40 protein-coding genes and 1 tRNA gene (1 of these 41 cut by a window edge) are annotated in these 52,950 nt (G+C 58.1%); 15 read left to right on the forward strand and 26 right to left on the reverse strand.

Annotated features, from left to right (window positions below; translation table 11 throughout):
- From tpiA to gap, 4 genes are all read right to left on the reverse strand, one after another.
- Nucleotides 1–519: the 5' portion of a triose-phosphate isomerase gene (tpiA, locus tag VFQ24_08405; GenBank protein ID HET9178363.1), read on the reverse strand. Its footprint begins 240 nt before the window's first position; 519 of the gene's 759 nt are visible here — the first part of the coding sequence; the start codon lies at nt 517–519; the stop codon falls past the left edge of the window.
- Between the two features lie 115 nt (nt 520–634).
- On the reverse strand, nt 635–1,033 hold the full coding sequence (locus tag VFQ24_08410) for a four helix bundle protein (protein ID HET9178364.1): 399 nt from the start codon (nt 1,031–1,033) through the stop codon (nt 635–637).
- Between the two features lie 672 nt (nt 1,034–1,705).
- On the reverse strand, nt 1,706–2,896 hold the full coding sequence (locus tag VFQ24_08415; GenBank protein ID HET9178365.1) for a phosphoglycerate kinase: 1,191 nt from the start codon (nt 2,894–2,896) through the stop codon (nt 1,706–1,708).
- A gap of 99 nt (nt 2,897–2,995) precedes the next feature.
- Complete coding sequence (gene gap / locus VFQ24_08420) at nt 2,996–4,000, reverse strand: type I glyceraldehyde-3-phosphate dehydrogenase (GenBank protein ID HET9178366.1); 1,005 nt, start codon at nt 3,998–4,000, stop codon at nt 2,996–2,998.
- 99 nt (nt 4,001–4,099) lie between these two features.
- Between gap and VFQ24_08425 the strand changes: the two genes are divergently transcribed.
- Nucleotides 4,100–4,516 (forward strand): hypothetical protein, encoded by a 417-nt coding sequence (locus VFQ24_08425; GenBank protein ID HET9178367.1) that lies wholly within the window; start codon nt 4,100–4,102, stop codon nt 4,514–4,516.
- A gap of 642 nt (nt 4,517–5,158) precedes the next feature.
- On the opposite strand, the gene VFQ24_08430 is transcribed toward VFQ24_08425, so the two are convergent.
- The gene (locus tag VFQ24_08430; protein ID HET9178368.1) at nt 5,159–6,430 is read right to left on the reverse strand and encodes a hypothetical protein; all 1,272 of its coding nucleotides are present in this window, start codon (nt 6,428–6,430) and stop codon (nt 5,159–5,161) included.
- Between the two features lie 139 nt (nt 6,431–6,569).
- The gene (locus tag VFQ24_08435; GenBank protein HET9178369.1) at nt 6,570–7,934 is read right to left on the reverse strand and encodes a Gfo/Idh/MocA family oxidoreductase; all 1,365 of its coding nucleotides are present in this window, start codon (nt 7,932–7,934) and stop codon (nt 6,570–6,572) included.
- Between the two features lie 185 nt (nt 7,935–8,119).
- Here VFQ24_08435 and VFQ24_08440 point away from each other — a divergent pair, with 185 nt between their 5' ends.
- Together VFQ24_08440 and VFQ24_08445 are read left to right on the forward strand one after the other, a co-directional pair.
- Nucleotides 8,120–8,362, forward strand: coding sequence for a DUF4160 domain-containing protein (locus VFQ24_08440; protein HET9178370.1), 243 nt, complete (start codon nt 8,120–8,122; stop codon nt 8,360–8,362).
- Nucleotides 8,340–9,197 (forward strand): DUF2442 domain-containing protein, encoded by an 858-nt coding sequence (locus tag VFQ24_08445; protein HET9178371.1) that lies wholly within the window; start codon nt 8,340–8,342, stop codon nt 9,195–9,197. Before VFQ24_08440 ends, VFQ24_08445 begins: the two co-directional genes overlap by 23 nt.
- Nucleotides 9,198–9,334: 137 nt before the next feature.
- Here the strand turns inward: VFQ24_08445 and VFQ24_08450 are convergent, their stop codons facing one another.
- Nucleotides 9,335–10,216 (reverse strand): hypothetical protein, encoded by an 882-nt coding sequence (locus VFQ24_08450; protein ID HET9178372.1) that lies wholly within the window; start codon nt 10,214–10,216, stop codon nt 9,335–9,337.
- Nucleotides 10,217–10,633: 417 nt separating this feature from the next.
- Here VFQ24_08450 and VFQ24_08455 point away from each other — a divergent pair, with 417 nt between their 5' ends.
- Nucleotides 10,634–12,025: a glycoside hydrolase family 27 protein gene (locus VFQ24_08455; protein ID HET9178373.1), complete on the forward strand. Its 1,392-nt coding sequence runs from the start codon at nt 10,634–10,636 to the stop codon at nt 12,023–12,025.
- A gap of 27 nt (nt 12,026–12,052) precedes the next feature.
- On the opposite strand, the gene VFQ24_08460 is transcribed toward VFQ24_08455, so the two are convergent.
- The 3 genes from VFQ24_08460 to VFQ24_08470 form a co-directional block, all read right to left on the reverse strand.
- Complete coding sequence (locus tag VFQ24_08460; protein ID HET9178374.1) at nt 12,053–12,826, reverse strand: SGNH/GDSL hydrolase family protein; 774 nt, start codon at nt 12,824–12,826, stop codon at nt 12,053–12,055.
- Nucleotides 12,827–12,966: 140 nt separating this feature from the next.
- A complete protein-coding gene (locus VFQ24_08465) occupies nt 12,967–14,130 on the reverse strand; it encodes a site-2 protease family protein (protein HET9178375.1) in 1,164 nt (387 codons plus the stop codon).
- 310 nt (nt 14,131–14,440) lie between these two features.
- Complete coding sequence (locus VFQ24_08470; GenBank protein HET9178376.1) at nt 14,441–16,909, reverse strand: glycoside hydrolase family 36 protein; 2,469 nt, start codon at nt 16,907–16,909, stop codon at nt 14,441–14,443.
- A gap of 215 nt (nt 16,910–17,124) precedes the next feature.
- Here VFQ24_08470 and VFQ24_08475 point away from each other — a divergent pair, with 215 nt between their 5' ends.
- A complete protein-coding gene (locus VFQ24_08475) occupies nt 17,125–17,610 on the forward strand; it encodes an ATP-binding protein (GenBank protein HET9178377.1) in 486 nt (161 codons plus the stop codon).
- Nucleotides 17,579–17,929: an STAS domain-containing protein gene (locus VFQ24_08480; GenBank protein HET9178378.1), complete on the forward strand. Its 351-nt coding sequence runs from the start codon at nt 17,579–17,581 to the stop codon at nt 17,927–17,929. The genes VFQ24_08475 and VFQ24_08480 overlap by 32 nt, the downstream gene beginning before the upstream one ends.
- A gap of 123 nt (nt 17,930–18,052) precedes the next feature.
- On the opposite strand, the gene VFQ24_08485 is transcribed toward VFQ24_08480, so the two are convergent.
- The 5 genes from VFQ24_08485 to VFQ24_08505 all read right to left on the reverse strand — a co-directional run bounded on the left by VFQ24_08485 (nt 18,053) and on the right by VFQ24_08505 (nt 23,888).
- Complete coding sequence (locus tag VFQ24_08485; protein HET9178379.1) at nt 18,053–19,027, reverse strand: FliA/WhiG family RNA polymerase sigma factor; 975 nt, start codon at nt 19,025–19,027, stop codon at nt 18,053–18,055.
- Nucleotides 19,028–19,351: 324 nt separating this feature from the next.
- Nucleotides 19,352–20,083 (reverse strand): histidine kinase dimerization/phospho-acceptor domain-containing protein, encoded by a 732-nt coding sequence (locus VFQ24_08490; protein ID HET9178380.1) that lies wholly within the window; start codon nt 20,081–20,083, stop codon nt 19,352–19,354.
- Between the two features lie 38 nt (nt 20,084–20,121).
- Nucleotides 20,122–20,796 carry a response regulator transcription factor gene (locus VFQ24_08495; protein HET9178381.1) on the reverse strand — a complete coding sequence of 225 codons (675 nt, stop codon included), beginning with the start codon at nt 20,794–20,796 and terminating at the stop codon, nt 20,122–20,124.
- Nucleotides 20,797–21,014: 218 nt separating this feature from the next.
- Entirely contained in the window at nt 21,015–22,364 is a 1,350-nt protein-coding gene (locus VFQ24_08500) for a sigma-54 dependent transcriptional regulator (protein ID HET9178382.1), read from the reverse strand.
- A 12-nt stretch (nt 22,365–22,376) separates the two neighbouring features.
- Nucleotides 22,377–23,888 (reverse strand): ATP-binding protein, encoded by a 1,512-nt coding sequence (locus VFQ24_08505; protein ID HET9178383.1) that lies wholly within the window; start codon nt 23,886–23,888, stop codon nt 22,377–22,379.
- 225 nt (nt 23,889–24,113) lie between these two features.
- On the opposite strand from VFQ24_08505, the gene VFQ24_08510 reads away from it, so the two are divergent.
- From VFQ24_08510 to VFQ24_08520, 3 genes are all read left to right on the forward strand, one after another.
- Complete coding sequence (locus VFQ24_08510) at nt 24,114–25,085, forward strand: rhodanese-like domain-containing protein (protein ID HET9178384.1); 972 nt, start codon at nt 24,114–24,116, stop codon at nt 25,083–25,085.
- A gap of 269 nt (nt 25,086–25,354) precedes the next feature.
- Nucleotides 25,355–25,432, forward strand: a tRNA-Glu gene (locus VFQ24_08515).
- A gap of 300 nt (nt 25,433–25,732) precedes the next feature.
- Complete coding sequence (locus VFQ24_08520) at nt 25,733–27,403, forward strand: radical SAM protein (protein ID HET9178385.1); 1,671 nt, start codon at nt 25,733–25,735, stop codon at nt 27,401–27,403.
- Nucleotides 27,404–27,958: 555 nt separating this feature from the next.
- Here the strand turns inward: VFQ24_08520 and dxs are convergent.
- Genes dxs through VFQ24_08540 form a run of 4 tightly spaced genes read right to left on the reverse strand, consistent with a single transcriptional unit; the run spans nt 27,959 to nt 32,960 of the window.
- Nucleotides 27,959–29,863, reverse strand: a complete 1,905-nt coding sequence (gene dxs / locus VFQ24_08525; protein ID HET9178386.1) for a 1-deoxy-D-xylulose-5-phosphate synthase — start codon at nt 29,861–29,863, stop codon at nt 27,959–27,961.
- Nucleotides 29,863–30,759: a farnesyl diphosphate synthase gene (locus tag VFQ24_08530; protein ID HET9178387.1), complete on the reverse strand. Its 897-nt coding sequence runs from the start codon at nt 30,757–30,759 to the stop codon at nt 29,863–29,865. Before VFQ24_08530 ends, dxs begins: the two co-directional genes overlap by 1 nt.
- The gene (gene xseB / locus VFQ24_08535; GenBank protein ID HET9178388.1) at nt 30,756–31,022 is read right to left on the reverse strand and encodes an exodeoxyribonuclease VII small subunit; all 267 of its coding nucleotides are present in this window, start codon (nt 31,020–31,022) and stop codon (nt 30,756–30,758) included. The genes VFQ24_08530 and xseB overlap by 4 nt, the downstream gene beginning before the upstream one ends.
- A gap of 30 nt (nt 31,023–31,052) precedes the next feature.
- Complete coding sequence (locus VFQ24_08540; GenBank protein ID HET9178389.1) at nt 31,053–32,960, reverse strand: bifunctional homocysteine S-methyltransferase/methylenetetrahydrofolate reductase; 1,908 nt, start codon at nt 32,958–32,960, stop codon at nt 31,053–31,055.
- 147 nt (nt 32,961–33,107) lie between these two features.
- Here VFQ24_08540 and VFQ24_08545 point away from each other — a divergent pair, with 147 nt between their 5' ends.
- Entirely contained in the window at nt 33,108–33,719 is a 612-nt protein-coding gene (locus tag VFQ24_08545; protein HET9178390.1) for a DedA family protein, read from the forward strand.
- Here the strand turns inward: VFQ24_08545 and VFQ24_08550 are convergent.
- The 3 genes from VFQ24_08550 to VFQ24_08560 form a co-directional block, all read right to left on the reverse strand.
- Nucleotides 33,682–35,712 carry a PDZ domain-containing protein gene (locus VFQ24_08550; protein ID HET9178391.1) on the reverse strand — a complete coding sequence of 677 codons (2,031 nt, stop codon included), beginning with the start codon at nt 35,710–35,712 and terminating at the stop codon, nt 33,682–33,684. The genes VFQ24_08545 and VFQ24_08550 overlap by 38 nt on opposite strands.
- Before the next feature lie 115 nt (nt 35,713–35,827).
- Nucleotides 35,828–37,639, reverse strand: coding sequence for a DUF885 domain-containing protein (locus tag VFQ24_08555; protein ID HET9178392.1), 1,812 nt, complete (start codon nt 37,637–37,639; stop codon nt 35,828–35,830).
- 15 nt (nt 37,640–37,654) lie between these two features.
- The gene (locus VFQ24_08560; GenBank protein HET9178393.1) at nt 37,655–40,174 is read right to left on the reverse strand and encodes a penicillin acylase family protein; all 2,520 of its coding nucleotides are present in this window, start codon (nt 40,172–40,174) and stop codon (nt 37,655–37,657) included.
- A 283-nt stretch (nt 40,175–40,457) separates the two neighbouring features.
- Between VFQ24_08560 and VFQ24_08565 the strand changes: the two genes are divergently transcribed.
- The 5 genes from VFQ24_08565 (at nt 40,458) to VFQ24_08585 (ending at nt 46,553) form a co-directional block, all read left to right on the forward strand.
- Nucleotides 40,458–41,198 carry a prepilin-type N-terminal cleavage/methylation domain-containing protein gene (locus VFQ24_08565; GenBank protein HET9178394.1) on the forward strand — a complete coding sequence of 247 codons (741 nt, stop codon included), beginning with the start codon at nt 40,458–40,460 and terminating at the stop codon, nt 41,196–41,198.
- Nucleotides 41,199–41,234: 36 nt separating this feature from the next.
- Nucleotides 41,235–41,825 carry a hypothetical protein gene (locus tag VFQ24_08570; GenBank protein ID HET9178395.1) on the forward strand — a complete coding sequence of 197 codons (591 nt, stop codon included), beginning with the start codon at nt 41,235–41,237 and terminating at the stop codon, nt 41,823–41,825.
- An 11-nt stretch (nt 41,826–41,836) separates the two neighbouring features.
- Nucleotides 41,837–42,904, forward strand: a complete 1,068-nt coding sequence (locus VFQ24_08575; GenBank protein HET9178396.1) for a hypothetical protein — start codon at nt 41,837–41,839, stop codon at nt 42,902–42,904.
- Between the two features lie 13 nt (nt 42,905–42,917).
- A complete protein-coding gene (locus tag VFQ24_08580; protein HET9178397.1) occupies nt 42,918–44,636 on the forward strand; it encodes a hypothetical protein in 1,719 nt (572 codons plus the stop codon).
- A gap of 369 nt (nt 44,637–45,005) precedes the next feature.
- Entirely contained in the window at nt 45,006–46,553 is a 1,548-nt protein-coding gene (locus VFQ24_08585; protein ID HET9178398.1) for a DegQ family serine endoprotease, read from the forward strand.
- 174 nt (nt 46,554–46,727) lie between these two features.
- Here the strand turns inward: VFQ24_08585 and VFQ24_08590 are convergent, their stop codons facing one another.
- From VFQ24_08590 to VFQ24_08605, 4 genes are all read right to left on the reverse strand, one after another.
- The gene (locus tag VFQ24_08590; protein HET9178399.1) at nt 46,728–48,119 is read right to left on the reverse strand and encodes a TolC family protein; all 1,392 of its coding nucleotides are present in this window, start codon (nt 48,117–48,119) and stop codon (nt 46,728–46,730) included.
- 53 nt (nt 48,120–48,172) lie between these two features.
- A complete protein-coding gene (locus VFQ24_08595; GenBank protein ID HET9178400.1) occupies nt 48,173–49,732 on the reverse strand; it encodes a copper oxidase in 1,560 nt (519 codons plus the stop codon).
- A complete protein-coding gene (locus tag VFQ24_08600; protein ID HET9178401.1) occupies nt 49,729–50,295 on the reverse strand; it encodes a cytochrome c in 567 nt (188 codons plus the stop codon). Before VFQ24_08600 ends, VFQ24_08595 begins: the two co-directional genes overlap by 4 nt.
- Nucleotides 50,296–51,025: 730 nt before the next feature.
- On the reverse strand, nt 51,026–52,950 hold a 1,925-nt coding region (locus tag VFQ24_08605; GenBank protein HET9178402.1), incomplete at its 5' end, for an SEC-C metal-binding domain-containing protein.

Genomic DNA, 52,950 nt, shown 5'->3' on the forward strand with positions numbered 1-52,950 from the left:
CCCAATCGCCCACACGGGCTCATAAGCCACAATGATACGGGAAAACTCAGAGGGGGTCAACCCGGCGAAGCCGCGCTGAAACTGGCGTTCGAGCACCTGCTGCGTCTCATTGCTTTCGCGCTCATCCAGCGTTTCACCAACGCAGACAATGGGAGTCAATCCCGCAGCGAGCGCGGCCTTGAGCTTGCGGTTCACCTGCTCGTCGGTTTCGCCGTGGTCCTGCCGCCGCTCGGAGTGGCCGATGATCACATGCGAGCAGCCGGCGTCCACCAGCATTCCCGGAGCGACATCGCCGGTGTGCGCCCCTTCGGCGTCCCAGTGGACGTCCTGGGCAGCCACTCCGATCCCGCTTCCCCTGGCGGCCTCGGCGGCGGCGGCCAGAGCGGTAAAAGGGGGAGCCACCACCACGTCGCAGTGATGAACTCCCGCGATGCCTGGCTTGAGCCCTTCGATGAACGCGGCAGCCTCTCCGCGCGTCTTGTACATCTTCCAGTTGCCAGCAATTACAGGTCTCCGCATGTCGCTTCCATCTCCATCTGCCGTGAGTAGGCAGTCAGCAGTAAGCAGTAGGCAGAAAGCAGTCAACACTCGACAGTGCGCGGTACCCTCACTGCCCGACTCCGGCAGGAGTTACTCACCTCGGTGTAAACTTCTGTGGGTTAGCCATTATGCCACCCAGCATTCTCCCTAATTCCTCGTAGGCGACTGAAAGGCGTTTGTGATCCGCATCGAGCAAATATCCACAGTCCAGCGCGAAGTCCAGCCACACCTGTGTTTCCGTCGCCTCGGCATCACAATCCGTCATCTTACTGAGAAACATGTTAGGGTATCGGCGCTTACGATAACCTTCCGCGATGTTCGCCGCCACGCTGCGCGAGGAACGGCGAATCTGGCTCGTGAGTGAATAGCGCTCGTCTTCGGGAAACCTTTTCGACAACCTGAAAATCTCCCTGGCCAGATTAAAGGCGACCTGATACACCTTCAGGTCTCTGTGGCCGCGTACAATTAGGTTCCCGTCGATTGACGCTCGCATCCCACTCCGCCTTCTAAAAAACTGCCTAATGGGTCAGCGAACCACCCTGGGCAAGTCAGTGCTGCTCATGTCCAGATCTCCTATCGCCTTCACGCGCGTGCACTTGCGCTTCAGGAAGAGACTTCATGGGACGATTGCCCGTCCCCTCCCAAGGTTGCAATCGTGGCAAAGAATTTGGAGATTATCTAACGTAATTTTTCTCCGTTTGCAACTGCCAGGATATAATCGGCGTGTAGAACGATATTCAGGTGCGAAGCCGGACTTCTGCCGCAAGCAACGCAACGAAATCGGTCCCGCATGAAAGCTTTGAATCTGAGGCCCGCGAGTACTTCTCGGCGGTCGGACTGAATGCTCGGCTTCTGGATCGCTTCGTCTTTTCGCAAATTGGCTGACCGACGTAGAGATGTTCCAGTCCCGCCTTTTGAAGTGCCTGCTTCCAACCGCCGAATCTCCGAGAGAGCGTTTTTGCCGATACCTTCGCGCCGAATCGCCTAAAGGCGGTTTTTGTCAGCGGCTCATCTCGCGGCAGCAATTCTGCAATTCGCCTTAGCTCATCGAGCAGCGCTCCGTCCGTGTTGTCCGGAAGAAAGTCGATTTCGTAACGGCTCATTTGTCCCCGCCGCCAACTGGCTATTGCCTTCCGCCGACTGCCTGCTGCCCTCTGCCTTCTGCCTACTGCTTTTCCGGCAGGGCTTCGACGCCGGGCAGCTTGAGCCCTGACAGGAACTCGAGTGAAGCGCCGCCGCCGGTCGAGATGTGCGTGATCCTATCTTCGATGCCGGCCTTGTGGACCGCCGCCACGGAATCCCCGCCGCCAACAATTGATACCGCTCCGGATCCGGCAACGGCGCGCGCCACTTCCATGGTGCCCTGCGCAAACTGGTCAATCTCAAACACGCCCATGGGGCCGTTCCAGATGATCATTTTGGCTTTTTTGATCTCGGAGGCGTAATCCGCTCTCGTTTTCGGTCCGATGTCAACGCCCAGGCGGTCAGCGGGAATGCCGGCGGAGTTGACCGTCTCAGCTTTGGCCGAGGCGTCCAGCTTATCGGCTACAACGTGGTCCTGGGGCAAACGGAAGTTCACCTTCTTCTCTTTGGCCTGTTGCAGCAGTTCCTTCGCCAGGTCAAGTTTGTCGGCCTCAAATTTTGACAGGCCCACCTCCACGCCCTGCGATTTGAGAAAAGTGTAGGCCATGGCCCCGCCGATCAGGACGGTGTCGGCAAAGCCCATCAGGTTCTGCAGGAACTTGATCTTGTCAGAAACCTTGGCGCCGCCCACAATGGCCACGTACGGGTGCAACGGGTTGTCGAGGGCTTTGCCAAGATATTCGAGTTCCTTTTCCATCAGCAGGCCCGCCGCTTTCACGGGAACGTAGTGGGTGATGCCTTCCGTGGAAGCGTGCGCGCGGTGCGCGGAGCCGAATGCGTCATTGATGTAAACTTCAGCTTTGACGGCCAGTTGCTTGGCAAATTCCGGGTCGTTGGCTTCCTCTTCCTTGTGGAAACGCAGGTTCTCAAGCAGGACAACGCCGCCTTGCTTCAATTCCTCCTCCTGCTTGTCCGCCTGCGGGCCGACGCAGTCCGAGGCAAAGCTGACCGGTTTATTCAGCAGCGCGGCCAGGCGCTCGGCGGCCGGCTGCAGGCTCATCTTCGGATTCACTTTTCCTTTGGGCCTGCCGAGGTGAGATGCCAACACCAGCTTCGCCCCGCGGTCAACCGCCAACCGGATGCTCGGTAGGCTGGCGCGGATCCGTGTGTCGTCAGTAATCTCTCCCTGGTCGTCGAGCGGCACGTTGAAGTCAACCCGCATGAACACCACTCTGCCTTTCAGATCAACATCGCGAATCGACAGTTTCGACATCAGTCGTCACTCCTTGTTAAAAACAGTAGGCAGAAGGCAGAAAGCAGAAGGCAGAAACTTCCGGCTTCTGCCTTCCTGCTCCGGGCTTCTGCGTGATGCCTACAGTGTCTTTGCGACGTAGTTGACCAGGTCGCGAACGCGGCAGGAATATCCCCACTCGTTGTCGTACCAGGCGGTGACTTTCGCCAGATCGCCATCAATCACCTTGCAGAATGGGGCATCAATGATCGATGAGTGCGGATTTCCGCGGAAATCAACGGAAACCAGCGGCTCCTCCGAGTATTGGAGAATCCCCTTCAGTGGGCCATCGGCCGCCTTCTTGAACGCGGCATTGAGTTCCTCGGTGGTGGTTGGCTTATTCAGCACGGCAACCAGGTCAACCAGTGAAACGTTGGGGGTGGGCACGCGCATCGCGTAGCCGTCGAGCTTGCCCTGCAACTGCGGCAGCACCAGTCCCACGGCTTTGGCCGCTCCGGTGGTGGTGGGAATGATGGAGAGGGCGGCGGCACGGGCGCGGCGCAGGTCCTTGTGCGGCAGGTCCAGAATATTCTGGTCATTGGTGTAGGAGTGGACGGTGGTCATGGCGCCCTTCTTAATGCCGAAATTCTCGTCCACAACTTTGGCAGCAGGCGCCAGGCAGTTGGTGGTGCAGGAGGCGTTGGAAATAATGTTGTGCCGGGCAGGGTCGTAACTCTTTTCATTCACGCCCAGAACGATGGTGATGTCTTCGCCCTTGGCCGGCGCGCTGATGATCACCTTCTTGACGGTTCCGTGAAGATGCTTGCTGGCGTCCTCGGCCTTGGTAAACAGCCCCGTGGATTCCACCACGATCCGCGCGCCCAGCGAGGACCAGTCAAGCTGCGCAGGGTCCTTCACCTTGAAAACCTTGATGGTCTTCCCGCCCACGGTAATGGAATCCTCGCCGCTCGTCACTTCTGTGTCGAGGTTCCCCAGCACCGAATCATACTTCAGCAGGTGGGCCAGAGTTTTTGGATCTGTAATATCATTGACCGCAACCACTTGAATGTTTGGGTCGTTCAGCGCGGAACGAAACACGTTGCGCCCAATCCGGCCGAAACCGTTGATGCCTACCTTCACTGCCATTCGCAACCCCCTCAACAGGAAATTTTCACGTTTGGATAAACATTCGATTTTAATCACTGGCTGGAGTTAAGTCAAATTGGGGTCCACGGGTCCCCTCGCATGGGCGGGACCACGACGGCTGTGACACAAAATCAAAACCAACAACTCCATTACCAATTGCGTTCGGCTGTTTTTTCGCTGGCTTGTATTTTCAGCAAGATCGGTAGCTTTGTTTTTAGGTTTGTTCCGGTTTGTTTTTTCCACAGCTACCTGTTTTCAACAACTTCTCCGCTTCGTTTTCCGGTTTGTTCCGGTTTGTTTTTTGTCCATTTCTCTTTGTTTTCAACAACCTCTCCGGTTCGTTTTTCAAAAAAGGTATTCTTTTTTGTTTTTGCTCCCAACAATTGGCAGGGAAAATGGCCTTGGTTTAGCTCGCAAAGTTCCTACTTTACCGGCGCCCATTCGTCACCCGCCACTGAGAAGACCGCCGGGCCAATGATGGATCGCGCGCTGCAAACACCACGCCTCATTCCCTGATCCTGCACCGAACCTTCGCTGTTTAACTTCGCAGGCTTTGCAAGACATGCCCCGGTCCCGCGCCTTACCGGGAAGCAGTTATTGGAGGCTATCATACTAGCCGACGAAAGTCAAGCAAAATCGGCGGGGAGAGGCTGGAAGTCAGGAGCCAGGAGCCTGAAGTCAGGAGCGGCGGGTCAGTGCTGTAGACTTTCCCGATGATTGCTTCAGCGGCTGAAGCCTTTGGCCGGAGCGGCCTGTCAAATGTCGGAGCTGAAGCTTCGACCTTTGGAAGAAAAAGCAGCAGCCTTGGATGGGCCACGTTGGGCCGGGGTGGCGCAGATATCGAGTTTTGATATCTGCGTTCAGCGAAGCTGAGAGGGTTTGCGACGTGCGGTGCAGGAGCCGCAGTTATGGCGGCGACGGGCCATCGTCAGGTTGGAGATGGTTTTTGGAAGATACCTCGAACATAGCAATGGGCCGACTGGAATGGACACCAGCAATAGCCCCTCGCCCCGCGAGACCGCAGATACTGCAAGGCGAGCATCTGCGCCACCCGCGTATCGCGAAGCCGTTCTCGCAGTGCGGGGGCGCCCCCACCTTCGGCCCGCGACTGTGCCCACAGGAAGAGGATATCTGCCGTCAGTTATGGAGGGGGATTGGTCACTTGGTCAGGACCTGATACTGGCACCCGCTATCCGTGAACTCGGTGCATTCTGCAACCCATTGGTGGCCACGATCATCACGAAATTGCAATCCGGCGGAAACCCGGAAGACGGCCCCACCATCGACCTGCATGGACGTGGGAAACCCGCGAGCGGCGTATTGAACGGAAAGCACGCATCGATGCTTCTTTACATTCTCCACGTGCTTCAGGCCACCCGAAGCATCGTAGGTGTAGGAGAGTATTTCGCCCGCGGCGTTCGTCGAGAGGGAAAGACGCTTCTGGTTGTCATAACTGTAGGAGGCTCTTCCTCCAGCGCTATCTTCGATGGAAATTATGAACGGCCCCCGATAGTAAAGTTTCATCCAGCGCCCGTCGCTGGAGCGGACCTCGTGGAGATTGCCATCGCGGTCGCGCTCGAGCGTGAGACTCGCGCCCGACGGTTCAGTTAACCCCACCAGCGCACCCTCCTGTGGTCGCTGGGCATAATAGGAATCGGGAAAGACAATCGATCTGCCATCGGGCAAATCATAGTCCCATCCGTTGCCATTCCAGCCGGCGAGCGCCTTGTCGAACTCCGACCGCGTACTGCGAGACTTATATACGGCCTCGGCGTAGCCGGTGCCTTTGCTAATCCGATTGAACAGAACGCCGCTCCTGTCAGCAAGCCAGAGAGTCTGGTCCATGTAGGGGCTGCGGTGGCCAGTTGGATAGGTGAGATACTCATTGGGAAGGTAAACCTGATAATTCGAATTCCAATCTACGTAGCGTTGGACGACGCGCGTAAACGCGATCGGAGGATCGCCGGGCAAGTAGAGGTCAGTCTGCACAAACATCACCGTCACGTCGTTCAGACTGAGTTCCACCGCGTTCGCCGGAGGGCCGCCCGGAACCAGATCCAGGCAGTCACGGAAAGGGCTGCCCGATGGTTTTGGCCCTCTGGACGGAGGCGCAGGAACACTTAGACTCCCCGTTTCAACGATCCCCTCCGCGACGGATAGCACCAGACAGGGAAAACTTCCTAATGGTCCATTAAGCGCAGCCGGAGCCGCTTTGGCCAGCACATCCTCCTCTTCGCGAAGACGCCGCCGAAGCACAGAATCGAGCCGTCGTGGGACAATCTTGACGACTCCCGTAGCGACCTCAATTCTAAACACGACCCAGGGAGCAAACCAGCGTATGAATAACACGAGTCCGACCGCTACGATTCCGAAGATCGCCCACTCAATCAGTTTACGTTTTGTTCTATTAACCTTGTCAGGTCCGCCCATTGGGACTTTCGCCTCACGAATATGCAGCTTGCTCCCGCCTTCGGCCCGCGACGGTGCCCGCGTAAAGAGCCTGAAAATTGTGGGGCCAACGAATGGGCCTCGCGCAAAGCGGCGGCGAGCCGCCGCACTCCAGGGGCATTTAACCCAGCAGCTTCATTTTTTCCGGGTCCCAGCGGACGACGGCTTTGCGGTCGTAGCTGAGGTTGCTGAGCAGGGCCGCCCCGGCGGCGCGGAATCCGAAGACAGGGTCTTCCACCACGGGGCGGCGGGCGCGGACGGCGTCGAAGAAATTCTTCAGGTGGTCGTAGGTGTCGTTGTAGCCCTCGGGGGCGATGTATTTTTCTTCGCCCAGCGGGATGTCACCTGAAGGATGCATGATGGGATACTTCTTGCGGTAGGCGGCCAGAAATTCCTTCTGCATGCCCGTGGCGAAACTATTCACCGAGTAGCCCGGCTCTTTCTCGCGCGGGACCCTTGAGAGACCGACACCATCTCCGTATATGGTCATGGTGCCTTCCGAACCCGTAAACACCAGGCCCTCGCTTTCGGCGCCGCCATCGACAAAGTTGACGCGCAGGCTCAGGTTGAAGCCCTCAGGATAATCGAACAGGCCCAGCAGCACGTCCGGCACGTCGCGGCCGTCGTTCCAGAAGCGAAGCCCGCCCGTGGCCACGGCGTGCGTGGGGCCGTTGACACCCGCGACAAAATGGGTGCCGCTGAACAGATGGACGAAAAGGTCTCCGGCTTCGCCCGAGCCATAGGCTTTCCACTTGCGCCACTGGAAAAAGTGTTCGGGGTTCCAGGGAATTTTAGGCGCTGTGCCGAGGAAGCGCGGCCAGTCACAAGTTTCGGTAGAGGCGTCGAGTGGAACGGAATAATTCCAGGCGCCGATGGAAGAGTTGCGGTCCCACCAGGCCGTAACCATGTTCAATTTGCCGATGGCGCCTGAGGCCAGCAGTTCCTTCGCCTTGCGGTAAATCATGGAGCTGACGCGCTGGCTGCCCACCTGCAGGATGCGGCCGGTGCGCTGCGCCGTTTCGATGATTTTGGGTCCATCGGAGTAGAGATGGATCATGGGCTTTTCAAGATAGACGTCTTTGCCGGCGCTCATGGCATCGACGGCCGCCCGCATGTGCCAATGATCGGGCGTGCCGATGATCACGGCATCAATGTCCTTGCGTGCCAGAATTTCCGCATAATCGCGCGTCGTCTGAATGTCGGCTCCCCAAAGCTCTTTGGCGTGAGCGAGGCGCCCGTCGTAGCAGTCCGCAACGGCCCTCACCTTCACACCCGGCACCTGCGCGGCCGTTTTCGTGTCCGACTGCCCCCGGCCCCCGGCGCCAATCAAGGCAATCTGCAAATGATCGTTGGCCGCCACTGGCCTTGCCGGTGCTTCCTGCCGTTCGGCCATGGCGTGGACCTGCACGCCGCCGGAGATGAAAGTGCCCGCCGACATGATGCCACCCGTTTTCAGAAACCTTCTCCGATTCACCTTTTCCGCCATGGGTCTTCACCGCCTGAAAAATTGGACTGATCGACGCTGGGTACTCTACTGGGCTAAGCCGCAGCGGACAATCCTGAATTGAACTCTCAATTGAACTCTGGGTTCTTGTATCAGATATCGACGACCGATCCCACGCAGGTTTTGTCGCGCCATTCTTCAGGTCGGCTATTGTATACTGCTTTGCGATGCCCACGGTCAAAGATCTCCCTGGCCCATATAGATTTTTCTTTTATAGCTTCGATTGCAACGAACCGGTGCATGTTCACGTCCAACGTGAGAAAATGGTATGTAAGTTCTGGCTGGAGCCGGTTGAGCTCGCTCGGAGTCGCGGCTTCTCGGAACGGGAGATAAGCCTGATTCGACAGCTCATCGAATCGAATCTGAGCAAAATCAAGAAGGAATGGAATGAGCACTGCAACCCTGACTGAGCCTAGGATTGTTTCGGTTGACGTTACAAGCCAAGCTATTGTCGCTCGTCTCCTAGATGGCCGGGTGGTAAGTGTGCCGTTAGAATGGTCGTGGCGCCTGACGAAGGCAACGCCCGATCAGCGAAAGCATTGGGAAATCATCGGAGGCGGCGAGGGAGTTCACTGGCCGGATGTCGATGAGGATATCAGCGTCGAGGGCATGTTGAGAGGCGTCCCGGCAAAACGTCCTTCCCGAGCCCACGACGCTACACCGTCCTACTCGGGGCAGATGCAGATCACTTTAGGCCTCGATTTCGTCAGCGCCGACGAACCGGAACTTCTGGATGCGGTGCGTAATGCTTTTCCACAGCACCTCCGACCTCGCGTTTACGCCAAGGTCCTATGCTCCGGCATGGACACGCCTCTATTTGTGCTAGGGATTACGGCATTGGGGTGGGGCGGCAAAAGGCTCCTGACGCCCGCGCTGGACGAACTCGGCGTTTATCTCCAGAATGCTGTCAGGGCATTCGTCGGCAAGCGCCAACAACGACTACCAGGCGTCCGGGTAGACCTCAGCGGTGAGAACCTGGAAATCGAGATCAAAATCGACGTAGAAACCACCGCTCTTTTGGGATGGGCAGCCCCGAACGAAAGGCTTTCAGAGTTGAGGCAGCTTCTTGTCGAGGCTATGAAGGACGCTGTGGTTTCCGAGGCAGACAGACTTTTCGTAGCTTGGAACGGGCAATCCGAAGGCTGGGAGCTACAGCAGGTGTGGCCCAAAGACATGGACACCACACGGGTGTATTACCTCCGCGACGACAACACTGGCACATGGGTGGTCAAGCGAATTGGTTAAGGGCATGGCAAATGCAAAGGTGTCTCCAGATCCCCGATATTGTAAGGAAACGCGGCACCATTGTATATTACGCCTCTACTCTAAGCGCCAGCAGACGTTTAGAAGGAACAAAAGCCTGCCAACAACGTTGAAGATACCTAATACTGGTGGATCTTGACGACGGTGTCGCCGTTGAAGGTGACGAATAGGGTGTGGGGCGGCAGGCCGTAGAGCCAGTCTTCCGTCTCCTCTCCGTTTGCGGCGGTTTGCCGCACTTTGCGGAAGGGCGCGCCCTTGGCTGAGAGCACGGCGTCGCGGTTCATGCCCACCACAACTTCGTGCTTCTTGATGGCCTCTTTGAATTTTTCAGGCACTTTCGGCGAATAGAGTTCCGTGGGCAGCTTGCGGTTAAAATCGAGGGCCGCGCTCAGCAGCTTCTTGGCATCATCCACGCTCAGATCCGGGACCTTTTCACCCTTAAACGTCAGGGTGATGGAAGACCCGTAGGCGATCGGGTTTTGCTGTTGCTGTTGAACAACGGGCTGCATCATGTCGCCGGGGCCGCCCATCCCGATCTGAATGTGCTGGTACCATTTCTTGCGATTCTTTCCGCCGTTGTTGATCTCGAAAACTACATCATGCGCTGAAAACTTGATCTGGGTGATTTCGACCGGTATTCCCGGCTGGATTGCAGCGCCGTTGCTGCGGAGCTCTTTTTCCGCCCGGTCCATGTCGAGCTTGCCCTGGTCATTGATATATACGCCGTGCTTTCCGCGTGGCAGCATCACCTTGGCTACGGCAATTTCACGGTCCAGTCCGCGGATCAGCAGGATGCGTCCCAACTGATCAAGGTGGTCTTCTGTTTCCTCCTTCGCCAACAAAGGCGCAGGAACGAGAAGCAGAACGGCAACAACGGCCGCCAGCAGGGCACAACACCAGTCTCGATTTCTGCTTCGGAAATTTTGTTTGCCGAACGTCGGTTGGCTGGCAGACAGCAAATGGAGGAAGGATAACAGACCGAAAGGCTCACGGTATTTCATACCCGTACCCACTCTTCGGCGCTATCGTTGCGCCGTTCCTGGCGTTTCCCGGGCGGGAAATCATCAGGAGAAAAATGGGGAACCGCGGTTCACTTTTCGCTTCTTAAACCGAGTGACAGCCCCCTGATGTCGCTGGTTGCACAGACAACGCCTGGAAACGAAAATAAACCGTTCCCGCCGCGATCACGCCTAAGCACAGGATACTACCTTCCGGGCCGGATGCGCCAGCAGTGCGTCAAAAAGTTGCAAAATTTTTGCTTGAAGCGCGCCGGTGGTAAGCTCCATACCGCTGACGATCAACCCGCGCTGCGCCGGGAGCCTTTGCGCTCATGATCTTGCCCGCGAAAGTCAAGGCCAGCTTGCGTTACGTTCAGGATGGTGCTTTAATTGGCCGCCTGAATGGTAATGGGAGGCGCCATGAGTAATCCAATTCGAAATCTCTGCGTCCTGCTGTTTGCTGCGGTTATGGTCGTCGGCGCGGGACTGCTGCCATCCGGTGATGGACGCGTTGCGGCAGGGCAGAAACCGAAGGAGCCTTCCGCCGAGCTCGCCCCCACGCCGCCCATGGGATGGAACAGCTATGATAGCTACGGCGGGGATGTCAACGAGCAGCAGGTGAAGGCCAATGCGCGCTACCTGGCGGACCATCTGGCGGTCTATGGCTGGAAGTACGCGGTTGTGGATTATTACTGGTACTATCCCAGCGGTCGCGCCAGCGGCACACCGACGATGGATGAATACGGCCGCCTGCTGCCCACAACCAATCGTTTCCCCTCCGCGGCAGATAGGCAGGGATTCAAGCCCCTTGCGGATTATGTTCATTCGCTGGGACTCAAGTTCGGCATCCACATCATGCGCGGCATCCCCCGCGCCGCCGTCGAGCAGAACCTTCCCATCCTCGGGACCAAAGCGCACGCCAAAGACGTTGCCAACCTGCTGAACACCTGCTCCTGGTCGCAAGCAATGTACGGGGTTGACGTTTCAAAACCTGCGGGTCAGGCCTACTACAATTCGCTCGCGGCACTTTACGCTTCGTGGGGTGTGGACTTCATCAAGGCAGACGATATGAGCCGCGCCAGCAATCCTTATGGGGAGGTGTACCATGCGCCGGAAATCGAGGCGCTTCGCGCGGCCATGACCCGCTCCGGCAGGCCCATGGTGCTGAGCCTTTCGCCCGGCCCTACGCCTCTGGGCCAGGCCGCACACGTGGAAAAATATTCGCAGATGTGGCGCATCTCCGACGACATGTGGGACAACTGGCCGGAAGTGCGAAACCAGTTCGGATACTGCCGACTCTGGGCGCCCCACATCGGGCCCAACCACTGGCCGGACGCCGATATGCTTCCTCTGGGGCTGCTGCGGCTGCGCGGCTTTGATGACGGCCCACGGCTGTCGCGACTGGCCCACGACGAACAGATCACGCTGATGACTCTCTGGTCGATATTCCGTTCACCGCTGATGATGGGCGGCGACCTGCCCACGCTCGATCCTTTTACCCGCTCCCTCCTGACCAATCAGGAGGTGATCGCGGTGGACCAGCATAGCTCCGGCAATCGCCTGCTGTTTACGCGCGGAAATCAGATTGCCTGGATTGCGGACATCCCTCGTACAAGACAGAAGTATGTTGCGCTTTTCAATCTGGGCGAGTCACCAGAGGAAATCACCGTGTCGTGGCGCGAATTGGGCCTGGCCGGAAAAATGCCCGTCCGCGACCTCTGGAAAAAGGAGACTCTGGGGAGCTTTGACAAGCAGTTCTCGGCCCGGATCGCCCCGCATGGCTCCGGCCTTTACCGAGTCGGGACACGGTGACCTCCCTCCCGGCGCGCGCCGGTTTCACTACTTTTCGTGTAAGGCTTTCTCAATGGCCGCAGTGGCAACAGGCGCGAGCAATGCATAGCCGCGGTCATTCGGATGCAGGCCGTCATTCGAGTAGCCATCTTTCAACATTCCCTTGCTGTCCACCAGCGCCGAATAGTAATCCGCGAAAGTGGCATTCGCCCGGGCGGCGTAAGTCTTGATCCAGGAGTTCAATTCCAGAATCTGTGCAGGAGGCCGTCGCGCGGTTTGCGGATGCCCGGTGTAATCGCTGACTGGCGTCAGCGAGCAGAGGACCACCTTGATGTGGTGCGCTTCTGCAAGCTCCGTGATGGCTTTGTAATTCTCTTCGATCATCCTGGCCGTTTCAGGGCCGGTGTTGCCCGCCACATCATTGGTGCCGGCCAGCAGGATGACCACGTCTGGCTGGAGGTCAATGACATCCGGATACATCCGCACCAGCATCTGGGGCGTGGTCTGGCCGCTGATGCCGCGGTTGACATAGGGCTTGCCGGGGAAGAACCTATCCAGCTTCCAGCCATCCGTGATGGAATCGCCCAGAAACACCACGCGCCCTGGCACGCGCGGCTGGGCTTCCAGGCGCAGGTTGTCCTGATGGTACCGGCCGAGCTGGTTCCAGTCCTGCAGTTCGCTGGCGAGCTTCTCAGCGGCGCCCGTCAGGCAGCAGCCTGCCGTGGGCGGATTAAAACCCTGCACCAGTTGGGCGCTAAGGCTTGTGCAGAGCGGGAAGTATTGGAGCAGCAGTAATGCCAGAAGTGTCCACAGCAGACGCATAGTTTCTCCTTTCGGAAATCGGATGGCTGTTTACTATAAGGCAGGCGCGTGTTTTTGAGAAAGCTTTTGTTCGACCGCGGGCGGCCCGGCAGCCCAACCGCCAAGCGCAGATTTTTGCTCCAGCGCTTGAAGGAAGCCTCTCACACGCGGAAATTGGAAGGAATCTCCGATGATCCCGATTCCAACTCAAGCTTGGTGGAAAGGAAGTTCAGCAGGTCCTTCAGCGTCAAGACTCCGGCAAGGCGGCCGTTATCAACCACCATCAATCGGCTGTTCTGGGTTTTCTTCATCTGGGCAAGGGCCTTGACAGCATCCGTGTCAGTCGTCACCGTATCTTCGGCGCAGGTGGCGCGCATCACAGCCTGCACACTGTTCTGCGCCCACTCATCGCGAGGGACCTGCTTCACCTCTTTGGTGGTAATGCAGCCCAGCAGACGATTGGATTCATTGACCACGGGAAACATCTTGTAGTGGTACTTGTAAACATAATTGTCAACCAGGTCTTGAAGCGAAATTGCGGGCGACACGGTGACGGGGTTAGTGTTCATAAACTGGCGGATGGACTCGCCTTCCAGCATCCTCTGGATGATAAGCTGCTGGTAAGAACCCTGGGCGACCGACCGCAGAAACATTCCAATCAGAAACAGCCAGACCGCTCCGATAAAGTCTCCGAAAAACAGCAGCCGGTACACGCCGTAAGCGATCAACAACACTCCAAACCCGGACCCGATGGCGCTGGCAATCCGGGTAGCCTGCCAGATGTTGCCTTTCCAGTACCACAGCAGCGAACGCAGGACGCGTCCGCCGTCCAGCGGAAATGCCGGAACCATATTGAACGCGGCCAGGACCCAGTTGATCCAATAGAGGTAGGTGAACACTTCCACGACGGGGACCGACCAGACTCCGCGCATGGTTACGGCCAGGGCGTAGAAGATGCCGCCCAAAATGACGCTGGTCAGCGGCCCCGCAATCGCCATCTGGAATTCCGCTTTGGCGCTGGACGGCTCACGCTCCATCTCCGCCACCCCGCCAAAAATGAAGAGGGTGATTCCCTTCATGGCCAGACCGCTTCTTCGCGCCACCAGCGAGTGGGCAAATTCATGGACGATGATCGAGGCAAACAACAGAAAGGCGCCCGCGATTCCCATCAACCAGTATTCGCCCTGGGAAAGGCCAGGCTGGTCGCGGGGGAAAACCATGGCCGCCAGGGACCAGGTGATCAGCACGGCGATGATCAGCCAACTGGCGTCTACGCGGACCGCAAAGCCGAACATTCTGAACAACGTGAAAGTTCGTCCGAACATGGCGCTGCTCCGTCACGGATAGCGTTTGCACCCCGCTACCCCGAATTCCAACTCCATCAATCGCTCACATAACGGCTTCCCGCTCTATGGACTATGATAAGGCCGCACCGCAGTCTCCTCATCTAATTTTAAGCCTGCCGAAGGCATGAAACAATTCAGGAACCCGCTCCGCCATTTCATCCTGCACGAAACGGTTGGACCCTTCAAGAGGCAAAGGTGATTGCACGGCTGGGTTCTCCGCCCCTCACCGCCAGCCACGATTGGCGTTCGTGCGATGACAACCCGAGAACGTCCGGCGTGGGCGGATCAATCAAAAGGTCAGAATGAGTTCGGCTTCGCCGTTGTTGGGCCGGACGAGCGTTACCCGGACGGTATCGCCCGCGCGTGCCAGAGCTGCGATCCGGGCGCCCGCCGCGCGTTGGGACTTGAGGGCTGCGCCCGCGGTGTAGATCGTCAGGGTGGTGGGATAATTCTGCACCAGAGAAGCGTTGATTCGAAGCTGTCTTCTTGCGGAGTCCCACGATTCGTTTGCGACCTCCACTCCACCCATGGTGATGTGCCGGTCAGTCCCGATCAGTTGAGGGTGGCCCACGTCGGGCCGGATGGAAACCACCTGGCAGTGATGCGGCGGAAGCTCCACTGCATACTCCCCGCGCACCCTGCCCAGGAACTTCTGCTTCCAGAAGTCAAACAGCAGATAATCATGGTCAGTTTCGAGGCCTGCTTTGGCAAAGTTGAGCACAATCCTTCGCGGCGCTGGCGGATTCAGATAGGACGGGAGGGGCAGAAGCCGCAGGCCAGGAGGCTTTACCGAGGCGACCGCCATGCTCTGGTTCTGTTTTTCTGCGTTGTCGAGTTTCGAAGAAATTGCGAGCTGCTCTCCGTATTCGTGGCTGGTCCCAAGCAGTTGATCATCGCGGTTCAGGATTTTTAGCGCACCGGGCTGCATATCAACCGGCATTTCATCAGGTCCCTCGTCCCAGTTGAACAATCCCGCCACCGCCCAGGAACCGAACCGCCGTTTGAGGTGCAGAACCCAGACAGGGCGGTCGGTCTCAAAAGGATAGAGGTCCATGGGCGTGATGTCCGCGACGGGCATGATCTTTCGAACCATGTCCCGGCGCTCGGGCGGCAGGGTCACCTCGTCATCACCCAGCATCAAGACCTGTCCCGTGAGGCCCAGGATGGAGGTCCAGGTGCGCGCTTCTTCGAGCGTCAGCGGCGGACGAACGACCAGCGCGTCTGGATCGCCATACCAGGCAATGCTGTGCGTGTAGTAGCCGCGCCGGATGCCGGCGAGAGCTTCGCGCACCCCCCGGAATGAAGGCGGCTCCCCGTCGCCCACCACGTCGCCGGCCAACCGCCCCGCCTGCGCAATCCCAATGGCTTCAGTGGGAAAGGCAGGACCACAGGCAGAGAAAAAGACTCCGGGCTTGGAGTCCATGGCCTGGCGGATGAGGCCGAGCGCCTGGCGGAACGCCGTGTTCGCATCCAGCGTGGGATCATAGGCGCGAGCGCGGTTTTCGGCCCAGATGTCGCGCGTGGCATTCTCGCCGTCCAGCTTGAAGTAGTCGTACCCCCAGTTGAGCGCGTGGTCGCGGTACGTGTCATAGAGGTATTTTTTAAGGGCAGGATTTGAAAAATCGGCGACGTAAGTGCCGAACCATGTGCCCAGCTTTCCGCTGCCGCTGGCGTTGTGCAGAAACCAGTCGGGGTGTATTTCATAGAACTGCTCATCGGCGTTTCCAAAGGCCGAGAGCCAGAGGCCAGCATAGAGACCGTTGGCGTGGATCTGATCGGCCAGCCACTTCATGCCGCGGGGAAACTTGTCGTTCCAGGCGTTCCAGTCGCCGCCGATGGCCGATCCCTTTTCGCCATCGCCCGCAGCCTGCCAGCCGGCGTCCACCAGGCAGTACTTCAGGCCAAACGGCTTGTAATACTTTGCGACAGCCTGCGCATTCTCCACGATTTCCTTCTCGTTGACGTGGGAGAAATATTGGTACCAGGAAATCCAGCCCACGGGAACTTCCGGCCATTTCACCTTGTCGAGCGGTGCAAAGAAAGGCAGCCTGCTTCCGAGAACGCGCTCGACCACCCTGAACCGGCAGTGAGGAGCAGCGCTGAGGGCGTCCGAAGCCGAAACCTGGAAACCCTTTGCAACCGGACTGAAGGCGGCCTTGCGGGCAAAGACCTGGAGGGCCTGGTCGCGAAAGCGGTCATAAACACAATCGTTGAGAGTGCTGGCGGTAAGCCCGCTGGTCATCTGCTGAACGCCATCGCCGGGGTCGCGCAGCCGCGCCTGGATGGGGTCAGCACCTCCGTCAATTTCCGCCACAATCGCCGCCTGCGCCTCACCTCCGGACGGAAATCCGGAAAGGGACACGTCCAGCCCTGGCCCATCGCGGCTGAGCACAATCTCATAAGTTACCGGACCATGCACCTTGAAAATCCAATGGCTTTTCTGGAAGGAGGGCGCGCGAACCAGCGTGGTTCCTGCCGCCGTGGAACTGAGCTTAGGATTGCCTGCGGTTACTTCCACTCGCAAACCGGTCACCCAGGTAGCTCCACCATAGGCCAGAGCAAGGGTGCGGCGGTCCCTGGAAGCAGTGACCGTCCAGGCCGCGGATCCATTACCTGCCGGACCGGACACCGCAGCCCTGGTGGTCCGGCTCCGGGCCCTTGTAGATGCTTGAGGAAATGCCTGGAGCAGAAGTCTTGCCCCCGCAAGTACCGCTAATGCGAGGATAACGGACAAGTAGAGAGATTTTCTGGACCCCATTCCGTTAGCCGGCCCTCCCCAATTGCGCATCACCCCGCTTCCGGCAAGCAACTACCCCGCGCGCGTGGATTATACCCCCAAGGTGAGCGCCTTATGAGATAATTCCTCTTCGTTTTGCCATCAGGCCTCGAACCCCGGAAAAATAGCAGGGTGTCTTCGTTGACTTTCGCAACCCTCCTATTGTAGTTTCATCGCGGGGGTTATTCTTGCCGTTAATGCAGCCTGAGGCCAGCGTCGTCGAGGTGATCCTCGAAAGCAATCTTGCGAATGTCGAGAGGGCCGAAGAAGCGGCCCGAAGCGTTGCTGCGAAAATGGGGTTCGATGAAGAACGCGAGTTCCATGTTGAGATGGCGGTACACGAAGCTGTTATTAACGCCATTCACCACGGCAACAAGGAAAATCCCGGCAAGAAGGTGCACATCAGGTTTCTGGTCTTCCCAGACCGGCTTGAAATTCATGTACGGGACGAAGGGCAGGGATTCGATCCCGCCACCCTCCCGGACCCTCTGGCCAGCGAGAATATTTTGAGCAATTCAGGAAGAGGAATCTTTCTGGTGCGCAAATTCATGGACGAATTCAGGGTTGAGAAGTCGCCTGCCGGAGGGACAGAGGTCATCATGGTAAAGCGTCTGACCGTTCGAATTCAGTCAAACCAAGGAGGAACAGGCCGTGAGCATGAAGGCAATGGTGCGTCAGGTTGATTCTGCAACTGTCGTTGACGTCAGCGGGAGAATCACGCTCGGCGAGGCGTGCAAGGAACTGCGTGAAGTCATCCGCGGAGAGCTTGGCAAGGGTCATAAGAACCTCCTCTTGAACCTCGCCGACGTTACCTACATTGACAGTTCCGGAATTGGAGAATTGGTCAGCGCCTTTACGGCGGTTTCAAACCAGGGAGGACAACTGAAACTGCTCCACTTGACCAAGAAAGTACATGACTTGTTGCAGATTACGAAGCTTTACACCGTTTTCGACGTTCACGATGACGAAGCCGACGCCATCAGCAGCTTCAAAACGGCTTAGGGGGCCCGGCTGTCTGTCGAGCCCCTCGCCGGTGCCAGGTCATTGGCCGCTTCGGGAAAATGACAGGGCGCAGGGAAAGGCACCCATCCTATCCTGACATCTCGAAAGTCGCTCTAGAGTTTGTTAAGTTCTCTTTCTGGCATTTTTAGGTGTCGCGCGGGACAGCCTCTTTGGCTTCCGGGATTCGCTCCCGGCGCGTCGCCGCCGTTGAACAGAGGTGGGAATATCGGAAAGTGTTGAGGCCAGCTCCGGAGAGGCCGTCCGGTGGTGATACTGGTCTGCATCGCAGGGCAGAATGGTAACCGGACTGGCCAAAGGCTGCCTGCCGGCGCATTCCTCTTCCCTCTGTTGCGCAATAAGGACCTCTTTCATCCTGGCTTTTAGCGACGCGACCGCGGAAGAATGGATTTGCGAAACGCGGGATTCGCATACGCCCATCCGATTGCCCGTTTCCTTCATCGTCAAACCTTTGAAGTAGTAAAGGTCGAGTGCTTGCCGCTTTCGCGGAGGCAGTTTGGACATGGCCTTTGCCAGCAGACCGTTCATCTCGGCCCTTTCGCAGAGGACGAAGGGGCTCTCCTCTGCGGTATCCGCCATTTTTTCGTCCAGGGAATGCCCTTCCAGAGAGGTGGGTTCCTGCAGGCTGGCAACCTCCAGACCTTGCAGGTCCCGCAGCAGCAACTGGAGCTGGTGGTCGGTGACTCCCATGGCGTCGGCAAGTTCCGTCTGAGAGGGCGCCCGGCCCAGCTGAGTTTGAAGCTTTTCTCTGGCCGCCTCAAGCTGACGCCCTTTCTGCCGCAGCAGCCGCGGACTCCAATCCTGCTCACGGAGACTGTCAAGGATCGCTCCCTGGATGCGATAACGGGCGTAGGACTGTAATTGCACGTTCCTTTTGGGGTCAAATTTTGCGAGGGCCTCGATCAGGCCCAGGACGCCGGTGTTAACAAGGTCCTCCAGCGGGATGTGATGCGGCAGCCTGGCATGGATTTTTTGAGCGATGAACCTTACCTGCGGAAGCTGCTCCATTACCATCTGATTACGTTCACTTAATTCGAAACCTTTCAACTGCAATCGGGCCGTAGCGGGGGTTGTGCCCACGTGGCGCTCCTTTCTCTCTACAGTGAGAACTGGATATGGACCCGTATCCAGCAAGAGACAGATCGTTAGTCTCCAGGTCTGTTTTTACCTGCTGCGGATTAAAAGGCGATTAGAAGAAGATTAGAAATTTATGTTCTTTTCAGCTACGGGCATTGGGTTAGCTCACTCTAGAAGAAAGGCGAAGGTATCGCGTGGCGGGAAGAAGTAGCGGAAGCTCGAGAAGACGGGCGGATTGTGCCGCTTTTGAACGGGGCGGGGCGCCGCCGAGACGGGACCACGAATCATCCCGTGGATTTGAGGCGCGGAAGATGAAACAAGCCTTATTCAAGGCCTGCCGGTTCTGGGAACCGCGGGAGGCGCCAGCGAGAGATCGATCCGGTAGCAGCGGGAAGTTTGCGAAATTTGCGTGACACTCAGCCGTCCACCCTGACACTCGACGGAACGGTTGAGAACCCATCTCTCAAGCTTATCCAAGACGGGCTTTGCCGAAGCGCCGGGCGTCCCAGGGCCGTTGACACCCTGGTCGCCGACAGGCGTACACTCTTCAAACACCTTCAGGGAAGCCGTTTCTTTGACGGCCGAAAGAACGATTCGAACCGCACGCCCGTCGCGGTTGGCCCTGACAGCCCCGCCGATCAGCCGGCCGGTAGCCAGAGTCAGCCGTTGCGGGCTGGTGTTTACCCAAACTTCGCCTCCTACCTCGTTGACCAGGCGCGGACGATCGACCGTTTCGGCGTATGAGGCCGCTTCCAGCGCCTCTTCAATGACCGCTGTCCATGAAATGGGCTGGATCTGGATGCCAGCCCTCTCCATCTCCACAATGTCACGCAGCGTCTCGAGTGTTTCTGCCATGCGCTGGGTCTCTTGAAGCGAGATCTCCAGGATCCGCCGACACTCCTTCACGTCCATCTCGCCCATCAGCGCAACTTCAGCCGTCCCTTGCAACGACGTCAGGGGCTGGCTCAGCTTGTGGGCAAGGGCTCCCAGCACTTCCAGAAAATCGTCTTTGCGTCTTGTCCATGCGCCTGGCCGGGGCAGACGGTTAAAGTTTTTCATGGCGTCGGTCGCGCAGTCGTTAAAAAGTTCTCGTCATCTTATTGAGCTTTTCCGATTCGGTATCCGACGCCGCGAACGGTGTGGATCAGTTTCGAGGTTTCCCCCTCATCCACTTTTTTCCGGAGGTAATTGATGTAAACGTCCACAACGTTGGTCATGGTGTCAAAAGAAAAGTTCCAAACGTGTTCGATGATCATCGGGCGTGAAACCGCCCGGCCATGGTTCCTCATCAGGTATTCCAGCAATGCGAATTCCTTGGGAGTCAGCTCGATCTTCCTTTCACCGCGGAAGACAGCGCGCTCCACAAGATTCATCGCCAGGTCTTCGACCTGGAGCTTGAAATTCGCAGGGATGTCGCCGCGCCTGAGCAGGGCCCTGACCCTCGCTGTAAGTTCGCGAAAGGCGAAGGGCTTCACCAAGTAATCGTCCGCTCCAAGGTCCAGACCTTTGACCCGGTCCTCCACGCGAGCGCGCCCCGTCAGCACCAGCACCGGCAGATTCTTTTTGCGGCTTCTGATCTGCCGCAGCACCTGGAGGCCGTCCATCTTGGGCAGCACCAGGTCAAGAAGCACGAGATCATATTCGTACTCTTCCGCCATATAGAGAGCTTCCTGCCCATCGGGAACGACATCCACAGCATAGTGCTCAGCTTCCAGCCCCTTTTTCAGAAAACTGGCCACTGGGCGATCATCTTCAGCAACAAGTATTCTCACGGAATTCTCCATTGAGTCCGGCGCACCCTTAAAACCTGCATCGGCCCGGTCATTTTCCGTCCAAACATTGGGCGTTTTTCATTAGTCACAACTAACTTCGGCAAAATGGAGAGAGGAGTTGAGAAAAGAATTTGGTGGGAGGTGAATGGGAAAGGCCCCCTGACGAATCGCGCATCTCAGGGGACTTCCTGGAAGATAGCGGTGTGCTGAATAAGCCGCTACTGCTTTCGGATGCCGAACTTTTCCAGGCGATACTGGAGTGTGCGGAAGGTCATGCCCAGTAACTGAGCGGCACGAGTGATGTTTCCGTTGGTGCGGTGCAAGGCCTCGGTGATTTTGGCCTTCTCGTGCTCCTCCCAGCTCGTTTCCTGAATAACCGGCGTGATCCGGACGCCGTCGGCGGGCGGCGCAGGCGATGCTGATTCAAAACCGATATCTTCAGACGATATTTCCGGCGGAAGGTCCTGGATCTCCACGCGATCAGATTCACCCAGCACGACTGCCCGCTCGATCGCCCATTCCAACTGGCGGACGTTTCCCGGCCAACGATAGGCCTCCAGCGCATTCAGAGCTTCGGGTGAGATGCTGTGTACCTCGCGGCCGGAGGCCAGCCCCGCTTTGTGCGTAAAGTGGAGCGCCAGCTCTTCGATGTCGTCCCTCCGTTCCCGCAAAGGAGGACAGATGATCGGGATCACCTTCAGCCGGTAATAAAGGTCCTCGCGGAACCTGCCATCCTTCATCAACTGGTCCAGATTGCGGTTGGTAGCCGCGATAATGCGGACATCCACCTTGACAGGGTCCGTTCCTCCCACGCGGAGAATTTCTCTTTCCTGGAGGGCCCGCAAAATCTTAGCCTGCATGGCCAGACTGGTGTCGCCGATTTCATCAAGAAAGAGCGTGGAATGGTCGGCGCGCTCGAACAGCCCCTTCTTCTGCTGATGGGCGTCTGTAAAGGCGCCCTTCTCGTGGCCGAACAGTTCGCTCTCCAGCAAGCTTTCCGTCAGCGATGCGCAGTTGACCGCCAGGAAGGGTTTCTGGTTCCGGGGACTGTGTTTGTGGATTTCACGGGCCACCAGCTCTTTTCCCGTGCCGCTCTCGCCGAGAATCAGGACGGTGTGCGTGGTGGGCGCGACCTTCATCACCATTCGGATCATTTCCCTGATGGCGGGAGAGCGCCCGATAATGGTCTGCTTTAGAGAGGCCAGGCGGCCAAGGGCGTCACTGACCACTTCCAGCAGTTTCGACCGGTCCACCGGCTTTTCCAGGTACTGGTAGACGCCGCGCTTCGTGGCATCAATCGCCGATTCGATGGACGGGTACCCGGTAATCAGCACAATGGCAACGGTAGGGTCGGTCTGAAGTATCTGGGTGAGCAGCTCGATGCCCGTCATGCCGGTCAGGTTCAAGTCCGTCAAAACCAGATCGAACCGTTTTTGGGCAACCAGCCGGAGGGCGGCTTCGCCGCTGGGGGCCGTGACGGTCTCATAGCCCTCATCCAGGAAGATGTCGCGGTAGATTTCGCGCTGTCTCAGTTCATCATCAACAACCAGAATGGAGCCTTCGGGCATAAAGGTCGGTCCTCACGCGACCGTTGAACTCGCAAGCGCCGGGACGCGTGAGACAGGCGGCCCGGAGACCGGCACTTCCAAAACCACCTCGGCGCCCGGAGCGTTCTGGCGCGCCACAAAAACCCGGCCTCCGTGGTCTTCAATGATTTTTCGGGTGATCGCCAGGCCCAAACCGAAGCCGGTGACCTTGGTGGAGAAGTACGGAGTGAAAATCTTCTCCCGGTCGTCGTCGCGAATGCCCGGCCCGGTGTCCCGGAATCGCAGTTGTAGGCTGGGCCCGGCGTCGCCGACCGGCATGAGTTTCGCCTCGATGAAAATCGTTCCGCCGTTCGGCATGGCTTGCACCGAGTTGGTGAGTATATTCAGGAAGCAGGTCTTCAATTGCGCGGCGTCCGCCTGAAGCTCAGGCAAGTCCTCAGACAATTTGTTGGCAATTCTGATGTCCTGCGCGTTGGCCTGTTTTTCCACCAGCCCGACCGCCTGTTCAACAATGGCCTTCAGGTCGCAGGGCGCTATCTGAGGAGGCGTCTGTCTTCCCACGGCCAGAAAGTCATTCACCAGCCGGTTCAGGCGCGTGATCTCGTCTTTCATGTTGGCAAGGCTGGCGCGCAATTCGCGTCCCGGCGACTCGTCGGTCAGCCAGCGCTTGGCCCGGATCTGGTCAATGCTCAGATTCAGGAAATTCAGCGAGTTCCTTACCTCATGCGCCACGGTGGAGGCAAAATGCCCGAGCAGGGACGATTTCTCCGCCTCGTTCAGCCGCTTCTGGAGCTCCCGTGCGTCGCGGAGCCGTTCAGCCATCTGATTGAACGTGCGAGCGAGCAGCCCCATTTCGTCCGAGCCACCCTCCGGGATGAAAACGTAAAGATTTCCTCCCGCCACCTGATTGGCGCCTTCCACGAGCTGGTCAATCGGCCTGGTGAACCGGAACGCCAGATAAACGATGGCAAACATACCGGCCACCATCGTCACCAGTATCCAGGCCAGCCACAGGAAATAGACATGATTGAGCATCGCTCCAACCTCATCCATTTGGCCGCCCACCTGGACATAGCCGATGACTTTTTCCCCCTGAACAATAGGGAACCGGATGTCGTAATGCTGCTGGCCTACCTGCGCGTCTGTATCCACGTCCCGTAGTTGGGCCGTTATCTGAATGGGGCCTTCCTTGCTTCTGGTCCTCCGCCTTCGCAGCTTGACTTTGGTTCCAATCTGGTGCGGATTGGTGCTGGCCACAACCTCTCCAGTGGTCGAAAGCACATTGATCGAAGACAGACCCGCAGATTTAAGTTTGCTCAGGTATTCGCTCTGCGCCTGCCGCAGGTCCAACTTCGGAGAGATCGTGGCCTGGATGAGAGCGATGATTTCCACCAGATCAGAGGTCTGGCCCGCCACGTAGGCCTTGATGTGGCGGTTGTGCTGGACGTAGGCAATCATGAGAATGGTGCTGGTGCTGGCCGTGATGAGAAACATCACGAGCACCAGGCGGGTGCGGAATCGAAAATTCAGGACATGCCTTCTCAAGGCGCCCTCGCAGGTCACGCTTTACCATTCCCAACGACTACGATTCTAGCTGAACCCCCAAAGGGGGTCAATCAAGGCCGGGCATGGTGTGACGCCGAGATTGCAGACGTTATAATTCAACCATCCGCGCCGGCTGTGTCTGGGCTCAGCACTTGGAGGCAGGTCCGCTTACTCTTGGACGCAGGCGGAGGGAGAAACAACTATACTGCGGCTGACGGTCCATGCATGAATGATATGGTCCACTTCCTCGCGAGACACGGTTACTGGTTGGTGTTTGTTTCCCTGCTGGGTGGCCAGGCCGGTTTGCCGATACCGGGGAATTTGATTCTTCTTGCGGCCGGCGCACTGGCGGCCTCCGGGAAACTGAACCTCGCCGCCATCGTGGTCCTTTCGGCCCTCGCCCTGGTGTCGGCGGATCTGGCTTGGTTCCAGGCTGGGCGGAAGTGGGGCAAGAGAATCCTGCATTTCGCCTGCGGGATATCCAAAGATCCGGGGGGTTGTGTGCGGAAGGCAGAAGGGTCCTTTGGCCGGCATGGTGTGAGATTGTTCCTGGGTTCAAAGTTTGTAATCGGCATCGATGCTGTCGCGGTCCCATTGGCAGGAGCATTGAACACGCCTCGGACGCAGTTTCTCTTCTTCGATGCCGTGGGAGCCACGCTCTGGTCGGGAGCATACGCCACGCTGGGCTATGTCTTTCGTAAACAACTGGATCTGATTGCAGCATACGCAGCGAGGATGGAAGTTCTGGTGGGCATCCTGTTAGCCGCAGGACTCGGCTTCTACATTATTTTCAAGGTTGTCCGTTGGCTCAGATTCATGCATGAATTCAGATTGGCGCGGATCACGCCTGACCAGCTTCGGGACAAACTGCGCGCGGGCGACGACGTCCTGATTCTGGATGTGCGGCGGAACGGAGGGTCCGCACAAGAGCTTCAGGGTATTCCCGGCGCGGTGCGAATCGATCCACATCATATTGGACGGGACATAAGGGCAATGGTCGCGGTGGAGACACCCAATCGTCATGTCGTCATCTACTGTACCTGTCCGAGTGAATTCAGCAGTGCGCGCGTTGCGCTGGCGCTTCGGCGCAGGGGATTGCAGCACGTGTGGCCGCTTGCCGGCGGTCTGCACGCGTGGCGAGATCGTGGCTTCCCCGTCACGAAAGTAGCCCCGGCGACGCCCCCTCCAGCCAGTTGAATGGGTGATCGTCGGATGCCTCAGTTTGATTCGTGGCACGGGCGTCCTCGCCCGTACTTCCGTGAAATGACACAGCCAGGATGGCCGTGCCACAAGACCGCAACCAAACTGAGCCACCACCGGATGGAAGGAACGATTGACAGCCATTACAAGCAGTTGCTAGCATATTAAACTCTGCAGATCATCGGGGATCCCGCAGGATGGGCTGCCAGACCGCAGCTTCCTCCCGGACCAGTCGCCTTGATGCCCGAAGGATTTGCACGGCCTTGGTCCCCGTCGTCTAGCCCGGCCTAGGACATCGCCCTTTCACGGCGGTAACGCGGGTTCAAATCCCGCCGGGGACGCCAGCATTTTCAGTAATGCACGAGTATAGGGCTTCCCGCTTAAGTGTATTGCCGGGTTACAGCCGCTTCTGGACGGCAACTACCTGACAATATTGAGGCGCTAGATGCGGTTTAATCAGGAGCACTCATCTACAGCGAAGACGGTCCGCCTAGGATCGAGAATCTTGATCTCCCCCGATATCTTGGTCCCTGAGTTTTCAGCGTCTCAATTTCCTATTAAGAGAAACATCAGACTAATCGAGGGTGTAGATTCGCGGTGATGGACTGCTGAGTGGACTGCCTGTGTCCACTGGAGAAGATATTATGATGCTGAAATCGACCGGCGTTCACGGGTCCCCGGGGTCTGAAACTGCGGATGGCACGGAAGGATCTCCCAGCCTTCCTCCCCTCGGGTCCGCCCTTAAGGTCCTCCTGGTCTGGCCGCGTTTTCCGTCTTCGTTCTGGACCTTCGATGGGATCCTGGACCTTGTTCCCATCAAGACAGATCAGCCCCCGCTCGGCCTGCTGACTGTCGCCGCGCTCTGTCCGAAGACCTGGACGCTAAGGCTGCTCGATAGAAGCTTTGAGGACTTGCTCGATGCAGACCTCCTTTGGGCCGATCTCATCATGGTCAGCGGCATGCGGGTGCAGAAAGATGACATTCGCGAAATCCTCCTGAGAGCGCGGGCCCTGGGCAAGCGAACTATAATCGGCGGACCTTTGGCGAGCAGCGAACCGGAACTCTTACTTCGACTGGCGGACCATGTGGTGGTGGGTGAGCCGGACGAGGTCTTCCCTGAGATTGCGTCTAACCTTGAACAGGGCTCTGCCAAGCGTCTGTATGTGGTCAAAGAAAAGCCTGATGTCAGCAAGACGCCTCTCCCCAGGTTTGATCTCCTCAAAATCGACAAGTATGCTTCGATGGCTATCCAGTTCTCCCGCGGTTGCCCATTCCAGTGCGAATTCTGCGACATCATCACCATTTACGGAAGGAAGCCCCGAACCAAGAACCCTGCCCAGGTGACAGCCGAACTGGATGCCTTGTTTGAACTTGGATGGCGCGACCAGGTCTTTATCGTTGACGACAACTTTATCGGGAACCACAAACAGGCCCTCCAACTGGCCCTTAAACTTCAGGAATGGCAGAAGAGCCGGGGCTACCCGCTATTGTTTTACACCGAGGCATCGATCGATCTCGGCCAGAAGCCGGATTTGATTGACGCCATGGTGAAGGCGAACTTTTTTTACGTTTTCATCGGAATCGAGAGCCCTTCCGCCAATTCCCTGGTGGAAGCGAAGAAATACCAGAACTTGCGGCGTGATCCTCTGGAGAGCGTTCACTTCATCCAGAGCCAGGGCCTTTGGGTGACGGCGGGTTTTATCATTGGGTTCGATTCCGATACCGAAGCAATCTTCGACGAGCAACGGGACTTTATTGAGCGGGCAGCCATTCCATGGGCCATGGCGGGATTTCTGCAGGCGCCTCCCACAACTCCGCTTTTTGACCGAATGATGAAAGAAGGCCGGTTACTCATGGATACCACAGCCACCAGTAACTTTGATCCCCCCAACTTCAAAACTCTTTTACCTCTGCCCGTTCTGCTGAAGGGATTCAAGGACACCCTGTCTTCCCTATACGCACCCTCGGCGTTTTACGACCGGTGCTACCGGTCGCTTCTGCAGTGGAAAGCCCGGAAGCCGCAGAAGGCCCCCAAGGTTCCCTTCGGGGTAACGCTTGGAATCTTCGTTCGCTCCATTGTGCGGCAGGGTCTCCTCTCCAACTACCGGCGCGCGTACTGGAAATTTGTGCTTCGGCTCTTCGGGCGATGGCTGTTCGTTCCACGCAAGCTCAGCTTTGGGTTCGCAATGCTACTGTCAGGACATCATTTCATACCCTACGCCGCGCGCGTCGAGGACCAACTGGAGATCGAACTCGACAAATACAGAATCGAGAAGGCAACCGCGGAGTCACTTAAAGAGGCGATAGTTTGTTAGTGTAGTGCGTCTAACGGATTGTTACATATCTGCGGGCTATGGAGTGCGGCGGCTTGCCTCCGCTTTGCGCCCGGCGCGTTCACTGACGCCCCAATTTTCGCCCTCTCGACAGGGGCAAACGGGGGGTCGAGTGTGGGAGCAAGCTCCCGCACTGCAAAAATGGCTTCGCCATACGTAATGCGAATTACGCCGCACTACACCAGCGACCACTTTGGCGCTTCATGAGACCTGCGAATCGCACGAATGAGGCCAACCATGCGTGACGGTTGATTCAAGGCCAGAGGCGAGAATCAGACACAGGGCGGAGTCCCTGAGAGTTTCGCAGCGTGCAGGCGGGCTACGCTTGATTTGTGTCTGATGCACACATTTCTGCTGCTCGGGTCAGGTTGACGTCTCTCTGAAGCCCCATCACCAGCACGTTTCACACACGGTCAGCGCCAGCGGACCTCACAGAGGTGCGCGTGGAAAAGGGGTGTGAACGCAGCCACTCTGGATTGGCATTTGGCGCAGGAACAGCGGCAGCAGGGCCCGGTCCGCAAACAGGTCTTGCGAGGTTCACAGGCTCAACTTGCGGAGAATCGGGGCCTTGTTGACGAAGCTCTGAATTTTTTCCACGATGCCGTCGGCATCCAGCCCATATTTGGCATGGAGCAGGTTTGGCGCTCCGTGAGGAATGATGCGGTCAGGAACTGCGATGCGCACCACGGTGGCGGGGATTCGCCGGTCTTGAAGCAAGGCCGCGACTGCGGAGCCGAACCCGCCGCACTCTGTGCCTTCCTCGACGGTCACCAGAAACTGTTTTTCTGATGCCAGACAACAGATCAGCTCCTGGTCCAGCGGCTTCATAAAGCGGGCATTGATGACGGTGGCGCGGATCCCAGAAGCTTCCAGCCGCTCGGCGGACTCCAGCGCCGGGTAGACCATGCTGCCCAGAGCAAGAATGGCGATGTCGCTTCCTTCGCGAAGTATTTCACCCTTGCCGATTTCGAGGCGCTTGAACTCCTGGTCGAGCGGCACTCCGAACCCGTTGCCGCGGGGATAGCGCACGGCCGCCGGGCCATTCACATCAAGCGCGGTGGCCAGCATGTGGCGCAGCTCGTTTTCGTCTTTTGGCGCCATCACCACCATCCCAGGAACGGCAGCAAGGTAAGCCAGGTCATAAAGACCGTTGTGCGTGGGACCATCCGCGCCAACGATTCCTGCCCTGTCGAGCGCAAATGCCACCGGCAGGCGCATCAGGCAGGCGTCGTGAATCACCTGGTCATAGGCCCGCTGCAGGAAAGTGGAGTAGATGGCCACCATGGGGCGCAAACCCTCGCACGCCAGACCGCAGGCAAAAGTCACCGCATGTTGTTCAGCGATGCCAACATCAAAGAAGCGGTCAGGGAAACGCTTGGCGAATTCCACGAGCCCTGTTCCTTCGGCCATGGCCGCGGTGATGGCTACGATGCGCTTGTCTTTCTCCGCCAACTCGCACATCGCATTGCCAAACACCGAGGTATACGGGGGCGCCTTTGCCGGGGCCTTGCGAAAGGCCCCCGTGGCCACGTCAAACTGCGTCACGCCGTGGAATTTGACCGGCAGCATTTCCGCATGCGGATAGCCTTTGCCCTTCTGAGTCACAACGTGCAACAGGGTTGGCTTGGAGTTGTCTTTCACCCGCGAAATCGCCGTGAGAAGCTCTTCCATGTTGTGACCGCTGATCGGCCCGACGTAGTCAAAACCGAGTTCCTCGAACACCAGCCCTGGAATCAAGGCGGTCTTGGCGGATTCCACCATGTCCTTCGAGAGCTTCAGAAGCCGGGGTCCCAGCCGCGGGACGGTCAGAATCATTTTTTCGACTTCGTGAGTGACCCGATGGTAAGCCTGGCCATGCACCACGCGGTTCAGATAACCGGCGATGGCTCCCACGTTCGGCGAAATCGACATTTCGTTATCGTTCAGAACCACCAGGACTTTTCTCTGGAGGGTCCCAAGATTATTGATCCCTTCAAGTTCAAGGCCGGAAGTCAATCCCGCGTCGCCCACCACAGCGACCACGTGGAAATTCTCACCCTTCAGATCTCGCGCCACGGCCATTCCGAGCGCTCCGGAAATGGCGGTGCCTGCATGGGCAACGTTAAAGGTGTCGTAAGGGCTCTCTTCCCGCACCGGAAAACCGGAAATGCCGCCATACTGCCGGATGGTCGCCAGGCGGTCGCGCCGGCCCGTCAGGACCTTGTGGCCGTAGGCCTGGTGTCCCACGTCCCATACGATCTTGTCCCTGGGTGTGTCGAACAAGTAATGCAGCGCCAGCGTCAGTTCGACCGTCCCAAGGCTGGAAGCCAGATGGCCGCCGACTTTGGAGACCACGGAGATGAGATAATCGCGAAGCTCTTCTGCAACTTTGGGCAGGTCTTCGCGGGGAACTTTCCTCAAATCTGCGGGTGAATCGATTCGTGGCAGATACCGGTATTCCATCAGGCGGTCCTCTCGATCAGAAAATGAGCTAATTCCTGCAGCCTGCTGGCCGACTTACCGTATGGCTCAAGGCTTTGGCATGCTTCTTCGATCAGCCGTCTGGCCATAAGACGTGATTCTTCGATACCGTACAGCGCCGGATAGGTTGCCTTGCGCTGTTCATCGTCTTTGCCGGCCGTCTTGCCGAGGGTGGCGCTGGAGCCCAGGACATCGAGCAAATCATCCGCGATCTGGAAGGCCAGCCCAATCTTCCGGCCATAGCTTGTGACCCGCTTGAGGTCAACATCCGTGGCCCCGGCAAAGATGGCGCCGCACTTCACGGCTGCGCAAAGAAAAGCTCCCGTCTTGGCGGAATGGATTAACTCAAGCGTTCGGGGGTCTACGTTCTGGTCCGTGGCTTCCAGGTCCAGTACCTGACCTGCAACCATGCCTTCGCGGGTCCCGGTGGCCAGGGCCAGTTCATAAATGATACGAAGCTGGCATTCAGGAGATGCCAACCCCGGCTCTGCCAGCACTTCGTAGGTCAAAGTGAGCAGGGCGTCTCCCGTCAGGATCGCGGTGGATTCTCCGAAGGCGCGATGGCAGGTCGGTTTGCCGCGCCGCAAGTCGTCGTTATCGAGCGCCGGCAGGTCATCGTGGATCAGGGAATAGGTGTGGACCAATTCCAGCGCGGAAGCAATCCGCATCAGGGATGGTCCATCAGCCCCGAGCAATCGCCCGGCCTCGGCGCAAAGAATGGGGCGCAACCGCTTGCCGCCGGCAAACACCGAGTAACGCATCGCCTGATGGATGGAGTTTGGGTAAGCGTCATCGGGAGGGAGAATCCGCTCAAGTTCCAGATCAATCAGAGCACGCTGCTCATCAAGATATTGTGAAACCGTTGTGGAAGTGCTCAAATCGACTCCGTTTCGTTCTCTTCCCGCTCGAAGGGCTCTGCCACAACTTTGCCGTCCGCCTTTTTCATGAGGACCTGGATGCGGCATTCAGCTTCCTGAAGCTGCTTCTGGCAAACTTCCGAAAGCTTCATGCCCTCCTCATAAATCTGCAAAGCTTGTTCGAGCGGGAGGTTCGCGTCGTCAAGCTGGCGAACGATGGCTTCGAGCCTCTCGATATTTTTTTCAAAAGATTCCGGCTTGGCAGGCTTTGACGATTGAGACATTTGTTTGGTCACCACCTCCCGACTGAATCCTTACACCGCTCTGGTTTTTCCCTGTGCCTCCGGCAGCGGAGTTTCCTTCTTAGGTTCATCGGTTCGCGCGCCGAGGACCTCAATCACTTCCACTGCCATGGCGTACCTTGAAAACGGAGCCACAATCTGGACTCCCTGCACCAGCTCCCGGAATTCCAGCAGCATTTCCCGGGCGATTTGCAGTCCTTCTGCCCGTGCTTTTTCGCCGGAGTCCACGGCGCGCATGCGCTTGAGGATTTCCGGGGAAACCGACATTCCGGGGACTTCATTATGCAGAAATTCTGCGTTCCGGTAGCTCGTCAAGGGATGGATTCCAGCAAGGAGCGGAATCTGCGGCGCGTCAAGCTCCTGGACGCGGCGAAGGAAAGCGATGAGTCGATCGAGGTCAAACACCGGCCGGACCACGCCAAAGTGAGCGCCCGCTTTTACTTTAAATTCAAACCGGCGCAGCTCCTCATCCGGATCAAGAGCATTGGGATTGAGGCCCACGCCGATCAGAAAACTGGTTTGCGTTCCCAGCGGATTGCCGCTCATATCCAGCCCGCGGTTCAGGTTGCTCAATACATTCACCAAACCGATGGCGTCCACGTCAAAAACGGCCGTTGCCGAAGGAAAGGCGGCAATCTGGGGTGGGTCGCCCGTGACGGCCCAAACATTCCGTATGCCCAGCGCGTGAGCGCCAAGAAGGTCCGACTGAAGGCTGAGTACGTTTCGTCCACGGCAACTGAAGTGAAGCAGAGCTTCGATGCCGGCCTGCTGCTGGATCACAACGGCAAGCGTCTGTGCACTCATCCTTGCTGTTGCTCCGGAGCCGTCAGGGATGTTCACTGCGTCGATAGCATGCCGCTTCATATATTGCGCGCCTTCCACCTCGCGCGCCGCGTCGCATCCCTTAGGAGGGATGATTTCCACCACCACGGGAAACTCGCCCCGAGCCAGCTTTTCGGCAAGGCGCGAACGGAGTTCGACGGGTATGGGTTCAAGCGCCTGTGGGGGCCGAAGGGACGTTTCGATCGCCGCCCGCTCCAGATGCGGTCCCAGCGATTTCACCGCCGCTTTGACGGCCTTGATGTGCGCCGGAGTGGTTCCGCAGCACCCGCCCACAATCCGGGCGCCGGCCTGGATAAACCGGCGGGCCCGCTCGGCCATGTATTCCGGCGAGCACAGATAGTGCGTCCTGCCGTCAATCGAATGGGGCAACCCGGCGTTGGGCTGGGCTGAAAGTTTCTTTGTTGTCACTGCCGCCATTCTTTCAAGCGTTTCAAGCACAGTTGCAGGCCCGATGCCGCAGTTGATGCCGATTACATCTGCTCCCCAGGCATCGAGCTGGCGCGCAAAGTCCTCGGGACTGGCGCCGGAAAGCGTGCTTCCATCTTCCTGGACCGTCATCTGGACGACTGCGGGCAGGGATGTGGCTTCCCTCACGGCGAGGAGGGCCTGGTGGGCCTCTTCCAGGTCCATCATCGTTTCAATGACGATCAAATCGACGCCGCCCTCGGCAAGCGCCTCCACCTGCTCACGGAAAGCGCTTCGCGCCTCTTCCAGCGAAGTGGGTCCCAGGGGCTCGAGACGCAGCCCCAGGGGACCGACGGAACCACCCACGTAGAGGTCTTCACCCGCGCTCTCGCGTGCCAGCCGCACCCCGGCCAGGTTGATCTCCCGGACGCGGTCGGCCAAGTCAAACTTGGCCAGCCGGAAGCGGTTTGCCCCGAAGGTGTTGGTTTCCAGAAGTTCGGCGCCAGCCTTGACGTACCCCATGTGAACTTCCTTCACCAGGTGCGGAGAGACGAGGTTCAGTTCATCAAAGCTCCTGTTAAGGGAGACACCTGTAGCGTACAACATGGTGCCCATGGCCCCGTCGCTGACCAGGGGACGCTTCTCGAGCCGTTGCAGGATCGGTTCACGCATGCTCAGCGTAGTTTAGCACGCCTCCCGCGCCGCTGACGAGGGGCCGAAAGGCCCACGGAGCGCCCGAATAAAAGTGACCGCAAAGGAACGATAAGCTATCATTTAGCCTTAGGCCAGCCGGCGATTTCTTCACTTCATGCCCCAAACATGGCCCACACAATTTTCCAAACGCTATCAGAAGTTTTTTCGAAGTATGGCTATTGGGTAGTCTTTTTCGGAGTCATGCTGGAGAACGCAGGCATCCCCATCCCGGGTGAGACTGTGCTTCTGTTCGCCGGGTTTCTTGCCTACCACGGAAAGATCGATCTCTACTCCAGCATCCTTGTTGCGATCGCAGGGGCCACTGTCGGCGACTCGATTGGATTCCTGATCGGGCTATTTGGCGGCAGGGCATTTGTTGACCGATTCATCCGCAGGTTTCCCATCGTTCGAAAATCTTTTGACCATTCCCAGACATTGTTTCTGAAGTACGGCCAGTGGGCGGTTTTTACTGGCAGGTTCATCACGGGGCTGCGAATGTTTGCCGGGATCATCGCCGGGCTTTTTCGCATGCCCTACCGCAGGTTTCTCTTTTTCAATTTTACAGGGGCCACGGTCTGGGCCATTGCGGTTACCTATGTGGGTTTCCTGTTCGGAAACAGTTGGCAACTGGTCGAGCAGCATTTTCTCGAAGTTAACGAAATTGCGTTGGCCGCAATCCTGGCGGCTGTGCTGATCGCGATCACTTCATACTACTTCGGGAAGCAGCGGCGCTTCTGAATCTCCGAACGGCCGCTGCGGGAGCGCCTTGGGCGTTTCCCGTCTGGTTGGTGTTCAACCATCCTCGCCGGATTTTCAACTGTTCTTCGGTGGCGCCGGGCAGCTCCGTGATCGAGTAATCATCGGGTTGCGGCGGACCGAGCTGAACAGTGACGAAAAAGCGATTTTCGTGGCGCTCCACTTCAAAGGGCACTTTTGCACCCGCAGGGTAAATGCTCAACCGCGCCGCCAGACTTTCAGTGGCAAGCGACTGCTCATCTATCGAAACCAGCACGTCATCGCGGCCCAGTCCTGCGCGGTCTGCCGCCCCGCCCGGCTGGACAGCAAAAATCCTGACGCCGGTATTGACGGGTTCCACCAACGCCCCCAGGCTGGGAGGCGCCTGAGACGACGTCGCAATTTGCAGCGTCAGTCCTATTTTTGCCAGGACCTCGTTGTATGGAAGGGGATCCGTCCCGGCGACGTATTGCTCGAAGAACGGCGCAAAGTCTGTGCCTGAAACCTGGCTGACGGTGTCGAGAATATCCTTCTCCGTGTAGCCCCGGCCGTGCAGGTAATAGCTGGCGGCTGAGCTGTCATAAAATTTCCCGTACATCCGCCGCATCACGTCGTCTAGGGACTTCAGGCCGTGCGTTGCCGAGCGGATTTCAAGATCGAGCAGCATACCCAGCAGGGCACCCTTGTTGTAATACGAGATCGTGCTGTTAGCGAAGTTTGTTTCCTGCATTTGCGGCGACCGATCGTAGAACCAGGCGTGGAAACTGGAGCTTTCCGCCGACATCTGCCTGCGGCCGGGAGCTTCCCGCAGGGTGCGAACTTCGCCTGCCAGGCGATCCAGAAATTCCTGCTGCGACCAGATGCCGCTGCGCAACAGGCTCACATAGGAGTAATAAGTAGTGATGCCCTCGACAAACCACAACGACGGCGTGTAAACCTCGCGGCTGTAATCGAAAGGGCCCAGGCCAGCAGGCCGCAGCCGCTTTACGTTCCAGAGATGAAAGAACTCGTGGGCGGCTGTTTCGAGCGCCTGGGAGAGCCCGCTGCCTGACAAATTTCCGCGAACGATGATCTCGGTCGAATCGAGATGTTCCATGCCGTCGCCCATCGGCAGGGCCGGATCGAAATGGAACAGAAACGTGTAGTGGCTGAATTCCGGGGCGGGCATCATCGCCATCTCGGAGCGGACAATCTTCTTCAACCCTTCAACCAGCGCGGAACGGCTGCCGGCATCGCCATCCTGATCAGGGTAGGTATGGATCGCCACACGGAAAGTCTTTCCGCCTTCCTCAAAGTCGTTCACCCAGCAGTCAGGCCCTATTTCGAGAGGCGTGTCGATCAGCACATCGTAGTTTGCAACCTGGAAAGTAGTTTGCGTGAGTGACATTGAAAAGCCGCTTACGATCTTCCAGCCCTGCGGCGGGCGAATGGTGAGAGTCAACGGATTGGATTTGTCCCCCGGCAGGTACATGAAGACGGAGGCGCCGTTGATGGCGCCGTGCGAGGAGTCAAATTGCGAGAAGGAACCTGTCAGGTCATTGGCAAAGACCAAGTATCGTACCCTGACGGCGCCGCCGCAGCCGGTCGTATTCACGGTCCAGGTTTGTTTGTCCGGCTGCTGCCAGGGGAGTGCCTGGCCATTTGCCCCAACTGCACTGAATTCCTGAATGTTTTTTGCAAAATCATAGATCGCATAACGGCCGGGAGCCCAGGCGGGCATAGCGAACCGGAGGAGCGGTTCCTTCACCTGTGTGGCGGTAATTTCCACCTGCAAGAGGTGGGTTGAGGGTCTCTCCATGCCGAGAATGTAGGAGAGTTCAAGCCGGCTGGTTTCCGCTTTCGGCGTTGCGATCTGTGCCGCAGCTACCCCCATTGTTGCTGGGCCGCACAGCATCAGGAAAAACAGAAGCCCCAGCAGAACTGGCTCGCGGCAATCCATCAATCGCGATCGCGCAGATTGGCCTTCCGAAGTAAACAAGAATCGATTTTGCTGCATGGGGTCTCTTTCGCTGGTCCGGTATTGTGTAATAGAAAGTTGAATCCTTTCACCCCGCAAACGGCGGGCGACTTCTGCAAGCTCGATTGCATGCTGGCCAGGGTTGAGAATCGTGCTAAAGGACAGGGGTCCCGTCCTGCAACATCTGTTCGCGGATCATCTTGACCGGCACGACGCCGTAACTCAGGAACTGATCATGGAACGCTTTCAGATTGAATTTGTCACCGAGCTTATGGTGATAGTCCTCCCGCAGTTTCATGATCTCCAGCTTGCCAAGCGTGTAAGCAAGGTAAGCGGGATCGGAAGTCCCGCGCATCGCTTCGCGCTCCGCGTTGGCGAGGTCCATGTATGCATCCTGCTGGAACAGATTGGAGGCCTGCTCGACCGTCATGCCCTGCGTGTGCAACTGGATTGCCGCCAGGTAGCGGCACACCCGGACGAGTGAACCCTGGAGCTGCATCAGCAGCAAGCTGGGATCACCCTCGCCGTAGCCCTGTTCCAGCATCATCTCTTCGCAGTAATGCGCCCAACCCTCCACATTGGTTGTCATACCGCCCATTGTGGACTCAAGCTTTCTCGCCTTCGTTGGAGCCTGCTTCAGCCATAGAAACTGCACGTAATGTCCGGGATAGACTTCATGGATGGCAACAATCGGGGTGGAAGAACGGTTAAAAAACCGGAGAAGCTGCCGTTTGTGTTCTTCATCCCAGGAGGGGTTAGGCAGCGTGACATAAAAGAAGGCTTGCGTTGAATGGTCCTCGAACGGTCCCGGAGTATCCATTGAAGCAAAGGTGAGCGCCCGCATGAAGGGCGGCGTTTCCGCCACCTGCGGTACGGGCGCCGGAGGCACCGTCACAATCTCATGGATCAGCAGAAACTGCCTCAGATTATCGAGCACTGATTGGGTTTCTGGAACCACCTGGTCCGCCTCCGGGGCGCTCTGCCTGATGTTCTGAAGCACTTGAAGCGGGGTTTTTGTGGAGTCGATAATCTTTGCGGTCTGCAGGAAAAGCGACTGCAGCCGACGCATCTCGTGGTTACCAATCTTCAGCAGGTCTCCAACCGGGATGTCCACCATCTCGTCATAGAGCAATTTCTTCTGGAAATTCTCGAGGCCGAGGGCGAAATTGCCCTGAGACTGAGGCGTGAGGCCCGTCTGCAGATATCCGAGAAACTGCTGGTACGCCGCCACCGTGCTCTGGTTGACCTGGGCAAATTCTGCTTTCAGTGCGAGGCTCTGCGCGCCGGCGACGTTCTGCGGCAGAACGTTCTGGAGGAAATCGATCTCCGCCTGGACCTCTTCAATGGCGACTTTGGTGTAAACGGCGGGAGGGTTCACCACGTTGGTCCGGGCGCTGTTCAGAATGTCGGGTATCCGGCGCTCGCGGTCAATCAATGATTTCAGCCGGTCCTCGAGCGGGGCGAAACCGCGCTCGATCAGGGTGTACAGCGCATACCCTGCCTGAGTGTTATAAAATCTTGGGTCCTTTGCCCATTTGCGGATATCGGCAAGCTCAAGCAGGTGCCCGTTGATCAGGCTTCGAAGCACCGTGGCGTCAAGCTGGTTGTTTGCAGACAGACCGTCACTGGGGACCCGCGCCAGCTCGGTCAGGGCCTTCTGATTGCGCGTAATTTCGTTGCGAATGTCCGCCTGCGAATAGGCGGGAAGCTCGCTGTCGTACTTGTGAATGCCTGCGCTGGTGGCGCTGGCCGGATTGAACCGGAAAAAGCCGTCAAAGTAATCGTCCACAAATTTTTCAAACGCCTGGTCTGACCCGGAAGGCAGCCCGGCCTGGCTTGCAGGGCCTGTGGTCTGGTCGCCGGCGGCGCCCGGCGCCGTCTGGGCCGCCGCTTTGAGAGCCGTGCCCCCAGCGGCGAGCGCCGAGGCCATTGCCAATATTGATTCCCGGCGCGTTATCTTTTCCATTGCGTGAATTGCCCTTTACTGCCTGGTGTTGCGCCTGCGCGAAGAATTTGCTTCTGTCGGTTCAAGCTCCAACCGATGGGCCGCCGCCTTTTGCACGGCCTCATCACTGAACGGCATCGGAAAGCTCTGGCCATGATACCAAGCTTCGAACTGATCTTTATAGTACGGACTGAAGGGCTGGCCCGATTGCCCGAGCGTAATATTCTGCACGGAGCTGTCAAGTTCTCCGAGGTCCACCACCATCCGCATGGAAGGCCCTACGCCGAGAGTGGCGCGCTTAATCGAGTTCGCCGTTCCCGATTGTGGAAAAGGACCCACATTCAGCAGCCAGCCAAGCGGCCGCACAGCTCCTCCCAGGGGGTGGCGGAAGGTTAAGGGTATTGTGGCGCCCCACTTCCAGGCGTTGTGGTCATTGGTTCCGACCAGTCCTGGAATTTGGCGGACGGCTTCCTCCAGGCTCCTTATTAATGTCTGGTTAAAGTTATTGTCGCCGGGCGGCAACCAGCGGCCCAGGCTGTGGTCGATCACGTCCTGCAGAAAGACGGTACTCATCGGACAGCGATACCCGGAAAGATCATCCCCGAGCCTGGGCGCAAGAATGCGATGAAGAAGGACCGGCTTTGTGAGTTCACACACGAGCGTAGCGGCAGAGTCGGCCGTTGCCTTGCCGTCCCACCCGCGTAATTGCTCTATGGCAAACCGGGCGTCGGGTTGTTGTGGCAGGTACTCGTTTGCGGCGGCAATCAGCCGATCGCGCAGCCACTCATCGTCCAGCGGATGGATGTCCATCTGGATCTTCAGCATATCCACGACGGCGAGCGATTTTCCGGCTTCCAGAAGTTGATAAATCCGCGCCGTCCGGTGCGGCTCACCCCACATCGACGTTATAAAATAAGGATAATTATCGGGCACAACACGGCCATTGGCGGTCGCAAGGATGCCGCTTTTCGGATTATAAGCATGAGGAAGGTCCTGAAACGGGACCATGCCAAGCCACCCATAATCATCGCCTGAGCCGGGAACAGGAACGCTGCCGTCGCCGCGTTTCCGGATGGGTACCCATCCCGCCGCATAGAAACCGATGTTTCCCTCGGTGTCTGCATAGACAAAATTCTGCATCGGCCCCGCGAAGCCGCGCAGAGCATCCGTAAACTCGTTCCAGTCGCGGGCTTCGCCAATCTTCAAAAAAGGAAAGCGCAGCGCGTGGGGCAACAGGGCCGTCCAGGCGAGAGCGAGGCGCCGATTGCCGGTGTCTTGGAGGATGGGACCATGACGGGTGGATTTTACCAGCAGGGCATCATCCGGTTTTCCGCGAACCTTGATCTTCTCGATCCTTTCTCTGTCTTCAACCCATTTGCCGTTGTAGAAGTATTCATGCGGGTTCTGCGGATTGAACGATTCTTCATACAGGTCCTGCACGTCCGGGCCGGTATTCGTCACTCCCCAGGCGATCTGGCGGTTGTGTCCGATGATAACCATCGGCAATCCCGGAAGGCTTACGCCGCTCACGTCCAGGCCGGGAGCTTGCAGATGAACCATATACCAAATGCTGGGAACGCCGTAGGGAAGATGCGGATCGTTGGCCAGCAATGGTTTTCCGGACCGCGTGTGAGTTCCGCTAACAACCCAATTGTTGCTGCCCACGCCAGTGTAAGAAATTGACGACTCCAAAGCCTGCAGCATGGGATCGAGGCCACTGAGATCTCCTTCCAGCGGGGCCGTCAGTTCTAACGCCCGTGGCGGAAGCTGCGGGTGAAGCGAGGTTGTGATATGCAGCCGTGCACCTGGCGAACCTGCGGGCGCTGAGGGCACGGGAGGCAGTTCGGCCACGGGGTGGTCGAGGGGCGAGCGCGCAGGGAAGATATCATTTTCAAGCTGCGTGCTGCCCAGTTTCTGCCGAACTCGCTCCCGCATCAGTTCGTCGGGCCACGATGTGTTCAGCAGCCGGGCCATGTTCAGGGCCACTTCCAGGGAGTCGGACTCGCGCCAGGGCTCGGGGTGGTAGCGCAGGAGTAGAAACTCGAGCGGCAGGCGGTCCTGATGGGTCGAGATGAATGCATTAACCCCCTGGGCATAGTCGCGCAGCAGCTTCCGCTCTTCAGGCTCGAGTTCCTTTACCCCGCGCTCGGCGGCCTGCTTCATTCCAAGGGTCCGGCTCTCGACATCAGAATGGAGCGTGCGCGACCCGAACAATTCTGACAGCCGACCCTCCGCGATTCTGCGGCTCAGGTCCATCTGCCACAGGCGGTCCTGCGCGGTAACGTAGCCCTGGGCGAATATCAGGTCTTCAAGCGAAGCGGCCTGAATGTACGGAACTCCCCGGGCATCGCGCAGCACCTCGACTTTACCCTGGATTCCCTGCAATCGGATGGTCCCATCCAGCCGGGGCAGGCATACATGAACGCGCCAGTAAATCCACGCGACTGCCGCCGCCAATAACACCACAAATGCAATGAGGATGGGCAGCCCCACGCGGCGCGACAGCCGGCGGACCGGATGCGATGCTTGTGAAACCTCTGGTGGATGCGTCGCCATTGTCAGGAAGGAACAAAGACCTTAGCAGGTGAATCGCCCCGGCATGCCCGCAGCAAGAATAGTATAGAAAATCCTCCGGCTGTGCAACGAGCCCTGCCCAACCATATTAGCCCTTGGGTGGCCAGGGCTACCGCCAGGTTTCCAGCATCCCGCTCGGCGGCAAGGCTGAATAACGACCTGCTGCATCAGCAAGTTAGATGGTGGCTATACAGATAGATAGCAACCGATTCAGATAACAGCCGACTCTAGAGTGGGCAAGCCAGACAGCCGATGGAATTCAGATATGGCGCAATGCAGGACATCGCCGAAGTTGTGCCTGCTGCGAGGGACTGCCTGGCCAGAGCCAGAACCTGGGCGGTTGCGCTCGCCGCTGGGGGGGAAGAAGAAAAGCAAGCAACGGACGGATTCCTTCCGTGAGCCCGCCTTCACGCTGCTGGAGATGCTCATTGTGGTGACGGTTGCCGGCGTCGTTGCGGCAATGGCCATCCCACAGGCCTATGATGCCGTCAAGGCCTACCGGCTGCACGCCGACGCGTCGGCGCTTGCAGACCAGTTGAACATCGCGCGCATGAGGGCGGCATCGCAGTTCGCGCCCTACCGCGAGGTTGTTAATGCCTCTTCCGGGACCTACTGGCGGGAGAAGCTCTGTGGCGACACCACTACCAGCACCGATTCCGCCTGCACTTCAGCATATAACGCGCTGACGACGACGGGGATTGAGGGTGGGACGCAATACGTGATGGAGGGAGACAGCATCTCAAGCTGCCGGCCATCCTTTCTCAGCGCCAGCGGCTACCCGGGAACAATCGAGGCGGATCCGAGCCCCCGCCCGGACCCGATTGAAGTCTATTTCAACACCCGTGGCACTCCCGTGGACAGCAGTGGCGACCCGCTCGGCAACGGTGGAGCGGTGATTTATGTCCACAACCAGCACAACCTGGTGGATGCAGTGACGGTATCGATTGGCGGAGCGGTGACCGTGTGGAACTGGGACACGGCCAGCAGTTCCTGGATGAAGCGATAAACGGTCGCATCGTGGGGAGGGGGCGAGGCAAGAGGAATGCAAAGCCCGGCCGATGACAGTGGCGTGACTTTGATTGAGACCCTGATTGCTGTGCTGATCGCAGTCATCGGACTGTTCAGCGTGGGAGGTCTCATTTTTCAGGCGACGGTGACCAACAAAAATCAGGGCACCGAGGTTACGCGGGCGACCATTTACGCGCAGGACAAGGTGGAAAAGCTGCTGTCGCTCGACTTCAGCAACTGCACACAGGCGGCTTCTGCGCAGCCATCCGGTTGCAACACCACCAACATCACCGCGACGGGATGGACACAAGGTCTGCTTGCCGGGGGAGCCATCGGTCCCTCGGTCCAGGCCACCTGCCCAGCCTCCGGCGCCTCGGTCGGGTACATCGATTTCCTTGACAGCAACGGCATCCAGCTTCCCGGCTCTACGGCGGCCACCGGCTGCTCCGCGATCAGTTCTTCAGACATTTCCTATGTACGTATGTGGGGGATTACGGATGTGGCATCGACGGGTGGTCCCACCCTGAAGCAGATTTCCGTGGCGGTCTATTCACAGTCCGCCGTGAATACGAATTCCGGAAAACCGGTTGTGGTGCTTACAAGCTTGCTTTCAAATCCGAACTAGCGAACCGAGAGATGAAACGGGACCAAAAATCGCGGAGGGATTTTGCGGCGGGATTTTCGCTGGTCGAGTTGCTGGCCAGCGTGACCATCATCATGCTTCTCATGTCCGCGGTTTTTCCGTTTCTTTTTCAATCCCAGAAGAAATACCAGGCCAACCAGGTGGTTTCAGAGGCCAACCAGAGCGCCCGCGCGGCGATGGAGGTCATGACACAGGAGATCGGCCAGGCGGGCTTTAATCCGAATTTCACCACCGCCAAAACTTCCAGCAACACCGTGGCGGTGAGCTCAAGCGCGCAGTGCGTTACCCTGAGTGACATCAACCAGATCAATCCCGGCGACTGGCTCATTGTAGACACGGGACCAAACCATGAGCTGGTTGAGGTGCTATCAACTTCTAACGTTTCGGGGACGCCATGCAGCGCGCCCAATCAGATTGACGCTGTATTCCTGATGAGTCACGACGGGTCCACGACTGCGTTTCCCGCGATCAGTTACAAGATGCCTTACGGCAGCGGAATCCTCCAGACCTCCGGAACTTCGAGCGGTCAGAGGCTGGAATTCTTCGGCGACATCAACCAGGACGGAGTCATCCGCTACGTGGTCTACAGCCTGTCTCCGGCCAGCCCCGCTGCGACGGTCAGTATTGGTGGGACCACCTACACCCTGTACGGCCTTTATCGCTCGGTGACTACAGTGCCGTTCACGAACCTGCCTGCGCCTTCTACGTATACCCCGCCTGCGAACGATCAGGCGTCGCCCCTGGTCAACAATGTCCTCTATAACACCACGAACGGGAGCGGCCCCACGGGACAGCCGATTTTTGCCTACCCCGACCAGGTTGTCATTGGGGTCGTGCCAAACCAGATCACCGTAGTCGGGACGGTGGTTGTCACCATCAGTGTTGCGGTGAGCCCCAGGAGTCTCGAGTCTGAATCTCCGGAATGGTTCACCATGGCCACTCAGGTCCGGCCGCTGAACCTTCAGGCCGCCATCACTGTAAATAACGCGGGCGGAGCCATCTATCTGCCGCCTCTCCCCAAGAGTTTGCCCATGACCTTTCCATCGGATTACTACCCGTGAGGAACAGACTTCAATGAAAACGTGTTCGTTCAAAAGCAGCCTATCAGGCGGCCGCAGCGAGCGCGGTGTTGCGCTGGTTCTCGTCCTGCTGGCGATGCTGGTCCTCTCCGTGCTGGCCGCGGCGATCGTTTTCACCGCCCGGTCCGAAACTTTTGCTGCTTATAATTACAAGCTCGACACGCAAGCGGACTACCTGGCGAAGGCAGGCATACAGCGCGCCGTCAACTGGTTTCGCAGCACGCATTATCGAGCCATCACCCAGAGCGAGGCCAACACTTATTATCTGGTGACATCGAGCGGCAGCCCCTTTAATCTCTACACGTCCAACTCTTCCCCGGTGGTGTGCAAGTCCGACTGCTCCAGCAATAACAGCGGTGTGCAGTTGATTGGGTTCGGCAGCGGGACGTCGAATTTTCCGGCTATCAACAATAGCGAAAGCGCTCCGCGAGAGGTGGCCGATGCTTTTGCCTCGGACTTGAACGACGCTGCGAACACCCGCGTGTCCGCCGACGCGGACAATTCCGGATACTTCAACGTGAATGCCGTCCTCTTGAATTATCAGACAGTCAACGTCGGTTCCCAGCCGCCGCTGGCTGCCGCGCCGGTGGAGACCTGGCTGATTACTTCCAGAGCAACATGGACAGGAGGATCAGGCTCATCCACGAGAATCGCCACGGCAGAGGAACAGGCGATCGTGCAGCCCATTTACATTCCCACCTGGGCCAACGCGCTTTATGGATTTTGCTCGGTAAGCATGCAGGGGAGTTCCGGCACATGCACCGACGCCTTCAACTCGTCGCTGGGAGCGTACGGCGGCGGAAATCCGAGCGTAGCTGCGGGCCAGTGTGATTCCACCACCGCCAGCAACGTGATTGGCGCCGGGGCCAGTGTGGGCGCTAATGGAGGAGTCACGCTAGGGAGCAACGTGACGGTTTCAGGGGATGTTGTGATTGGCACGGGCGGCAGTTCCGGCTGCACAACCAGCGGCTACAGCGGGAGCACGAGCTCGGTGCTCGGGCAGGTGATTAACGGGCCGTATAAGGCGCCTGCCCCTGCGCCGAGCTTTCGGGCCAATTTCCCGAACGGCGCTCCTTCTTACTCGCTGGGTTCTGGAAGCGTGCAGGTGCTGCCAGTGGGCGCGACGTGGTCCAATAGTCCGTTTCCTCAGACGACGGGCGTGAGTCCTGCGACGAGCACGCCATGTATGGACACTTCCTGCGACGGTACTTCTGCCCACCCTTACGAAATTTCGAGCATCACGATGTCGGGTGGCGGGGGAGGCGGCAATGCGCCGGTGCTGGAACTGGTGGGAGGCTCCAGCCCATTAAATCCGGTCTATTACAATGTCGGCAGCCTCAGTGAAACCCAGGGCCAGATCAGCGTTTCAGGATACGTTGTCATCAACATCAAAACAAACCTGAGCCTTGGCGGTCTTGGGATCGCCAATGGTGTTTCATCCAGCATACCGCCCGAATGCGTTGCCATTAACTATGCTGGTACGAACAGCGTCTCGATCAGCGGCAACGGCGCTGTTTCAGCGATTCTGAGCGCTCCCAACGCCACTGTCACTCTGGGTGGCGGCGGGAGCGGGGGGTACTTTGTTGGGGCTGTGCTGGGCAACAACGTTTCCGTTCAGGGCGGCTATCCGGTCCACTACGATGTGCAACTCAGGCAGGCCGGAGGCTCGATGGGCGTGATGGTGACCTCCGCATACAGCCGCAAGAAAATGTAGAAGTCCGGTTGCTCTCCTGCCGGGCTTCAGCCTTCCTCCGTACGGGCCGGTATGTGGCGCACCCGGCCTTTTCTGTTTTGCAAGGTTTCAAACCTGGTTAACTAACTAGTATGTGACGGCGGCATTCGCTGGCCGCCTCGGCATGTGGTAATCTTATGATGTGAGGGATGGGCTGCCAGCGTTCAAAGTTCCTGAAGAAAAGGGAATCCCATCCTTCGCTTGGCCGCTGATCTACAAGCCCCGGGGTTAATCCGATAGGAAACCCTTCCGTGTTGGAAGCGCATCGTAGCTGATGGCAAGGTTAAGATTGAGCCGCCTCCGAATGGATTGAACTCTCGGCAGAAGAGTCACGAAAGGAGAATCTTTTTCATGCCGCGATTTTCTAAGCAATTTTTGTGCGAGAATTTCCTGGGCCTGAGCCTGACACTGATCGGCGTTCTCTGCCTGGTTCTCGCTTCTGTGATGTACCTCGGGCACCGCAGCTTTGCGGATATCGCGCTCGCCAATGGCCAGGCGCTGGATGGCCCGGATATTAACCAGCTTGAGCAGTTGAACAAGGCCTATGAGCGTATCGCTCAGGCCGTTACGCCTGCGGTCGTTTACATTAGTACCACGCAGGTGATGAAGGTGCAGCAGTCTCCCTTTTTCTCCGATCCTTTTTTCCGCCGATTTTTCGGTAATATGCCTGGGATGGTTCCGCAAAAGCAGGTCCTGCACGCCCTGGGTTCCGGCGTAATTGTTTCGCCGCAGGGTTACATTGTGACCAACAATCACGTGATCGATCATGCGACGGACATCGAAGTGACGCTCTCTGACAAGCGGAAGCTCCCTGCCAAAGTCGTGGGTGCAGACAAGCCGACCGACCTTGCGGTTCTCAAGATTGATGCTTCTGATTTGCCCGTCGCTTCCTGGGGCGACTCAGATGCTCTGCACGTCGGAGCTATTGTAATGGCCTTTGGAAATCCCTTTGGACTCACCAGCCAGGGCGGAGGAATCACGGTGACCCGGGGAACGGTGAGCGCGCTCGGCCGTTCGGGAATGGGCATCGAAGGTCCAGGAAGCCTGGAAAACTTCATTCAGACGGACGCCGCCATTAATCCCGGAAATTCCGGCGGTCCTCTGGTTAACGTCAGAGGCCAGGTGGTGGGTATCAACACCGCTATCCTCAGTGGAAATTCCGGACCCGGAGGCGAAGGGAGTTTTATCGGAGTCGGCTTCGCGATTCCTTCCAATACCGTCAAACGCGTGATGGAAGATCTGATTAAGAGCGGAAAGGTATCGCGTGGTTACCTTGGCGTCCTGGTGTCGGATGTCAATTCTGATTTTGCGAAGCAATTTAACGTTCCAGACACCTCTGGCGCCTTTGTCCAGAATGTGGAACCCAAAGGGCCTGCGGGTAAGGCGGACGTTCAAAACGGTGATGTCATTCGCAAGTACAATGGCAAGAATGTCCCGGACGCCGGGACGCTCACGACCATGGTGACGCAAACGAATCCCGGAACAACTGTCAAGCTGAGCATTCTGCGAAACGGCAAGCCCATGGACGTTACGGTGACTTTGGGTGAGAGGCCCGCGAATGCTGGCGCGGCTCCAAGCCAGGGTCAAGCGCCGTCGGGAAGCGCCCTGGAAGGCGTTTCAGTCCAGAACCTGACTCCGAGCCTGCGGGACCAACTGGGGATTCCAGCCAATGCGAGCGGGGTTGTGGTCTCCGACATCGACCAGAGTAGTCCGGCGGCTCAGTACCTCCAGCAGGGAGATGTGATTGAGAGCATCAACCGGCAGCCTGTCCATAACGTTGGCGACTTCAATCGCCTGGCTGGCGAAGCCAAAGGGCAGGTGCTGCTGCGTGTCATCCACCAGGGACAAGGGTTCTTTGTGGTGATTTCGCCCGGCCCTGGCGACGGCGGCGGACAGTGATCCGGTAGCAGTTTACCGGAACTCGGGTGACCTCAGAGGCCCCCGGAGCGTTGGAGTGATTCCTCGCAAGAACATGCGCGGAACTCAGTGTCAGCGTTCCGGGGCCTTTTCTTTTTGCGCGCATTAAGCAGAGAGGATTTGTTGCCCGACGTGCGCGGCAGAATACCCCGCTGGTCAGGGAGCGCCAGCCGGACGAACCTCGACGCCAGGAGAGACCGTCGCTGGCTCGCCGGGGGCAATGGGCGCAGCCAGTCCATTCACCAGCAGAAAACCCTGAATTTCCGTTCCTGTCTCACGGAGCTTGATCAGGTTCATCACGTAGTTCTCGCGAAGCTGGAAGAGAGTTCGCTGGGCGATCAAAACCTGGGGATACGCTGCGGCCATTTGCCGGTACTTTTCGAAGTAGAGATCGTATGCCTTCTGGGCCTGCGGCAGAATTCCCTTCTGATAGCGCTCGACTGATTCGAAAGCGTCAGAATAGTCCCGAAAGACCGGGGCAAACTCCGAGCGCAGGGAGAGCCTTATCCGGTCAAGTTCGCTGCGTGCGTGAGCCAGCTCAGCCGCGGCGGCTTTAACATTTCCCTGGTTTCGATCAAAAATCGGGATTTGTACTCCCACCTGGACCGAGCCTTCCCATCCGACGGGCCGGGAGCCAACTTCTCCGAGCAATTCACGGTTGTAGTCAAGCCCTGCGCCAACCTGGATGTTTGGTCGCGGTTCGAGTTGGGCCCGTTTGAGAGCCAGCTCGGCCCGGGTTATCCCTTGCTCGGCAAGTTTGACTTCGGGACTGTCCCGCAGGAGTCTTGAGAGCGCGCCCTGGGCGTTTATCTGAGGCAATGGGCCGGCCAGGCTCCCGGCCAGGGGCGTCACCGGGAGCGCAGGATTGCCCACTGTGGCGGCCAGTTGCTGCCAGGCGCGCTGCTGGTCATTCTTCGCTGCTGCAAGATCAAGGTCAGCGCGCTGAGCTTCAACTATCGCTTCCAGCATGTCCGGCTGGTCGGCCTGGCCCACGTTCAAGAGTTGGCCGGAAGTTTGAACGGCCTTGCGGGCGATCTCGGCCAACTCGCTTCGCACCTGTACCAGTTCTTGCGCCCCAAGTGCCTCGTAGTAGGCCAGGCGCACGGAATTCACAACGCGCTGGCGCTGCGCCGCCACAACGGATTCCGCCTGCGCCTGCTCCTGAGCAAAGACTTTCCGGCTCAGTCCCAGTTTGCCGAATGTGACAATGGTCTGCTGCACGAAGAGCCCGTGTTCGCCGCCCCGGATAATTGGCCCTGACGAAATTTCTCGACCCTCGTAACCAACTACAGGATTTGGATACAGGCCCGCCTGAATCTTGCGGCCCTCGGAAGCGCGCACGTCCGCCTGCGCCTGTGCAAGCGTGGGGTTGCGCTGCAAAGCCATCTGCTCAAGCTCCTCGATCGTCAGCTTGGCCTCGGGAGCGGTCGCCTGAGTGCCGGCCTGCTGGGCGCTACCGGCGTCCTGCGCTGGCAGGATCGTAGGTGTCGCCAGCGTGATGATCAGCGCGATAAAAAGGACGAGCAAAGTTTTCTTTTGATACATCATGTGTGCTTCTCCTCTTTTGAACTTGGTGAGTCCAGCCTGATTGCCAGCATCCGCTACTCGCCAGGTTGGTGGTGCATTCCAGGCGGCATTCCCGGATTCTCGTTTCGCTGATTCTTCTTGAGTTCCGTGATCTTGTCGTAAAGTTCGGGCGGCAGAACTCGGACCAGGGTCATCATCCCCATCACGCCCCCACTCCAGCCTTTTCTCAGCCCGTAGGTCTCAGGCTTCACAAACATTTCATCCATGGGCATAAACATGTCCTGCGGGTAGCCGGGAACCAGCTCGGGGTTTTTGTTTCCCAATGGCATGTTCATGCCGGGCATATTCTGCATGTTTTGGCTCATCCCCGGCACGTTCGGCATTTGGTGGGTCATTCCGGGCATCCCATGCTCTGCGCCCGCAGAAAGCGGCAGGTTGGTTGTTGCCTTCTCGTGGTCAGCGCCGATGCCGATGGCGCGACCCAGGCTCGGTCCGTTTTCTTCCGACATCGCGCTCCCCTGCCGCAGCATGCCCATGCCTTCTTCCATTCCCATGCCGGTGCGCATGCCGTGGCCGGCTTCCATCATGGGCCCAACCATCGAGACCATCTGGTTCATCATGTGGTGGGGCAGGTGGCAGTGCAGCATCCAGTCGCCCGGATATTTGGCCTCAAATTCGACGTCGCGGGATTGCGCCACGCCAACCAGGACAGTATTTTCAGGCCGCCAGGTGCTTTGGGGGGCGCGGCCGCCCTCGGTCCCGGTCACATAGAACGTGTTGCCGTGCAGATGCATTGGATGATGGTCCATCCCAATATTTACAAAACGGATGCGCACTCTTTCGCCCAGCTTGACAAGCAACGGGGTAGTTGCCGGGCCGGATTTTCCATTGATCGTCAGCCAGTTGAATTCCATCGACAGCGTATTCGGAACGGTGTTATTCGGCAGCACGGCCCACTCCTGGAGGACCAGCCCAAAATCCTTGTCCACGCGCGGCTTGTAGGGTTCCTTCGGGTGCATGATGAATAGGCCGATCAGGCCCATCATTTCCTGCATAGCCATGTGTGAGTGGTAGAAATAAGTCCCCTCCTGGTGCAGAGTGAACTCGTACACAAAGCGGCCACCCGGCGGAATCAGGTCTTGCGTTACTCCCGGCACGCCATCCATGTCAATGGGAATTTCAAATCCGTGCCAGTGCATGGAAGTCGCTTCCGGCAAATGGTTGTCTACGATCAGCCGCACGCGGTCGCCCTGAACAATTTGGATCGTCGGTCCCGGAGCGCTGCCGTTGTACCCCCAGGCGTCAATGGTCTTGCCCGGCACAAGCTCGCGCTTGACGGGCTCGGCAATTAAATTGAACACTTTGACGCCGTTGTCGAGCGTGTAAGAAAGTTGCGGAGGGACATCTGGAGTTTCGACCATGAGATGCCCCTCCCCCGCCGATGATGGCGCGGGCGGAGCTTGTGCATGCTTCGGTTTAGGCTCAGTCTTGGGCATAGGCATGTTGCCCATGTTCATCGGCATCGGCTGCTGGGCATGGGACTGGCCTTGCTGTTTTGCCCAGCCCTTCGTGGAAGCCATCAGCCCTGCACCCAACAACCCCTGACGGAAAAATTCTCTTCTGCTTCTGCTCATTTGCTGTCTCCTTTTTCTACTGCTCCTGGCGCGGATTGGTCTGCGCCGTGTTTCATCCCCGGCATGGGCGCGCCAGGTTCTTTCATATGATTGAGGTAGGCGACCAGAGTCCAGATTTCCTTGTCGCTCAACTCTGCGCTCCACGCCGGCATCCCGGTCCACCGGACTCCGTGCTTGATGACGTAAAAATTCGCGAATTCCTCCATGTCCGTCGGCTCTTTGGGAAATTGCGGGGCCGGAGGATAGAGGCGGACCCGCCACGCGGTTTCAGAATTGTCCATCGCCCCATGACATCTGGAGCAGTACGTCCCATAGAGCTTCGCTCCATCGCTCAGTGCCGATGCTGCCGGCTGGATGGGATTTTCCAGTTTGGGCGCGTAACGGTCGAGGGACGCATCCAGGGCCGCCATGGCGTGCTTCTTCTCAAACGCGGTTAGCGGAACGTCCGCGCGAAGGGCAACATGTCCCTGCTCGACATACTTGAGGACGCCTACCCCCAGGACGAACGCGCCGATGACCGCCAGAGCAAGCCCCGCCACGATTCCTAAGGCAAAATTTCGCATGTCAATCTCCTCCTGTTTTTCGCTTGCTTGGCGCACTCGTGCGTCTTCGTCAGGTGCGCCGCAGCGACAACATCCACGCAGGCAGACACAGCCGCTGAGGCCGTGCTGCAAATAGGCGCAATTCGCCTACTACGCCTGGGCCGTCAAAGGTTGGAATGGCGCTAGACGCGAAGGAGGGATTGCTTTTGACAAATTATGCGCCCGCTGTTAAAGCCGGGAGGTGAATGGGAAGAAGCATCCAGAGTGGAATGTGCGGGAACGGCGGCCTGGATCGGGAATGCAAATGGAATTGCCAGACCAGCCAAACTTGGAAGGTCGGGAGCGGGTTGACCGCCCGCCGGAACCAGAAAAGTGCCCGGAAGATGCACGTGAAATAAGCAGTTCTGCCCATGGGTCGGGCACTCTCGGTCTGGTGCTGTGGACTGCTGATGGGGGCATTGCGCGCCCATCGCCTGCGCCGTTTCGTTAGGGCAAACACCCATGGCGCATAGCGACGTGCAAATTACGGCATAGAGCCAGGCTACGTTCAAACCCGCAACAAGGGCAAGGGAAACCCCTCGCCGATTCAGATGCCGCACTTATCGTCCTTTTATCTTTGCGGATTCTATCCGTCTAGCCACCAGGAGTCAAGAAATCGTATGTCGATATGACCGTCGTATCGAGACATGTTAAATGTAAGCGACGAGAAACCGGCAAGATATCTGAGAATGAATCCGTCGCGCCGAAGCAATTACGATTCCACCGGGGGCGTCGAGGGAGTATTGGGTTTGGCTTCTCCGGCAGCGACGGTGGCTGGCGCGCCGTGGCATTTCTTATACTTTTTGCCGCTGCCACACGGACATGGATCATTCCGCCCAATCTTTTCCTTTCGGACCACCTGCTGAGGTTTTTCCATTACTCCGCCGCCGACCATACGCATTTCCGCCTGCTCGCGCCGCTTGCGTTGCTGGTATTGGCGAATCAACGCCTCTTCCTCTTCGGGCGTTCGCATCAGGAAAAGGTAGCGAAGTGTTTCATCCTCGGTGCGGTCCATCAGGGCTTCAAACATGTCAAAGGACTCGCGCTTGTATTCCACCAGGGGGTCGCGCTGTCCGTATCCACGCAAGCCAATGCCTTCTTTCAGGTGGTCCATGGCAAGCAGGTGGTCCTTCCATTGCGCGTCAACCACCTGCAGCATAATCATGCGCTCGTGGAACCGCATACGTTCGGGGCCCCAGACTTGCTCGCGCTCTTCGTAGCGCTGATGAACAGTCTGCTTCAAATCCTCAGCCAGCGGTTCGAGCAACTTGGGATCGAATGCCAATTCTTGCTTGCGGAGATCGACGCCAAAGCGTCCCCAGAATTCGTTCTGCAAGCCCTGAATGTTCCACTCATCTGCGTGCTGCGCCTTGGGGCAGTAATTCGTGACAAGCCAGTCAACTACCCGGTCAGCGGAGTCCAGCAGATACTCTTGCTGGTCGTCGCCCTGGAGCAGTTGGTGGCGTAAATCATAGATCGTCTCCCGCTGCTTGTTCATCACATCGTCGTACTCAAGCAGGTGCTTGCGGGACTCGAAGTTCTGGCCTTCAACCGCCTTTTGAGCAGCTTCGATCCGCTTGGTAATCAGGCGTGATTCGATGGGCACACCTTCTTCCATGCCCAGCCGGTGCATGATCTTGGAAATGCGGTCACCGGCAAAAATCCTCAGCAGGTCGTCTTCAAGCGAAAGGTAGAACCGTGATGAGCCAGGATCGCCCTGCCGGCCGGCGCGTCCGCGCAATTGATTGTCAATGCGGCGGGACTCATGCCGCTCGGTGCCGAGGATGTGAAGGCCGCCGAGGTCGATGACGCGCTCATGCTCGACGTCCGTGGTGGTCTTAAACCGATCGATGAATTCCGTCCACTTCCTGCGCCACTCCGCGTAGGCGTTGATGTACGCCTGGTAGATCTCATCTGCGGAGCCGGCGGCCGGTCGCTCAGGGGGTTCCGGGTCGATGCCTTGTTGGCGATATTTTTCAGGCGATTTGCGGAACTCTTCCCGCGCCAGAAACTCCGGGTTGCCGCCCAGCAGGATGTCCGTTCCGCGTCCGGCCATGTTAGTGGAGACGGTGACGGCTCCCACGCGGCCCGCCTGCGCCACGATCTGCGCCTCGCGGTCATGCTGCTTGGCGTTGAGAATGTTGTGTTTGATTTCGTGCTGCTCCAGCACTTCCACCAGACGCTCCGGGCGGCACTGGATTTCAATGAGGTAGTCGAGCACCGGAACAATTTTGTCCGAAGTCCTGGTTGCCAGTTCCACCAGACCCGGGACCGCCTCGGCTTCCAGCGGACCAACCGCCGGAGCGAAGTATCTCTCCACCTTGCGTTTCAGCAACGAGTCCACGAACTCGTTCCTGTTGCCATTCGGCGAGGCGGCGATTCCGGCGAAGCGCCCGTCCTTTAGTGTCTTCCTGACAGCAGAAAGCGTGACGCCGGCCCTTACCAGCCAGTTCATGGCGGGTTCGTGCTTCGCCTGAAGTTCCCTGGCCCACTTCTCCATCTCGCGGCCGTCCAGCCCCGCCTGCTTCAGCAGGTCCTGAAAATGCGCCGGCAGGTATCCGGCCTTGCGAAGCTGGGCGCTCAGCCGCTCCGATTTTTCAATGGCGATGGTGCCCACCAGCACCGGCTGGCCGCGCA

The organism is Terriglobia bacterium (genome assembly GCA_035712365.1).
GTDB lineage: Bacteria > Acidobacteriota > Terriglobia > UBA7540 > UBA7540 > SCRD01.

What these genes read in the sequence shown, in the direction of transcription:
- VFQ24_08410 (HET9178364.1), bottom strand. Translation starts at nt 1,033, where the DNA reads ATGCGAGCGTCAATCGACGGGAACCTAATTGTACGCGGCCACAGAGAC.
- VFQ24_08415 (HET9178365.1), bottom strand. Translation starts at nt 2,896, where the DNA reads ATGTCGAAACTGTCGATTCGCGATGTTGATCTGAAAGGCAGAGTGGTG.
- gap (HET9178366.1), bottom strand. Translation starts at nt 4,000, where the DNA reads ATGGCAGTGAAGGTAGGCATCAACGGTTTCGGCCGGATTGGGCGCAAC.
- VFQ24_08425 (HET9178367.1), top strand. Translation starts at nt 4,100, where the DNA reads ATGGGCGGGACCACGACGGCTGTGACACAAAATCAAAACCAACAACTC.
- VFQ24_08430 (HET9178368.1), bottom strand. Translation starts at nt 6,430, where the DNA reads ATGGGCGGACCTGACAAGGTTAATAGAACAAAACGTAAACTGATTGAG.
- VFQ24_08435 (HET9178369.1), bottom strand. Translation starts at nt 7,934, where the DNA reads ATGGCGGAAAAGGTGAATCGGAGAAGGTTTCTGAAAACGGGTGGCATC.
- VFQ24_08440 (HET9178370.1), top strand. Translation starts at nt 8,120, where the DNA reads ATGCCCACGGTCAAAGATCTCCCTGGCCCATATAGATTTTTCTTTTAT.
- VFQ24_08445 (HET9178371.1), top strand. Translation starts at nt 8,340, where the DNA reads ATGAGCACTGCAACCCTGACTGAGCCTAGGATTGTTTCGGTTGACGTT.
- VFQ24_08450 (HET9178372.1), bottom strand. Translation starts at nt 10,216, where the DNA reads ATGAAATACCGTGAGCCTTTCGGTCTGTTATCCTTCCTCCATTTGCTG.
- VFQ24_08455 (HET9178373.1), top strand. Translation starts at nt 10,634, where the DNA reads ATGAGTAATCCAATTCGAAATCTCTGCGTCCTGCTGTTTGCTGCGGTT.
- VFQ24_08460 (HET9178374.1), bottom strand. Translation starts at nt 12,826, where the DNA reads ATGCGTCTGCTGTGGACACTTCTGGCATTACTGCTGCTCCAATACTTC.
- VFQ24_08465 (HET9178375.1), bottom strand. Translation starts at nt 14,130, where the DNA reads ATGTTCGGACGAACTTTCACGTTGTTCAGAATGTTCGGCTTTGCGGTC.
- VFQ24_08470 (HET9178376.1), bottom strand. Translation starts at nt 16,909, where the DNA reads ATGGGGTCCAGAAAATCTCTCTACTTGTCCGTTATCCTCGCATTAGCG.
- VFQ24_08475 (HET9178377.1), top strand. Translation starts at nt 17,125, where the DNA reads ATGCAGCCTGAGGCCAGCGTCGTCGAGGTGATCCTCGAAAGCAATCTT.
- VFQ24_08490 (HET9178380.1), bottom strand. Translation starts at nt 20,083, where the DNA reads ATGAAAAACTTTAACCGTCTGCCCCGGCCAGGCGCATGGACAAGACGC.
- VFQ24_08500 (HET9178382.1), bottom strand. Translation starts at nt 22,364, where the DNA reads ATGCCCGAAGGCTCCATTCTGGTTGTTGATGATGAACTGAGACAGCGC.
- VFQ24_08510 (HET9178384.1), top strand. Translation starts at nt 24,114, where the DNA reads ATGAATGATATGGTCCACTTCCTCGCGAGACACGGTTACTGGTTGGTG.
- VFQ24_08520 (HET9178385.1), top strand. Translation starts at nt 25,733, where the DNA reads ATGATGCTGAAATCGACCGGCGTTCACGGGTCCCCGGGGTCTGAAACT.
- dxs (HET9178386.1), bottom strand. Translation starts at nt 29,863, where the DNA reads ATGGAATACCGGTATCTGCCACGAATCGATTCACCCGCAGATTTGAGG.
- xseB (HET9178388.1), bottom strand. Translation starts at nt 31,022, where the DNA reads ATGTCTCAATCGTCAAAGCCTGCCAAGCCGGAATCTTTTGAAAAAAAT.
- VFQ24_08540 (HET9178389.1), bottom strand. Translation starts at nt 32,960, where the DNA reads ATGCGTGAACCGATCCTGCAACGGCTCGAGAAGCGTCCCCTGGTCAGC.
- VFQ24_08545 (HET9178390.1), top strand. Translation starts at nt 33,108, where the DNA reads ATGGCCCACACAATTTTCCAAACGCTATCAGAAGTTTTTTCGAAGTAT.
- VFQ24_08550 (HET9178391.1), bottom strand. Translation starts at nt 35,712, where the DNA reads ATGCAGCAAAATCGATTCTTGTTTACTTCGGAAGGCCAATCTGCGCGA.
- VFQ24_08555 (HET9178392.1), bottom strand. Translation starts at nt 37,639, where the DNA reads ATGGAAAAGATAACGCGCCGGGAATCAATATTGGCAATGGCCTCGGCG.
- VFQ24_08560 (HET9178393.1), bottom strand. Translation starts at nt 40,174, where the DNA reads ATGGCGACGCATCCACCAGAGGTTTCACAAGCATCGCATCCGGTCCGC.
- VFQ24_08565 (HET9178394.1), top strand. Translation starts at nt 40,458, where the DNA reads ATGGCGCAATGCAGGACATCGCCGAAGTTGTGCCTGCTGCGAGGGACT.
- VFQ24_08570 (HET9178395.1), top strand. Translation starts at nt 41,235, where the DNA reads ATGCAAAGCCCGGCCGATGACAGTGGCGTGACTTTGATTGAGACCCTG.
- VFQ24_08575 (HET9178396.1), top strand. Translation starts at nt 41,837, where the DNA reads ATGAAACGGGACCAAAAATCGCGGAGGGATTTTGCGGCGGGATTTTCG.
- VFQ24_08580 (HET9178397.1), top strand. Translation starts at nt 42,918, where the DNA reads ATGAAAACGTGTTCGTTCAAAAGCAGCCTATCAGGCGGCCGCAGCGAG.
- VFQ24_08585 (HET9178398.1), top strand. Translation starts at nt 45,006, where the DNA reads ATGCCGCGATTTTCTAAGCAATTTTTGTGCGAGAATTTCCTGGGCCTG.
- VFQ24_08590 (HET9178399.1), bottom strand. Translation starts at nt 48,119, where the DNA reads ATGATGTATCAAAAGAAAACTTTGCTCGTCCTTTTTATCGCGCTGATC.
- VFQ24_08595 (HET9178400.1), bottom strand. Translation starts at nt 49,732, where the DNA reads ATGAGCAGAAGCAGAAGAGAATTTTTCCGTCAGGGGTTGTTGGGTGCA.
- VFQ24_08600 (HET9178401.1), bottom strand. Translation starts at nt 50,295, where the DNA reads ATGCGAAATTTTGCCTTAGGAATCGTGGCGGGGCTTGCTCTGGCGGTC.